Here is a 57,671-nt window from a genome sequence, read left to right as displayed (position 1 = left end):
CGGTACGGTAACAGATAAAGTGACCCATGTAGCCTGCTTGAATAAAAAACTGCATTTTCATGGAGATGCATATGAATATAATCAATTAAATGAAGAAGAGCTGTCGTCTTTTTATGGACATGACGTCAAGCTTTTAAGTCATAATCATTAAGATGTTTTGGAGGATAGCCGAATGATATCGGGGTTATTGCAATATGAGTTTTTGCAAAACGCATTTATTACAGGAATTATTATTGGAGTACTAGCGCCGCTCTTGGGCGTTTTTATTGTGGTTAGACGGATGTCCATGATTGCAGATGCCTTAAGTCATGTGGCACTTGCAGGGATTGCGTTTAGTTTACTTCTGCAAAAGAGTTTTGTTTCGTTAGTCGGGTTAAATCCACTTTATATGGGAATGGCTTTTTCTGTTGGTGGTTCTTTATTTATTGAGAAGTTAAGAACGATTTATAAGCATTATCAAGAGTTGGCAATCCCGATTATTTTATCAGGCGGAATCGGACTTAGTGTTATTTTTATTTCGGTTGCAGATGGGTTTAATGCGGATTTATATAGTTATCTATTTGGAAGTGTAAGTGCAGTTAGTCGCTCTGATTTATATGTCATTATCGGAGTAGGCATAGCGGTTATTGTAACGTTAATATTGTTGTATAAGGAACTGTTTTTGCTTTCATTTGATGAAGAACATGCAAAAGCCTCTGGTATTCCTTCTAAAGTGATTCATTTTATTTTTATTGTACTTGTTGCTCTTGTGATTGCAGCATCCATGAGAGTGGTTGGAATTTTACTTGTATCATCCTTAATGACACTGCCGGTTGCTGCGAGTTTACGATTTGCACAAGGGTTTAAACAAATGATTGGTTATTCAGTTGTTTTTGGTGAAATATCCGTTGTAGGTGGTTTATTTTTATCTTATGAGCTAGATCTTGCTCCAGGTGGAACGATTGTGATGTTAGCTGTACTCATTCTTGTTTTAGCAATTATTATTGATAAATGGAGAAATAGGTAAATGAGGTGTTTTTTTGAATGTAACAACAGCGATTCAATTACTAAAGGATAAAGGGTATAAACAAACAGGAAAAAGAGAAGATATGCTTCAGCTTTTTTCGTCTAGTAATAAATATCTAACGGCAAAAGATGTGTTAGAAAATATGAAATCGAGCTACCCAGGATTAAGCTTCGATACGATTTACCGTAACCTTTCTTTATTTGTAGAATTAGGTATTTTTGAAATGACAGAACTTGAAGGAGAGAAGCGCTTCCGATTTACTTGTAGTCATTCTGAACATCATCATCATTTTATTTGTTTAGATTGTGGGAAGACGAAAGAAATTGCAGCATGCCCAATGGAAAGTCTAGAAGATAATTTACAGAATTATGATGTGTCTGGTCATAAATTTGAAATTTATGGCCGTTGTCCTGACTGTTGTGTACGGTCACAATAAAAAGCGTGAAAGCCAGTTGTGGTTTTCACGCTTTTTATTATTAGTTATGTCTAGAGCTCGTATCGCATTTATACTTGTTCTTGCAACCATTTCCGAACCCAAGTTTGTGCTTCGTGCCAGGACTGAACACGGATGACACCCTTTGGAATAGGATCTTGATTATAGGGTGTATTAAAGAGTAAAACGGGGATATTACATTCTTCAGCAATTGCAACTGCATTATCATGTTTATCCTCCAGAAATAGGTCGACCGCTAACTTTTTGGCTGTAGCTACTTTGTTGTGCGATCCAATTAATTCTAGATGATGATAGTTTAGTCGGTGTTTGGCAAACCACTCTTTTGTGACATCAAGAAGATGCGAGGTACGTGCGCTAATATAATATAGATCAGCCGAAGCTGCCCATGTATTTAATACTTCTTTTGCCCCATCAGCAGGTAAAGATTCTTTATAAAAGATTGGTTCATTTGTTAAGAACCAGTGATTAAAATCTTCTTTTGATACGTTCACATATGGATAAAAATCATATTGGGTAATGTCTTCATATGTTAAATTTAATTGAAAAGCGTCATTTAAAAATGGAACAAAGGTGTCTGGTCGTGTGACGGTTCCATCTATATCTATTCCAAATCGTTTCTTCATCGTTGATTTGCCCTCTCCTTGTTTTTCATACATATAGTGTAACATAAATTGGTGAAATCGTTCTTTTAGTAAATGGCAACAATATTGTTTAACAAATCCATTATATATAAAAAGGGCACGGTAATGATTCAGGACTAAAAAGCATGGCAGTTCTTTAGGAGCCTTGGTTTAGATTAGGGTAGTTTTTTTCGTATAGTTTCATTTATACAATCTGTTAAGACAGATGTAGTTTATCCCAATAGATGAAAGATTTTTAACGTAGTTTTTCATTTGTCTTACACACACTATAAATGCTCCTACTTAACGAAAGTGAGGAATGCATGTATGGAAGAGAATCGTTACACAAGTGTTGACGATGAAGTGCGTTTGACTCCAAAGCCAATGGATTCCACTTTTACCTCGACTTCGACTTCACAGGTTCATCGAACAGTCGATGAAGATCGAAATAAATACGAATCCGGTGAAGCGGTAAAAAATGATTATTTAGAAGAAACATCTGCTGAAATTGCGGCACCGATAAGTAATCGTGGACAAGCATCGGATTCAGAAAGATATGATGATCCTGCATATGGCATTGGTTTCGGTGGTACATTAGTTGGGACCCTTGCATTAATTGCATCTATCCTTTCCTTATTTATGATGCCAATTTTACTTGGTATTGTCGGTATCGTGGCTGGGTTTATTGCCCGTAGTAAAGGAGCAAAAAGTCTTGGAGCATGGGCAATCGGGATTGGTGCTGTCTCAATTATTGTTGGCATCTTTATCTTGCCGTTTTTTTAACAAGACGAAAAAAGCTTGGATTCGACGACGAATCCAAGCTTTTCTTAGGAAAATAGTATAAAGTTTGTTTAACTTAATTACTTTATTTTTATTTCAATGCTTCAGCTTTTTGTTTAGCGTAATATTCCTCGGCAATTAAGTCGATTTCTTTCTTTAATTCTTCTACCATTGTTTCTTCAGGTACTTTACGAACAATTTGCCCTTTTCTAAATAGAAGTCCTTCTCCACGGGCTCCAGCGATGCCGATATCAGCTTCTCGAGCTTCACCAGGTCCATTTACCGCACAGCCAAGAACAGACACTTTAATCGGTGCCTTAATCGTTTGGATATACTCTTCTACTTCGTTTGCAATAGCGATTAAGTCGATTTCAATACGACCGCATGTTGGACAAGAAATTAATGTAGCCATATTAGAGGCAAGACCAAATGACTTTAATAATTCTCGTGCTACTTTTACTTCTTCAACAGGATCAGCACTCAAAGAAATGCGTAATGTATTACCGATACCCTTGCTTAGGATAGCTCCTAAACCAGCAGCGCTTTTTACTGTACCAGAGAATAAAGTTCCTGATTCTGTAATACCGAGATGTAATGGATAGTCAAAGGCTTGTGCTGCTTTTTCGTATGCTTCAATGGCCAAATTAACATCAGATGCTTTCATGGAAACGATAATATCATGAAAATCTAAGTCTTCTAAAATTTTGATATGATGCAAAGCACTCTCTACCATACCGTCGGCTGTTGGATATCCGTATTTTTCAATAATGCGTTTTTCTAATGAACCAGCGTTTACACCGATTCGAATTGGTACTCCCTTTTCTTTCGCTGCCTTTACAACCGCTTCGACTTTCTCACGACGACCGATATTTCCTGGGTTAATTCGAATCTTATCGGCTCCTCCTTCAATCGCTTTTAAAGCAAGTCGATAATCAAAGTGAATATCAACAACAAGTGGAATGTTGATGCGTTTTTTTATTTCTGGAATGGCATCGGCTGCTCGTTCATCTGGACATGCGACGCGGACAATTTGGCAGCCCGCCTCTTCAAGGCGCAGAATTTCAGCTACAGTCGCTTCGACATCATGGGTTTTTGTCGTTGTCATACTTTGAATAATTACTTCATTATTACCGCCAATGGTTAAATTACCAACCTTAATAGGGCGGGTTTTAGTACGATGTATAATTTCACTCAAGTGGGATTCGCTCCTTTTGGAAGAAATCATGTTTGATTTTCCCTATTGTTCACAAAAATATTGTATCAATGTTAGGCACTAGTTGACAAGGAAATGGATGTATTATCTTTTTTAATAGACTGTGTTAAACATCGAGAAAATTCTATCTTATCTTTGTTTTACATCCCTGTCTATTTATAGCTCGGAATTTTATAGGTTTTTCCAATTTGCATTTGTTCGGGTTTTAGTCCTTCATTTAGCTCTTGAAAATCACGCACAATCGATTCAATCGGCTGTTTTAGTGATCCCTCTTCTTGCTCAATAATTGACAATAAGGTGTCACCCGGCTTCATGGTTTTTTTTACATATTGTAGTTTGTGTTTATTCGCTGTTTGATGAACAGGTTGTGAAGGTTCTTTTGCAGGAGAAGAAGATGATTTTGGTAAAGTTCCTGTTGTGACATCAAAGTAAACGATAAACAGAATAAAACATACGCATAGAAAACCGATTAGCCGTTTCATTTGTAACCCCCATTACTTGTCTTTACTGTATATATATTTAGGAGTCCTTTTTTTATGCCTAAAATTAAGCACTATTCTTTTGTTTCATGGAAACTTTTCATTAAATGAAAAAGGATGTTCATTTAATGTTTGAAGAAATGGATCGATTATTTCATATGAGCCAAAAACTGTATAAATCAACAATTAACATAGTCTTTAAAAAAAGCGCAAGGACCTTTACTAGCTAGGTCCTTGCGCTTGACGTTTACGTTTGTCCCACACTTACTGCTTGTAGAACGTGACTAACCATCAGTGGAGGGTGAAGGAAAATCCTCTATTGATGAAAGCTTCCCTTTATTGTTCTTGTTCTTGTTCGTGAGGTATTTCTTTTAATGTTAAGAAAAGAAGGATGAAGATAATGAACCAGTTCAAAGACATACTGAATGGAACGGTTGCCTGAAAGAAGTCCATAATTGTAAAGAAAATCGTCGGTAATGTTACGCAATAAGCAGTGATTGTCCATACTTGCTTGTAACGGAGTGGTTTCCGAAAAGCATTTTTGAGCACTAATCCGAAAATAGAAAAAATCGTTATTTTGATAAATAAGATTACTGCAGCTATTATGTAAAAAATAAAAATCATAATAGATAAGAAAATCCATAATAAACGGTCCGCTTTATCAAGCCATGAGGAAATGGTTTCATTATTCCCTTCGATAAACGTATAAGGAGAAGACTGGGCATTTCCGGCAGATATAACGACAAATTCGGATTGTAGAAAGGCGAGGCCGTTCGTCGTTTGATTGGCAACTTTACTAGGTGTTAATATACCAGAGTCATCTATAAAAATAGTAAAGCCTTCTTTGTGGATAATAATAGGTTCGTCACTTTCTATCTTTAACTTACCATCTTTAATCTCAAATGCGGGTATTTCTGTTGAAACAGTTTGTTTAACCGCATAAATACTATCCTTTATCATCATGCTAAAATAATAACTAGCAGGAAGAATGGATAGGAGGGAAAGTACGAATACAAAAAAAATCGTTTTGCCTAATCCTTGATAACGAAAGGTCGCTATATCCTTAGGCGAGTACAAACTTACATATAGTTGTTTAAAGACATTCATATAAACAGCACCTTTTTCTATTGTATCTTGTTCATTGTATCTATCAGTTTGTGATAATACAACATAAATGATACAAATTCCCCCTTTTAAAAATGAAGGCAAACGAAGGTGTGCTGTCGAAGTTCATATTAAGTGAAATTATTTTTGAAAGGAGATACATATGGATATTCTTTATTGGACGGTTGTCATCACCATGTTTATTATCGGTTTTATTGGCTTAATTTATCCAATTATTCCAAGCGTGCTCTTTATTTTCGCCGGCTTTATTTTATACGGATTTTTTTATTCATTTGAACCATTCCATTGGCTGTTTTGGACCATACAAATTTTATTTGTTTTGCTTTTATTTATGGCGGATTATGTAGCGAATATAATCGGCGTTAAAAAATATGGTGGTTCTAAAGCTGGGGTATGGGGCAGCACTATCGGCCTTCTAGTGGGACCGTTCGTCATTCCTGCTTTTGGTATTATCATTGGGCCATTTGTTGGGGCAATTTTAGCAGAACTGCTCGTTCATAAGCGAGACTTATGGACCGCTTCGAAAATTGGGTTTGGCTCTGTTATTGGCTTTATTAGCAGTGTGTTGACAAAAAGCATCATTCAAATTGTAATGGTTGGCTATTTTTTCTTTGTTATATATAAATAATTTGCATAAAAAAACTAAAAAAGTGAAGCATAACGTTTGAAAGGCTAGTAAAATTTTGATAATCTATGCTTACGGGCTTTAGGAAACTTTGGAAAACTAAAGCTAAATACAGGTATACATAGGGAGGATTTTTAATCATGGCATTTGAATTACCACAATTACCATACGCAGTTGATGCATTAGAACCACACATTGACAAAGAAACAATGAACATTCATCACACAAAACATCACAACACTTATGTAACAAACTTAAACGCTGCAATTGAAGGAAACGAAGAGCTTCAAAGCAAAAGCATTGAAGAACTAGTTGCTAACCTAGATGCAGTTCCAGAAGCTATCCGTACAGCTGTACGCAACAATGGTGGCGGACATGCTAACCACTCTTTATTCTGGACAATTTTAACTCCAAATGGTAGCGGTGCACCAACTGGTGAACTAGCGGACGCAATTGCTGCTAAATTCGGTAGCTTTGATGCGTTTAAAGAAGAATTCGCTAAAGCAGCAGCAACTCGCTTCGGTTCTGGCTGGGCTTGGTTAGTTGTAAATAACGGCGAATTAGAAGTAACAAGCACACCAAACCAAGATTCTCCATTATCAGAAGGGAAAACACCTATTCTTGGATTAGACGTTTGGGAGCATGCTTACTACTTAAACTACCAAAACCGTCGTCCTGATTACATCGGTGCTTTCTGGAATGTTGTAAATTGGGATGAAGTTGCAAAACGTTACACAGCTGCAAAATAATAAAGTAATGAACACGGGAATCCTCGAATAAGAGGGTTCTCGTTTTTTATTGTCTTTTTTCACATAAATGCTTCCCTTTTTTCAAACACTAAAATGAACAAAAAGGAGCGTTTGAATATGGGGATTTTACAAAAAGTAATTGGAGAAGGAGCAGTACAAAAAGAATTAAATCTGCTGCTCACAATCGGTGGTTTATATAGTTTAAGCATCGCTTTATCTAATACATTTGTGAATATTTATTTATGGAAGCAATCAGGGGATTTTTTAGATATTGGTATTTATAATTTAATCGTTGTTATTGTTCAACCAGTAATCTTTATTTTAGCAGGCCGGATGGCGAAGAAAGTCGATCGAATCATCGTATTACGGCTTGGTGTTATTTTCTTAGCTCTTTTTTATTTAACGGTGCTCTTAGTAGGGGAACATGCAACGAATTTTCTTTGGTTACTTGGAGCATTGCTTGGAATGGGATATGGATTTTATTGGCTTGCTTTTAATGTATTAACATTTGAAATTACTGAGCCAGAAACACGTGACTTTTTTAATGGATTTATGGGAGTGTTAAACTCTAGTGCTGGGATGATTGGGCCAATTAGCGCTGGATTCATTATTTCGCGGCTAAATCGATTTTCAGGATATACATTTGTCTTCGGTTTATCGTTGTTGTTGTTTGCAGTTGCCGTTTTATTAAGTTTCTTTTTAAAAAGACGACCTGCACATGGAAAGTATTGTTTTGTACGTGTTTTACAGGAGCGAAAAAATGATCGTAATTGGAGCTTGATTACGTGGGCTAACTTTTGTCAAGGGGTAAGAGAAGGTACATTTATGTTTGTTATTTCTATTTTTGTATTTATTCAAACCGGAAGTGAATTGGCACTTGGGAGCTACGGGTTACTTCATTCAGCCGTTGCTTTTGTTGCTTATTATTTTGTTTCTCGCCTTATTAAGTCTGACATGCGCAGTAAAGCGATTCTTTTTGGAGGAGTATTGCTTTATGCGGCAGTAATTTTAATTGCTGTAGATGTTACCTATGCCAAACTTTTAATATATGCGGTAATGATTGCTGTTGGATACCCGCTTTTACTCGTACCGTATGTTTCCCTTACATATGATGTGATTGGACGTGCATGGCATGCGGCGGAGATGCGAATTGAATATGTAGTCGCTCGAGAGATATTTATTCACCTTGGTCGTATTGTTTCTATTTTAGGATTTCTCTTTGCTGTTTATTATTTTGACCCTAAGCAAAGTTTGCCGATTTTTTTATTAATTGCTGGTTTAGGTCATACGGTGATTTACTTCTTTGTCCGTCAAATCAAGCTAACTTAGACATTGGATAAAATTAATAGTATTTCAAGGTAGAAAAAAACAACAATGTTCTATAGAATAAGGTAGTTAGCAAGACAATGGATGAAGGAAGTGTGGCATATAGTGAATAAAAAGAAAAAAACGCATGTGCCGTTCAGATTAAGTATTCTTTTCTTTTTAGTTTTTGTACTATTCTCTGCGTTAATCTTACGTTTAGGATTTATTCAAATTGCATATGGCGATGAATATAGTCGCGAAGTAGAAAGAACAGAAGAAGTGACGGTCAATAATGCTGTTCCACGTGGTAAAATGTATGATCGCAATTTAAACATTATGGTGGATAATCAGCCTTTAGATGCGATTACATATACAAGAAAACAAGGAACAACATCAGAGGAAATGTTGGAAACAGCTAAGAAGCTGGCTAAATTAATTGATAAAGAAACGGATAAAGTAACCGAGCGAGACAAGAAAGATTATTGGATTATGATGAATCCAGAGCTCGCTAATAAAAAAGTGACGGCAAAAGAAAGAAAGAAAGTGGAAGAAGGGGAGCTTACAGACAAGGATTTGTACAAGCTTCAAATTGAGCGGATTACAAAGGAAGAGTACGATACCTTTTCTAAGGAAGAGCTTGAAGTATTGGCTATTTACCGTGAGTTTTCGAGTGGTTATGCTTTAACGCCACAAATTGTAAAAAACAAAAATGTAACAAAAAAAGAGTTTGCACGAGTGAGTGAACATTTAGGTTCTTTGCCTGGTGTAGGGATTACAACAGACTGGGATCGTTCTTACGCATATGATAAAACGTTGAAGTCGGTATTAGGAAAAGTTTCTTCATCAGAGGAAGGGTTACCGAGTGAAAGTCTTGATTATTATTTAGCACGTAATTACAGTCGAAATGACCGTGTTGGGAAAAGCTATATCGAAGCACAATATGAAGAGGTTCTACAAGGTCAAAAGACAAAGATTCGTAATATTACCGATAAATCTGGAGATGTGGTTGATTCACAAGTGATTACCCCTGGACAACGTGGTAAAGATCTTGTCTTGACGATTGATATTGATTTACAACAGGCTACAGAAAAAATTATTGAAAAATATTTACTTGCTAATAAAAGAATGGGAAATACGAAGTTTTTAGATCGCGCTTTTGTTGTTATGATGGATCCCAATACGGGTGAAGTATTAACGATGGCAGGGAAAAGGTATGTGCGAGATTCAGAAACGGGGAAAGCTTCTATCGAGGATTTTGCATTAGGGAATATTACCACTTCTTATGCGATGGGTTCAGTCGTAAAAGGAGCAACTGTTTTAACTGGTTATCAACAAGGAGCCATTCAACCAGGAACAGTTTTTTATGATACGAAGTTACAAATTAAAGGAACAAAAGCAAAGGGTTCTTATAAAAACTTTGGTAACATTAATGATTTGACTGCTTTAAAAGTATCTTCAAACGTATATATGTTCCGAACAGCTATTAATATTGGTGGAGGTACGTATATACCAAATCATTCTTTGAGCATTAATCCGAAGGCCTTTACAACAATGAGAAATTCTTATGCACAGTTTGGATTAGGAGCACGTACAGGTATCGATTTACCAAATGAAATGGTTGGGTTTAAGGGGACTGAAACTTCTCCAGGTAAGTTGCTTGACTTGTCTATTGGTCAGTATGATACGTATACACCGATGCAACTTGCACAATATGTATCCACTATTGCTAATGGCGGTTATCGAATGAAGCCGCATATTGTTAAGGAAATTCGTGAACCTGTAGAAGATAATGAGGAGTTAGGTTCCGTGGCTGAAGAAATTACGCCAACTGTTCTCAATCGTCTGCCTATGAAAGATTCCTGGATTCAGCATGTTCAAGAGGGGTTTAAAAAGGTAACGATGGAGTCAGGTGGAACGGCCTACCAATTTTTTGGTGGAAAACCTTATACAGTAGCGGGGAAAACAGGAACAGCCGAAGCGTTTTATGATGGCCCTGATCGTGAGAAATACAGCGAGCCGCAAGAAACGATGAACTTGACTATTGTTGGTTATTCACCAGCAGATAAGCCAGAAGTCGCTTTTGCAGTTGTCGTGCCATGGGCGTATCAAAGACATACGACAGATCATCATATGAATAAATTAATCGCTAGTGAAATTATGGATGAGTACTATAAGCTGAAAAAAGAACGTGCAAAGCAAGCAAAGGCAGAAACAACGACTACAGTAAAGGTTAATCATAACAAAGATAAGAAAACATGAGAGTGAAAGCTCAACAAATGAATAATAAATGAGAAACACGCTTTTGATTCAGAAGCGTGTTTTTTTATTGTCTATTTGATAGGAAGCATATACATATTAGTTGTTTTAAGTGTCTAACTCAGCGTTTTGTTTAACAAAGTCCAAATATTAAGTATCCATTTACACTTTCTTTATGTAATCTTAACGTTCTGTTCAAAAGGAATTAATAGTACCATTGTATCCTGTAATTGTAGGAAAGATAATTAATCATTCAGGGGGAAAATTGATGAAACGTCTTAAATTTGCAGCATTCGCAACAATTATCGGGGGAGCTATGGCTGTAACAGCTGCATGTGGTTCTGATAGTGCAAAGGATAGCAACAGCAGTGCAAGTGAAACGGACAAACCATTACAAGGTGAAATCGCAATTGATGGATCTTCAACGGTTTATCCAATTATGGAAGCTATCGCTGAAGAATATATGGCGCAACAGCCTGATGTAAAGGTATCAGTTGGTTTCTCTGGAACGGGCGGAGGCTTTGAGAAATTTATCGCAGGTGAAACAGATTTAAGTAATGCATCACGACCTGTTAAAGATGAAGAAAAAACTCAATTAGAAAAAAATAAAATTGATTTTACGGAACTAGAACTAGCTTATGATGGTTTATCCATTGTTGTAAATAAAGAAAATGATTTCGTTGATTACTTAACAGTTGATGAACTGAAAAAACTGTGGGTAGAAGATGGAAAAGTGAAGAAATGGTCGGATATTCGCCCAGAATGGCCGAAAGAAGAGATTAAATTCTACTCGCCAGGAACGGATTCTGGAACATACGATTACTTCAATGAAGTCATTTTAGAAGAAGAGCCACTTGTTGAAAATGCTACTCTTTCAGAAGATGATAATGTTCTTGTTCAAGGCTTAAAAGGTGATAAAAATGCTATTGGTTTCTTTGGATATGCATACTATGCGGAAAATCAAGATTCATTAAAGGTTGTCCCAATCGATAATGGTAATGGTGCAGTTGAACCAACGCATGAAACGATTAAAAGCGGGGAATATGCACCTCTATCTCGCCCATTATTCACATATGTAGCAAACAAATCAGTAGCTGATAAAGAGCAAGTAGCAGATTTTGTAGAGTTTATGGTTGAGAATGCTGGTGAGCTTTCAGAAGAAGTAGGTTACATTTCTTTGGATGATAAAGAATACGATAAAGATTTAGAAGCAGTGACTCAACTTAAGAAATAAGCTTTAAATTTAGCGAGAAGGTGGGAAGTATCTTGCTTCTCATCTTGCATTTGCTAAATGGTGAATGAGGAAGGAGTTACAATTTTGCGAGTACAACAAGCTCAGTATTCTATACGGGAAATGATTCAAGAGCGTAAGCAAAAGAAACGTATTCAAATAGAAAGATTTATTCCATCTATTCTTTCATTAACTGCAGCTGTTTCAATATTAACTACATTAGGGATTGTTTTTACGTTAATCTTTGAAACAATAACTTTCTTTAAAGAAGTATCTGTTTCAGAATTTTTTACTGCAGATAAATGGTATCCCTTTGCTGAGGCTGCTTCTTACGGGGTAATGCCACTTGTCCTAGGTACCTTAAAAATAACAATGATTGCTGCTTTAGTTGCTGTTCCAATCGGGCTGGCAACGGCCATTTACTTGAGTGAATATGCTTCAGAGAAAACACGTAGAGTGATTAAACCGATTCTAGAAATATTAGCTGGAGTACCGACTATTGTATATGGGTTTTTCGCTTTAACCTTTGTGACACCGGTATTACGATCCATCTTTCCTTCGCTAGAGATGTTTAATGCATTAAGTCCAGGACTTGTCGTTGGAATTATGATTACGCCGATGATTGCTTCACTATCAGAAGATGCCCTTGTTTCTGTACCACGTACTATGCGTGAAGGTGCATTGGCGTTAGGATCAACCAAATTAGAGGTAACTTTAAAAGTGGTCCTTCCTGCTGCTATTTCTGGAATTGTTGCTTCTATTGTTCTAGCGTTATCAAGAGCGATTGGTGAAACGATGATTGTAAGTGTTGCTGGTGGGTCGACACCAAGTTTGAATATGGATGTAACAACCTCTATTCAAACAATGACTGCTTATATTGTGCAAGTAAGTACAGGAGATGCAGGATATGGAACAACGATTTATTATAGTATTTACGCTGTAGGTATGACGTTATTCCTCTTCACTCTTGTTATGAATTTACTAGCTCAGTACATCTCTCGCAAAGTTAGGGAGGAATACTAAATCATGAAGCTTATTGATAAAACAATTGTGGCAAAGAAAATGCCTATAAGACTTGTGAGGAACACGATTCTAAAAGGGTTATTTTTCTTAGCAACCACATTCGGACTTCTCGTACTCGGTATTTTATTGTATCGGATATTCGCTCAAGGAATTGGTTATCTAGATTGGGATTTCTTCCAAAACTTCGCTTCAAGAAGGCCGGAGGAAGCGGGAATTAAGGCTGCGCTAATCGGATCGATTTGGTTAATGATCGTTGTAGCACCTGTCGCGCTGTTACTTGGCTTAGGGACAGCGATTTATTTAGAAGAGTATGCAAAGAAAAACTGGTTTACTTCCTTTATTAAATTAAACATTTCAAATCTTGCAGGTGTACCATCAATTATTTTTGGATTGTTAGGACTTACAATTTTTGTTCGAGCGCTTGCTTTAGATCGTTCTGTTTTAGCGGCAGGATTAACGATGAGCCTTCTCGTATTACCTGTTATTATTGTCGCTGCTCAGGAAGCAATTCGTTCTGTGCCGCGTGAGTTACGTGAAGCATCGTATGGAATGGGAGCAACGAAGTGGCAGACTATTGTTCGTGTTGTATTACCAGCTGCAATCCCAGGGATTTTAACCGGAAGTATTTTAGCTCTATCTAGAGCCGTTGGGGAAACAGCACCGCTCGTTGTAGTTGGTATTCCGATGTTTATCGCCTTTTTACCAAAAAACGTATTTGATACGTTTACCGTTTTACCGATGCAAATTTACAATTGGACTTCACGTCCGCAAGAAGAATTTCAAAGTGTAGCAGCTGCGGGTATTCTCGTTTTACTGTTCTTGTTGATTTTTATGAATTCCATTGCTGTTTTCATACGTAATAAGTTCCAAAAAAGATATTAATGAAGGGAAGACAACGAATCATGAATATGACGTTATTGAGAACAAGTGAGGCTTTTAATATGGACAAAACGGTCGTGTCTCAATTATCTAAAGAGAAGGTATATGAAACGTCTCAGTTAAATTTATGGTACGGAGAAAAACATGCTTTAAAAAATATTGAATTAGATATCCATCAAAATGAGGTTACGGCTATCATTGGACCATCTGGATGCGGGAAATCCACATATTTAAAAACATTAAACCGTATGGTTGAGCTGACTCCTGATGTCCGAACTTCCGGGGAAATCAAATATCGCAATCGAAACATATTAGATAAATCATATAAAGTAGAAGAGTTGCGTACGCAAGTTGGTATGGTGTTCCAAAAGCCGAATCCATTTCCAAAGTCTATTTATGAAAATGTTGCCTATGGACCAAAAATTCATGGAATTAGAAATAAAAAAGTGTTAGATGAAGTAGTTGAAAAAAGTTTACGTGGGGCAGCGATTTGGGATGAAGTGAAAGATCGTCTTCATGACAATGCGTACGGATTATCTGGTGGACAACAACAACGTTTATGTATTGCTCGTTGTTTAGCCATTGAACCGGATGTAATTTTAATGGATGAACCGACTTCAGCGCTCGATCCTATTTCAACGTTAAAAGTAGAAGAACTCGTCCAACAGCTTAAAGAGCACTACAGTATTATTATCGTGACGCATAATATGCAACAAGCTGCTCGGATTTCAGATCGCACGGCGTTTTTCTTGAATGGAGAAGTGATTGAATATAATAATACAAATACCATTTTTTCTCGTCCAAGTGATCAAAGAACGGAAGATTATATTAGCGGTCGCTTTGGGTGAAGCGAACAAGCACTCTTTTGGGGGCGGGATTCAATATCTGGCCTTTTTGGTTATTCTCATAACAGTCCGATATTTGTTAGCTTCTTTATCCCGCACTTAACGAGCAGTAAGCCCCCGTTGATAGAAGTTTCACTTTATTTTGAAGATGAAGAAAGCATAACTAAAAAGGATAAGTCCATGCCATTTTTAGCTACGCTCCGTTTTCTAATGAGTTAAGAGATGTCCTAATTCTTCATAGCTCATATCGCTTGTTACGACAAATTCATCGACTTGAACGCGTCGTGTTAGTCCGTTTTTGTTCATATAGTTTTGAAATCCTGCTGCATCATCAATAATTTTTTCCGTTGCCAACGTTTCGGCGATTTCTTGCACTGTCATTTTGTATTTAACTTGTAGCGTATAAGTTTTGACAGCCTTTTTTTGCTGTTCTTGTTTTTTAGCTATATTGTTGGACGCTTCTACAGTTTCTTGTTTTACTTCTTTCTCTGATGTTGGTTCTGCTTTGTTTATAGCGGCCGTTTCTTTCATGACGATGTAATCTTGCTCTTCTAACATCTTTTTAGCATCCATTGCAGTGATTGTACGATCTTGATGTAAATCGTTTCCGTAATAAAACCCGGCGATAAGAGCGCTTGAAAAAATAATACCAGCAGCAAAAGCTCGAAGTATTGCGTTACTCATGCTCTAATCCTCGCAATCCCTGTTCTTCAATCACCTGAATAATTTGTTCTTTTGTTAAAGTAGACTGTTTCTCAATTTGTTCTAAAGAACGGCCTTGACGATAGAGTGCAGCTACCTGGCTTTTGATAATTTCATTAATTGGTTGGGTTGTTGAAAGAGGTTGATAAGGTACAGAAGTTGAGCGATATTTAGGTTCGTCCTGAATTAAAAGCTCCTCTTCAAGGATTTTCACTTTTTTCTTTAATTGAAAGATGTCCTGCATATGAGTTAGTGTTACTTGTTCTAGTTCTTCTTCTAACTTGGCTACTTTGTCTTTTTTTATGAATGAAATGATCAGCAAGACAATAGCCAAGGAAAATAGAGAGAGTATAATCCACTCCATGTTTTCACCTCGACGTTAAAATTAGATATATATACCTCTATTCTACACATTTCTTATGAAAAAGGACAATCTTGCTTTAATATGACCTGGGAGGAATTATCTATTTTTGTCGTACTGTCACTTGATTGAAGCGAAGCGGAAATCTTAGTGACTGCGCAGGACGCGGCTAATCATCAGTGAAAGTTTTACTTTATAGGTAAAAAGAACTGAGTCTTTATATAGTGTTTTCACCTTTGTTCAAAGAATGTTCGCGAAAAAAGTTAAGATTCGACAAAAAGTGTTTATTGTCCATATGACTATTCAGTGATAACATTATATTAAGTTAAAAATATTGAAAATTCTGTATTTTGGAACGGATTAGTAGTTCGTTAGGCTCCTTGCTTCGAAGCGGCAAACCATTAAAAAAGGATAAGTAAGGGACAAATAAAACTCCCACTGAATAATGTTTCACTAACATGTTATAAACTTAATTTTAAGAAAGGGATGATCACATGAATGCACTGTCAGCGTACATTGAGCATAATAGCCGGGAATTACCTCGTAAGACATTAAAAGCAGGGTTATGGATGGATGAAAGCTTTGATTGGTATTCAGAGGAAGATATGATGAGCCATCCTGAAGGAGGAGTTCGTACACTTCTACAATCCTTTACAAAACAAAAAATTATGTATTCCAAGTTCACCATTAAAAATACGACTTTAGAGGTGAAATCCCCTAAAGTATTCTTTCAGTATGAAAACGCTTTCGAACGTCAGGCTGTTGCTTTTTATAGCCCTCATGAGCAAGCCATTATGCATGTTGCACCCAATTCTGTTGCTTTACTAGGAGGCGTGATGAAAGGCAAAGGAATCGCACAGTACTGTATCCAAGGTAAAGGTGGACTCTATGAAAATGGTTGCTTCAAATCTTTAAGGGAAGGTCTATTATTCTATTCACCGCTCGCAAAAGGTCAAGTAACCAGTATTTTTACTCTCGAATCAGAAATCTTACCGTTAGAATGCGTAGAAGTGGTTGCTTGGGCCATTCATGCTGATACAAAGGAAGAAGCTCAGTTTCTTAACCGCGAATTGTTTCAAGCAATTCAAAAAGAATTCTGAAACATATGATTTCCCAAAAAACAGACTAGCATTTCAACGAGAATAATGCTATTATAGATGAGTCCTATGTACAAAATGTTAATATGTTTGGAGGGAAATACACATGCGCGTAAATATTACATTAGCTTGCACTGAATGTGGAGATCGTAACTATATTTCTAAAAAAAATAAACGTAATAATCCAGATCGTTTAGAGCTTAAAAAATACTGCTCAAGAGAAAAACGCAGCACGCTTCACCGTGAAACAAAGTAAGCAACAGGAGTTTTCCTGTTGTTTTTTTTATGTAAATTTTTTGCTCAGTTGTATGTAGTTAAGTCGAGATAATGAACAACTAAAATACATTATAAAAAGGAGTGAGAAACGTGAAGGAAATGAAACGAAAGATTAGGAATGATATGAAAGCTACTCTTGAAAGGCTTTCAGAAGAACAGCGTATAAAGTATACGAATCAAATCACTGAGCAATTATTTCACCTTGAAGAATGGAAAAAGGCGAAAGTGATCGGAATAACGATTGCTGTTCCTCCGGAAGTGCCAACGGCCTCTATTATTGAGCAAGCATGGAGTGAAGGGAAGAAAGTAGCTGTACCAAAATGTTATCCGCAAACGAAAGTGATGGAATTCAAAGAGATTACCTCATTTCAACAGTTAGAATCGGTGTATTCTAATTTACTAGAGCCTATTGCTGAAACGGTGTGCGTGGATTCAGCAGAAATAGATGTATTAATTGTACCTGGATTAGCCTTTACAAAAGAAGGATATCGTTTAGGATTTGGCGGCGGCTATTATGATCGATTCCTTGTTTCTTTTCAAGGAACGACTCTTGCACTTGCTTATGAATGTCAATTAGTCGAAAATTTGCCGATTGAGGCACATGATTTGCCTGTTCATCAAGTTGTGACAACAAACACAGTATTCCGAACGTCTACCCCATGAATTTCTACATATTGCCTTCATAAAAATCTTCACCTGTACCAAACTAATTGTAGGAGGGATAATTATGTGGAAAATGGTGCTTCAAATATTTGCAATCGGTGCTGTCGTTTATGTTGGGTATCAAAATCGTTATCGGTTATTAAATGTCGCTTTGTCTAGCGGAGCGCTTCGAAGATTTCTTGTTACACGCTCTTTAGATTTACCAGTTGTTCGAGATCGAATGATGCAAAGTGTATTAGGTCGAGGTTAAAGAAGGGAGCCGGGGAAGGCTCCCTTCTTTTTTTACATTTGTAAACGAATCGTCTATAGTTAAATAATAAGATGAAAGAAGGGCAGCAACGGAGTTTGTGAAGAAAGTGGGGAAGGTTTTGGGATTCAAAGAGGATTATTTATATTGGGCAGTTATTTGGCAGCTAACATCTAAGTATGATTATCAATTAATTACAGTAACGGAAAACCAACAGGAAATTTGGTTGGAAAATGCAAGAAATAAAGAGTTTCCAGTGATTCGTCTCTTGCGTTATGACTTAGATTGGGCGAACTGGTTAAAACGGGATATTGAACGAACGATTCAAAATGGAGAACAAATTCGAAAAAAACTGTATAGAAAGCCATTAAATGTATTCAATATTTATGTGACAAAATTTACTCCGGTAGATGACTATAGTTTTGCCACGCAGTCTTTTCATTATCAAAAAACAAAGCTGCAATCCTTTGTTTTGGATAGTGAGAACTTTCCAGAAGCGTTACAACTCCTTGAAAAGAAATTGCGAATGGAATTTCCAATTCAACTGCAAGAAGAGGAAGAGCAAGTTCGGTATTTAAAGGAGAAAACATTAGTTGAATCGGTGAAAAAAGTAAAGAAAGAACAGCAAGTATTTGTTTCTGGTAAACCTTTTTTTACGTATATATTTATAGCGATTCAAGTGGCTGTCTTCTTACTTATGGAAATAAGCGGAGGTAGTAAAAATTCAGAGACTTTAATTGAATTTGGAGCGAAATACTCCCCTTATATATTGCAAGGGGAATGGTGGCGCTTCTTCACCCCGATGGTTATTCATATTGGTTTTATTCATTTATTGATGAATACAGTTTCTCTTTATTTAATTGGGTCAGAAGTAGAAAGAATTTATGGAAACACCAGGTTTTTGTTCATTTATTTATTGGCAGGTTTTACAGGTACATTAGCTAGTTTTGTGACGACCCCCAATTTAGCAGCAGGAGCAAGTGGTGCGATTTTTGGTTGCTTCGGCGCTTTATTGTATTTTGGGACCGTGTATCCAAAGTTGTTTTTCCGGACAATGGGTTCAGCTGTTATTGTGTTAATTATGATTAATCTAGCCTACGGCTTCTCTGTTTCTGGTATTGATAATGCAGGACATATTGGTGGTTTGATTGGTGGTTTCTTAGCTGCTGGCATTGTATCGTTACCAAAAAGAAAAACATGGCGACAACTTATCTTCTTAGCAGGGACAGCAGGTTTGATATATTTCCTTCTTCAATATGGATATAATCATCCGAATAGCGCAGCACTCAATGATGAAACGATGGCGCAAGTAGCTCAAAATTATGTGAAGGAAGGAGAAACAGCAAAGGCTAGTGAGCTATTACTCGATTACACACAACGCCATGCTAGTACGCCAATTTCTTATTTTGTACTTGGAAATATTTATGCAGAAAAAGGCGACACAGCAGAAGCAAAGGCTTCTTATGAAAAAGCGATTGAACAAAATCCAAGATTTCATGAAGCTTATTATAATTTAGCTTTAATGCATACGCGTGAACAAGAAATGGACCAGGCTAAAGAGCTTGTTCAAAAAGCAATTGAGCTTGATCCTTCCAATAAGTCGTATCAAAAATTGGCAAAGCAATTAGGTGAATAGTCAGTTAAAGTTGTTGACGAAGCATAAAAGGTGTTCCAGCTTGTAGTGTAAACAAAACAAGTAGCTCGCTTTGATCTTTAGCAACTAAAATTTGTGGAATAGAGCTTCCCTCGGCAGGAATTATCGTGCCGTCTTCCGTTTTAATTCCTAAAATATACTGTTTATAAATGCCTTCCCAAAGCTTGCCGATTATTTCTTCGCGCTTTGCGCTTGGAAAGGTGCGAAAGATATGATTGGCTTTCGTTGGTAATTCGATTAAGGAAATTGTTTCGTATTGGCTTTTATCAATGTGAAAGTAAGTTAATGATTTATTCAAACGTGAAGCTAGTCTAGCATTTAGGTTATTATCTAGAACGCTTTGCCATTGCTGCTGCTCAGCAGATACGGGCCTTTGGAATGTTTCAAAAGAAGGTGTTGTAATCGCATAAAGCTTTGCTTGGCTCATTTGTTGAACACTTGTAAACGTATCTTTATTAGGATGAACCTCTGCATAATGGAACGTGATGGCATCATAACGAGCGCTGTCTCGTTCTTTTTTTGTGTCTTTTTGTATAATAGTTTGTTCATGCTGCCTCCACTTATTTAAGATTCCAATTAAATCGCCGTTTTTATACAAAAGGGAGACATCTTGGCGTAAATAAGCAGGTTCAGCTAGTGTGGAGCGAGTTCGCCATTGGACTTGATAGGCTTTGTTATTTACTGTTTTGGCCGTTACATGAGTGGCCGCGTCTTCAAAATGAAGTGTAGGGTCAATTGGGAAAAAAATGATGGTTTCTTCAGCTTGCCGCGTCGTTGAAAAATAAATCATAATAATCACGGTAACGAGCAATAGAATAAAATTATATATATATTGTCCTTTCATAGTTCCCCTCCGACTTATGCGCTGATTTCAGTATATGAAGGGAGAGGGACATGTATGAAAGGGTTTTAAGTGGAGGAGAGATGTTGAGTGAGGCTTACATTGGTAGAAGAGGCTTGTTACCTAGTAGTTAATTCGATATACTTTCAAGTAGAAAATAGTAAAGAGGTATGAGATGAAAACAATCTATGATATTCAACAATTTTTAAAAAAGTTTGGAACATTTATTTATATTGGAGATCGTGTAGCGGATTTAGAGCTTATGGAAGCAGAAGTTCGTGAAATATATCGCTCACAAATGATGGACACAAAAGATTATCAAATGGCCATTTTATTACTACGACAAGAAATTGAACGTGAGAAGAAACGGAAAAATTCTTGATAAAAGGTGGGTGGCTATGGGGAAATGGTTGGTAGGTGTTGACTTAGGCGGTACATCAACGAAGCTTGCCTTTATTAATACATCGGGAGAGATTATATATAAATGGCAAGTTGCCACCGATATTTCAGAAAATGGTGTACATATTATTCCGAATATCGTCAAGGAAATAGACGCTAAGCTAGCAGAATTGAAGAAAAAGAGAAGTAAGCTTCTAGGTATTGGGATGGGAGCCCCAGGGCCAGTACGGTCTGAAAGTGGCTCTGTTTATGAAGCAATCAATTTAGGTTGGCGAAATTATCCGCTAAAGGATGTATTAGAAAAGAAGACATTGCTGCCTGTTGTCATTGACAATGATGCGAATATGGCCGCCTTAGGAGAAATGTGGAAAGGGGCTGGTCAAGGAGCAAAAGATCTCGTTTGTATTACGCTCGGCACAGGTGTTGGCGGCGGTGTCATTGCGAATGGGCAAGTCGTTCATGGAGCGAGCGGTGCTGCTGGTGAGGTTGGTCATATTACGGTTGTTACCGATAATGGCGCACTTTGTAATTGCGGGCATAAAGGCTGCTTAGAAACTGTGGCTTCAGCGACAGGAATTGTCCGTCTAGCTAGAGGAGCGTTAACGAAGAGAAAGAGTTCTCTTCTACAAGAGAAAATGAATGAGGGAAACTTGCTCTCTGCTAAACTAGTGTTTGAATGTGCGGCAGAAGGAGATAAGCTTTCGTTAGAGATTATTGAACAAACAAGTCATTATTTAGGGATGGCTCTAGCTCATATCGGTAACCTTCTTAATCCAGAGAAAATCGTTATTGGTGGAGGAGTTTCTAGAGCTGGCGATTTGTTAATTAATTCTGTTCGTACTGTTTTTCAAAAGCACGCTTTTAAACGTGTTTCGAAGTCGACGAACATTTTACAGGCTACATTAGGCAATGACGCAGGCGTCATCGGTGCAGCTTGGTTGATAAAAAATCAATTAGATAAATGACTGAATTGGTTTGCAAGGGGGTGTATATTTGCATAAGAAAAATAGGAATTATTCTTTGTTTTGGCTGGCGTTTATGTTTCTTTGGTTAAAAACATATATTGCCTATAAAGTAAGCTTTAACATTAACACGGATAACTTATTTGAAGAACTTATTTTATTTTTGAATCCAATTAGCTTTTTGTTGCTTGTTTTAGGTGTATCAATCTTTTTAAAAGAAAGTAAGCGAACGCCGTATATATTAGTGATGAGTACCCTCATAACATTTGTTTTATTTGCTAATTTAATGTTTTTCCGTTTTTTTAATGATTTTTTAACGATTCCTGTTCTTTTTCAAACGAGTAACATGAGTGATTTAGGCAGCAGTGTGCATGAATTAATGAATGTGACGGATTTGTTCTACTTCGTTGACTTGTTCATACTTATTTTGTTAGTGAAGTATAGACCGGCTGCATTTGTTCAGCGAACATGGAATCAGCAAAGTCGAAAAGCTTGGGTATTTTTTGCGCTAGGGGTGACATTTTTTCATTTAGCATTAGCGGAAGCGGAACGCCCAGAACTATTAACAAGAACGTTCGACCGTGAGATACTTGTGAAAAATATGGGGGCGTATCAGTATCATTTGTATGATCTATTTTTGCAAACGAAGTCCTCTACACAACGTGCTTTAGCTGATGGCAGTGAATTAACTGAAATTGAAAACTATGTTCGAGCGAATCAAAAAGAACCAGATGCCGATTTGTTTGGTATTGCTAAAGGGAAAAATGTGATTATGATTTCATTAGAATCGCTGCAAAGCTTCGTTATTAATGAAAAGGTAAACGGGCAGGAAATTACGCCTTTTTTAAATGAATTTATTAAAGAAAGCTATTATTTTGATAATTTTTATCATCAAACAGGGCAGGGGAAAACTTCTGATTCAGAGTTTATTATTGAAAACTCTTTGTATCCGCTTGGTCGGGGCGCTGTTTTTTTTACAAATGCGCAAAATGAATATAAAGCAATGCCGGAAGTTTTAACGGAACATGGCTATTTTACTGCCTCTCTTCATGCAAATCATCGTAGTTTTTGGAATCGAGATATCATGTATGATGCTCTAGGCTACCAGCATTTTTATGATAGTGATGCTTATGAGATTACAGAGGAGAATTCTGTAAACTGGGGCTTGAAGGATAAGGAGTTTTTCTCACAATCGATTAATCATTTAAAAGAGATGCAAGAGCCTTATTATGCGAAGTTTATTACACTTACTAATCATTTTCCATTTACCTTAAATGAGGAAGACCGGACAATTGATGAGTATGATTCAAGTTCTAATACGTTGAATCGCTATTTTCCAACTGTTCGGTATATGGATGAGGCGGTCGAGCAGTTTATTCATGATTTAAAGCGGGAAGGTCTATACGATAATTCGATTATTGTTTTGTATGGTGATCATTACGGCATTTCAAAAAATCATAATGATGCAATGAGTCAATTTCTTGGAAAAGAGATCACGCCATTTGAAACGGTGCAGCTTCAACGTGTCCCATTAATTATTCATATTCCTGGTCAAGAAGGGCAAACCATTTCACATGTGGCTGGACAAATTGATGTAAGACCAACATTACTGCATCTATTAGGAATTCAAACGGACAATTATATAGAGCTGGGGAATGATTTATTCTCCGACGATTATGTGGACTTTACTGTGCTTCGGGATAGTAGTTTTATTACCGATAATTATGTTTATACGATGGATATATGCTATGACAAGAAAACAGGCGAAGTTACTGATTTACAAGCGTGTCAGCCTTATGTCGATATCGCAAAGCAGGAGCTTAATTATTCAGATAAACTGATTTATGGAGATCTTCTTCGTTTTTATGAGAAGGAATGAACCTGGCTGAGGCCAGGTTTTTTTATTCCACGCTTAACGGGCAATAAGTCCCGCACCTCAAGCTTATGAGGAAACAAAGAAGAGAGGTGGGGGATGGAAGCCCCCACTGATGGAAGTGTCACTTTATGATGAAATTCAGATTTCCTTTACATTTTTGGTTAGTTTCATTCATAGAGTGAAGCAAGGATGGAGGGATGATATGAAAATTATCAGCAGAGAAGGAGACAGTTTAGAGTATTATAGCCTTCTTTTTCAAATTCCACTAGAACTGATTCAAGATGCGAATCCACAGACGAAAAAGGAGAAATTATTAAGCGGATTTGAAGTGAAGATTCCTGGTTTTATGTTGCAAAAAGAGACCGAAATGTCGATGGAAACGGCAGGGCGAGTGTATCAGCTTCCGCTCGATGCGTTGTATCTTGTGAATGGAGTACGGCAATCGATGAACTCTCCATTTCTCATCCCAGTTCGTCTAATAAAACCGCTGATTAAGACGGAAAAATTTTATAGTTCAGCATCATTACAGAAAGATTTAGAGCTTTTAAGTACGTATTATCCATTTATGAAAGTAGAAACGATTGGTCATAGTGTATTAGGAAAAGATATTGTGGAAGTTCAATTTGGTCGTGGAGATTCAGTTGTGCATTATAATGGTTCGTTTCATGCCAATGAGTGGATTACATCGGCGGTATTAATGAAGTGGTTAAATGAATTGCTGCTGTCCTTTACAAATGAATCTTCCTCTTTTCTTCATCTATATCAGCGTGTGAACATATCCATCGTTCCAATGGTGAACCCGGATGGCGTTGATCTTGTTGTATTAGGAGATCGGGCGGCGGAGGGGAAATTCAATGTACGTCATATCAATGAAGGGGAAACAGAATATTATGGCTGGAAGGCAAATATCCGCGGTGTAGACTTAAATAATCAATTTCCGGCCAATTGGCAGATTGAAAAAGAGCGGAAACTCCCAAAAGCGGAAGCACCGAGAGATTTTCCGGGCGAAATATTTTTATCCGAACCAGAAGCGATTGCGATGCAACAATTAGCGGAACGACGTAATTTTTCTAAGGTTATTGCACTTCATACACAAGGAAAGGAAATTTATTGGGGATATGAGGGACATGAACCAGAGGAATCAGAACGAATTGTTAAAGAAATGGAAAGACAGAGTGGATATCGAGCGGTTCGATATGTAGATAGTCATGCGGGGTATAAAGATTGGTTTATTCAAGAGTTTAAACGACCAGGTTTTACGGTTGAACTAGGCAAGGGAATTAATCCACTTCCACTTTCACAAATGCCTGCTATTTATCGAGAAGCTGTTAAAATTTTAATGGTTGGTCTATTGTTATAGAAAGAGGAAGAAAGTTTGAGTCCCATATTTCCTGTTTTTGCTTTATAATGAGGTCGTAAGGTGGTTTAGTTACCTCGCTCATAAAAATGGGAGGTGTGTGGAGGATTAAAGCTTGTTATGCTGCTTTAAGCAAGCAGTTTCAAGGTAAGATTATGGTAAATTTGAAATGTAGTGTGTGTGTTGTTTTATTGACGATCTCCACTTTCCTATTTTTAGCGGCTTGTGAGCCAGCCCAAAATCTTCATCATCGTGAAAACGAAAATTCTAATCTACAAGAGCATTTTTCCTTCAATCAGTTGGCTGCAATAGACCAAGGTACAGATAACATAGAAGCTGTTTACGGATGGCTTGATTCCAACACGATTCTATATTCTAAAAAGGCCGAAATGGAAGAATGGCCTCAGTTAATGGCCTGGAATTTGAAGTCGAATGAACATACTATTTTGTATCAGCCATCTGCACCAATCTCATCCGTTTCGATTAGCCCGTCTAAAGCGTATATTCTTGTATCAACACCGCTAGAAGAAAAAATACAAAGTAGTATTTTACGTGCTAATGGAGAGCTTGTATATTCTGTAGCATTACCTGCTTATGAAATCACATATGAGTGGAATATGTACAAAGATGGCGTTTTGTTTTTGTCCAATTTTTCAAAAGACTGGTCGTATAATAGCTATATTGTCAATGTAAATGAGCAAACAATCGATATGATAGACCAGTTACAGCCATTTGCTCAGTGGGATAGTGAAAACGGGATGATGTTTCTTGATTGGAAAAAGGATCAACAAACTTTGACAGCACCGTTAGTTAGAAAAGAGTTAGATTGTGAAGAATCAGAAAGCATCATGTTAGATGTTGTTCATTTTAAGAAGATGAAGCAAACGCTGATGACGATTCAACCGCAAACTGAAAATTTAAATCGGGCCACGTATACATTTTTTGACGAACAAAACAAACCGATTACTTCTTTTTCCGTTCCGTATGTAAACAGCTATTCGGATTGGAAGATTCCATCCTATGATTTTAATGAGGAAAAAGGAGATTTCTTCACCTTTATTCCTTCAAAACCTATGTATTCTAATCAAAATGAAGCAGTGTTTACTTTGATTACATTTAATTGGAAGACAGGTAAAAAAGAAAAGATACTCCAAGATATTAAAAGTAAATCATTAAGTTGTTCACCTGATGGGAACTTCTGTTTATATGGTTATCAATTAGAAAACATCATTGATATGCAGCATAAAAAAGTGAAACCATTGTTTAAACTAAAACAATAATACATACAAAAATCCCACCGTAAGTGGGATTTTTGTATGTATACATGTTTAGTGAGCAACAGGAAACCCGCTGTTAAGAATCGTCATGACAGTGAACCAGCCAAAGACAGCGGCACTTCCGCCAGCAAAGAGCAGGCCTAAATAATTCTTGTTTTTTAAAGTAGTAAAAACAGCGAACAATGCGAGGATTGAAACAAGTCCAAAAATAATCATCAGTACCATGATTTTGACCTCCTTATTAATCATTCAGCTTGTATAGTGTACCCAAAAACAAGATGGTTAAGAGAAATACAGGAAAACTTTTCATTTATTAACAGTTTACTTGGTTTTGAATAGTTTGTCGAGATGGAAAAATAGCTATGTTGATTGCTATTCCAATTTACGATTTGGTTATATAATGAAAGGAATAAAGAAATTGGAGTTGATAAGGATATGAAATGGAATCAAATCCCGCTAGGGCCATTACAAACAAATTGTTACATACTTTCGGATGATCAAACATGTATTATTTTCGATCCGGGCGAGGAGCCGCAAAAGCTTATTCAATACATTCAAACGAAAAAGTTACAACCACTTGCCGTGTTATTAACGCATGCTCATTTTGATCATATTGGGGCTCTCGATGCTATTCGTGAACACTATCAAATTCCTGCCTATATTCACCAAAGAGAAGCAAAATGGCTCTCAGACCCAGCGTTAAATGGTTCGCAAAGATGGTTTCCAGATAGTCCGATGCGCCTAAAGCCTGCTGAACATGTGCTGACAAGTGAACAAGAGCTGACGATTGGTTCGTTTCATTTTCAACTATTTGAAACACCAGGTCATTCACCGGGCAGTATTTCTTACTATTTGAAAGAGAAGGGCATGTTATTTTCAGGCGATGTTTTGTTTTTAAATAGTATTGGTAGAACCGATTTACCAGGTGGAAATCACGATGAATTATTGCAAAGTATTGAAAACAAATTACTTCCTCTACCGGATGATACAATTGTTTGTCCGGGGCATGGACCAGTGACAACAATTGGCGATGAGCGAGTAAGCAATCCATTTTTGTAAACGGTAAGGCTTTATGATGGGATGGGAGAGGTGAAATCGATGCAGATGGAACAGATATATGCACAAATAGAAAATAGTTTTTCTGACCTTGTTGAATGGCGAAGATATTTACACCAAAATCCCGAGTTATCTTTTCAGGAAACGGAAACTGCAACGTTTATTGCCCAGAAGCTGCGTAGTTTTGGGTTAGACGTAAAAGAGAATATTGGCGGAAATGGTGTTATTGGTATTCTTACAGGAGAACAAGAAGGGAAAACAATCGCCTTAAGAGCAGATTTTGATGCTCTTCCGATTCAGGATGAAAAGGAGACGACATATAAATCACAAAGAACAGGTGTAATGCATGCTTGTGGTCATGACGGCCATACATCCGCACTGCTTGGGGTAGCACGAACGCTTAGCCAGTTTCGGGAAAAAATAAAAGGGAAACTCATTTTTATTTTTCAACATGCAGAGGAGAAGCCTCCTGGCGGCGCAAAATTTATGGTCGAAGACGGGGTATTAGACGGAGTAGACGCTGTATTTGGTGCACATCTAGCAACAGATATTCCCTATGGAAAAGTAGCGGTTGGTTCAGGATTTCGTATGGCTGCAGTTGATGCTTTTACGATTACAATTGAAGGAAAAGGGGGACATGGAGCGAGACCTCATCAGTCGATTGATTCTATTGTGATTGGAAGCGAAATTGTCCAATCTTTGCAAAAAATTGTGAGTCGCAGAATCAACCCTTTACAAGCGGCAGTAGTCACTATTGGAGTTTTTCAAGCAGGTGATGCTTTCAATGTTATTGCCAATTCAGCTAAGCTTGAAGGAACCGTTCGTACCTTTGACCATGATGTGCGTGTTCAAATTGAAGAAGAAATTCGTTCTATTGTTAAAGGGATTACGGAGGCACATCATGCTAGTTATCATATTGATTATTTAAATGGCTATCCAGCTTTATATAATCATCCTTCGGAAACGGAATTATTAAGGGAAGTTTTGATAGAACTATTTTCGAAAGAGTCGATTGTAGAATTCGATCCGTCTATGGGCGCAGAAGATTTTGCATACTTTTTACAAGAAAAACCGGGAACGTACTTTAAAGTCGGGGCTCGAAATGAGCATGAAAGCACGCATTTTCCACACCATCATCCTCGTTTTGATTTTGAAGAGAAAGCGCTAGTCATAATGGGAAAAGCCTTTGTGAAAATTATTGAGCATTATGTATTCTAGCTAACAGGCATCTGAGACAAGTTTTGTTTCAGGTGCCTATTTTTTTATAATATTTAGAAGGCAAATGGGGGTGGCAGTGTAATGGAGAAGTATATGAAACAGCTAATTATGAATAGTCCGGACCAAAAAATTTCTTTTTGCGAGTACATGGAGGCCGTTTTATATACGCCGGAGATTGGCTATTATATGCGTTCTAGAGAGAAAATTGGGAGAGAGGGAGATTTTTATACATCTGTCAATGTAGGAGATGTATTTGGGAGGGTATTGGCTAAATGGTTTGCTTATTTAATAAAAGAATATAACCTGCCTCCAACAATCATCGAAATTGGTTCTGGAGACGGAAAGCTTGCTTATGATATATTGCATTATTGGAAAGAGAAGGAGATTCAACTTTTTGATTGTGTTGAATATAGATTAGTTGATCGTAGTTTAGACCATCAGCAGAGACAAAAAGAACGGCTAATGGCTTTTCCACAGGTTTCTTTTGGAGGTGTTCTTGAGCAATATTCAGAGCTAAATGGAATTGTTTTCTCCAATGAGTTGTTCGATGCTTTGCCTGTTCATAGTATTGAGAAGCAAAATAGAGAAATGCTGGAGGTATTTGTTACAATAAAGAACGAAATGCTTATTGAAATAAAATCGCCATTGAGGAATGATAAAATTATTTCTTATTTAGAGAGTCAGAACATTTGTTTAAAAGAAGGACAGCGTATGGAAATACCATTACAAATGGTGGAATTGTATCAAAATCTTGCATCGCGAATACAATCTGGATTGCTTGTAACGATTGATTATGGTTATACAGATGAAGAGTGGCGACAACCTATTCATTGTCAAGGCAGTTTGCGTGGTTATTACCAACACAGAATGGTAAGGAATGTTTTAGAGCATCCAGGTAAGATGGATTTAACGTCCCATATTCATTTTGATTGTTTAAGAAGAGAAGGAGTAAAGTATGGATTTGTCGAGGAGGATTTTTTACAACAGCAGGCATTTTTAGTGAAGGCAGGAATCATGGATGAATTAGAAGAAGATAATGGACTTGACCCATTTTCAGAAACAGCGAAGCGAAATCGAGCCATTCGAAGTTTACTTGTCGGAGGATATAGTGAGTATTTTCGAGTTCTTGTTCAGTCAAAGGGGCTTATGAACGGGTAAATCAACAGCCCATAAAATAAGATTTATGGGCGATGTATTATTATTTTAGTGAGCGGCACCAGGGGTCATTAAAAAGACAGTATAGTACGTAAATCCAGCGAAGAAAACGGTTAAGTATGCGCCAAACACATACAAATACATACGTTCAGACAGTTTTAAATAACTTAAAAGCACAAAGAATCCTGTTTGAGCAAAGAAAAGTAAAGAAGTTTGGTACATATCGCCTAAATAGAAGAAAATGGCCATGATTCCTGTCCAAAAGCCACATACTCTAAACATGCGTTCCATTTGTAACCCTCCTCTTTTTTTCCAAACATTGTCATTATAAAACCATTATAGTGTAATTGATAGGGCTATGTAAAGCTGAGTTTGCATCTACTTTGTAATGATTGCTTTATATGTACAGGATGCGTATTCAGAAATAGAGTCTTGAATTTCTATTAGTTCTACTTTATCGAATACAGCTTGGACGATTCCATTTAAGGAATATTCACATTTCATACAGGGTAATAGTGTTTAATTATATATAAAAGGTATTCATAAAATGTCCAAAAATTATAAAATATTTAAATGTTAGTAAATTTTGAACAATTGCTGTTTTTTAAAACTCTTATTAGATGGCTCTAGAGTGTGGTAGGAAAAGACCTATAACTTAGTATGCCCGAAATGAAGCTATTTAATTAATAGGGTTTACTGTGAATAAATAGCTTTGTTAAACAATATTGCTGACAAAATGAAATGAGCCAAGACAAATAAATAAAACTCTTTTATAAAAAAGAAGGATTTTGCCAGTGGGTGTCGAAATTTGGGAATATAGAAAATTAGGAGGTGAATGCTCAGGCATGTCTATTGAAAAAACGGCAGATGATATTTTGAAGCGTGCTATCAGGTTAGCTGCATCAGATATTCATATTTTGCCCCGCAAAGAAGGTCCACTCGTTCGATTTCGAATCGATAATCGACTCATTCCCCAAGAAACTCTCTCTTTTGAAGAAACAGAACGCCTTATCTCTCATCTAAAATATCTCGCATCAATGGATATCGGCGAAAAAAGAAGACCCCAAAACGGTTCGATTACGCTTCACTTAGAAGATCGAGTGATCGGACTTAGATTATCAACATTACCTACAGCATATGTTGAAAGTTTAGCTATTCGTTTAATTCCCCAGCAAAACATTCTGCCACTTAACCAACTCTCTCTTTTTCCAACCACTACTAAGCAACTGATTTCTCTTTTAAAGCACTCACATGGAATGATTATTCTTACGGGTCCGACTGGATCAGGAAAAACGACGACGCTGTATTCCATCCTTCATCATGTGCAGGAATTGTATAACCGCCATGTTATTACTCTTGAAGATCCTATCGAAAATCAAGCTGAAAACGTATTGCAAGTTCAAATTAATGAGAAAGCGGGAATTACGTATTCAGTTGGTTTAAAGGCAGCTTTACGTCACGACCCCGATGTAATTATGGTCGGAGAAATTCGTGATTCAGAAACAGCTAAAATAGCGATTAGGGCGGCACTTACAGGCCATTTACTGTTAACAACGATGCATAGTCGTGATGCCGCAGGAGCTATTTCACGGCTGTTAGAGTTTGGTGTAAGCTGGTTAGAAATTGAACAAAGTTTAATTGCTGTAACGGCACAACGTTTAGTCGAATTAAAAAATCGAAGAACAGTAGGCGGTGCTGCAAATAAGCGAGCAAGTGTGTATGAACTTCTCTATGGAAGAGATTTAGTGAAAGTGTTACAAGGAGTAAAAGGAGAGAATATTGAAGTTCGCCATCGAACGTTGAAAGAAGAAATCGGTAAAGCTGTAGCGATGGGCTTTGTCGAGAACAAAGAATTTGAAAGATTGGTATTTATTGATGAGAGGGGGTAAATGGAAGGTAAAGGAGCAAGCTTCATTTTTACTCAAGCTTGGGGAACTGTTGGAACATGGTTATTCTTTAGCACAAGCGATTCGTTTTTTAACGTTTCAGGAGTCGAAAAAAAGACAAGAAGATTTACAAGAAGGAATGGAACAGTTAAAAAATGGTGAGGCTTTACATCAAGTTTTAGCCGAAATGAAATTTCATTCCCAACTTGTAAGTTATATTTATTATGGAGAGCAATACGGTGAGTTATCGCGAGCATTAAAGGAAGGGGGGAAATATTGGACGAAGAGAGCGGAAGACTTGGACAAAATAAAGAAACTGTTCATTTATCCAATTTTTCTACTCTTTTTTATTGGTAATGTTTTTTTTATTTTGCAACGTGTACTTTTACCGAAATTTGAGACGCTTTTTGCTTCGATGCAGATTGAACACAATATATTCTTGAACAGTATATTAGCTGTCTCGGCCATTCTCCCGAAAATCCCTATCATTTTACTTTTATTGTGTATCCTCATTTATCTACTCAAACGATATTGGTTTAACCAATTATGCCCCCTTACTCAAAGAAAGCTTATCTTGCATATCCCGGTTATTGGGATGCTTATTCGCTTATACGAGACCCACTTTTTTGCAAGTCAGTTTAGCGGCTTATTGTCCGGTGGTCTTTCTATTAATGAGAGCCTACAGCTATTGGCGCAAAACCGGCAGCAGTCTTTTTATCAAAAGCTATGTGCTCAAATGCAGCGCGAGTTATTAGAAGGAAAGCAGTTTGAAGTAATTGTTCAGAAGCTTTCTTATTTTGAAAAGAACCTTTATATTGTGATAGCAAATGGTCAAAAGTACGGAAGACTTGATGAAGAATTATTTCATTATAGTCGCTTATTGTTAGAAAGAATTGAAGAGAAAACAAGCATGATTATGCGCATTATTCAGCCTATGTTGTTTTCATTCATTGGTCTGCTTATTGTCTCTATTTATTTAGCTGTATTATTGCCCATGTTTTCATTACTTAATGGCTTATAAGGAGGGTCTTTTGTTGAAAAGGTTACGCAATCAAAAAGGATTTACTCTCATCGAGATGCTCATTGTCTTGCTCATTATTTCCGTTTTGTTAATCATTACGATCCCAAATATTACGAAGCATCAATCGACGGTTCAGACAAAAGGATGTGAAGCATTTGTGAAAATGGTACAGTCCCAAGTGCAAGCTTATGAAATCGATCATAATAAATGGCCAGCTAATGTAGCGGAACTGAAGACTGAAGGCTATTTAGTACAAACTACATGTCCGAATGGAGGTACGGTTAGCATTGATAGCGATGGAAAGGTAGAAGCTGATGCTAAAAAATAACAGTGGAGGGTATACGTTAACTGAGATTTTGATGGTTTTGTCCATTTTTCTTTTAATTGTTTCATTAAGCATCAATCTATATCCGCCATATATAGAAAGGATGGAAATAAAACAGTTTGTCAAGCAATTTGGAGACGATCTTTTTTACGCTCAGCAATATGCTATAAGCCATGAGCAGCAGACGACTGTTTATATGTATAGTGATAATTATAAAGTGTCTTCGTCATCAGGCGATTATACGCTGCAAAGAACACTTCCTGCCCATGTTACATTTAAGAATCGGACATTAGGAGAAAGAATTGCTTTTAATAGTGTCGGTACAGCCATTACATCAGGAATTATGCATGTTCAGTCGAAGCACGAGACATATAAATTAACAGTGTATATTGGTAAAGGGAGATTTAAATTTGAGAAAGTGTGACGGGTATATTTATTTAGATATGCTAGCCGCGTTATCCATTTGTTTATTTATTGTATTTGCGTTGTTTCCTATATTTGATCAATTAAAGCTTAATAAGAAAAACATGTTGTTAAGGACAGAAGCGCATTATCTATTATATGAAAAGTTAACTGCATTTGCTGATGGAGAGATTGAGGCCGTGCCCACAGAAATCACGCGCCAAAATCATCTGTTTACTTTGAACTGGGGAGTACCAAACGGCTTTCCTGAAATGGTGGAAGGGTGCATCCAGTATCAAAACGCCTTTGGTAAGAGAGAAGAGGTGTGTGATGCTACAAAAAAGTAATGGGTTTACAATGGTTGAAATGCTTATATCACTCGTCGTATTCATGATGATTTCTCTTTTTGTTTTACAAATCTTTTTGGTTATGTATCCCAATCTTATAATGAACAAGCAGCTTCATCATAAGGAATGGGAAGTTTTTTCAATACAGTTGCAAAAAGAATTGAGGGAATCGAAGAATCAAACAGTAAAGAATAATAAACTGTATTTGCTCACAAATGGAAGTGTAGCTTCGGTTGAATTGTATCAAAATATCGTACGGCGCCAAGTAGAGGGGTTAGGACATGAAATTTTATTGCAAAATGTCGCTGACTTTCAAGTAAACCAGAAGGGAAACCAAATTAGTGTACAAGTTACAGATTATAGTGGAAAGCAATATAGTCGCACATTTCATCCGTATTTTAAGAAAGAGTTTAACGTAAATGAAGAATGAAAAAGGTTTTGCGTCGCCAATTGTACTTGTTGTTTCGACCTCTTTCATTTTATTGGCAGGGTATATGATGGAGCAATTTGTTCTGGATAAACGGTTTTATAAAGAAGTGGAAGAAACCTTAATGTCTGATCATTTATTGCGCTTAGCTGTTCGTGATTTGGAAAGAGAATGGGGAGAATTAGAAGAAGTCATAATTGAGCCGGGGATCCTTCTGTATCCAAATGGTGATGTGTATTATGAAGTGGTAAATCAAAATGAGGAAGTTGCTTCCGTTTATTTATACGGATCTACAGTCAATAACAGAAAGGGAGTGGTATTAATTTATTATGATAAGAATGTAGGAAAGGTAATAGAATGGATGGAAAAATAGTCAATAGGTAGTTTAGGGGATGAAGACACTATATTTAACAGAGTTTATGGAAACGGGAAAATAACGGGCGGTAAACAGTTTTCTAAACAGAGGTAAGTATACGGGCCAAGAGGCTGAAAATTGATTGCTAAGATGATACAGTAGGACGTCTGTCTGTTAAATGTCGTATAAAGCCAGGAAAAAATGGGTATGCTTATGAGCAGGTGATGCTTATGTCAACCAATGCTTATATTAAATACTTGACACAACAATTGGTTCAATATTTTAATTTAACAAAAACAGAACGTAAGGAAAATCGTCAACAAAGGAAGGGAGAGCGTACTTCTTCTGTCTCTACTTGGTTTGGCATTGTTCCATTTGCGTTATCGATGTTTTTTAAGAAAATGAAAAAAGGAAAACAGATGTCCTAATTGGGCATCTGTTTTCTTTCGTTATAGATCAATAAATATTCAAGGCAGAGAGGAAGGCCCAACTTATGATGTTTTATAATCAGATAAATAAAATAACCCTCCATTCACGATTGAAATGTGTATTTTCGGTTCGTATTGCGCTTTTAGCGCTTCTTTTTCTGTATAGTAGCTTTCGCTTTTTTCTTCACTTTCGTTGTAAAAATGTTCTAATAAACGGAGGTCATTATTCCATCGCTGCACCGCTTGCTCTGCCCAAGTATGATCATCCTGCTCAAAGTTTTGGCGAATATAACGATCTAATCTTGTTAATCCGCTTTTAGGCATAATGAGCGGAGAGAGTGTAAAAGAATAATCAGGAATTTTAGGTGTTAATTTAATAGAAAAAATATGATTATAAAATTCATTTACGATTTCCCCGGTAATAAGATTAAGCCCGACGGATTGGAAAATATCTTTTTTGCGATCACATTGATAAGAGATTTTTACATTCAAATTTAACCAAGGAAATAGAGAAACTTGCTGGCCGTTTGTTTGTTTATCTTCATATAAGCGAATGTAGCTGGCTAGTTTTTTTGTTGATTCAATAATTTGATGAAGACGTGGTGAACCGAAATAAATATGTTCTCCTTTTATATGTTCTGGTGCGTTTTGGCTGTCTGTTATAAACGTTAATTGTGAAGGATTAGGGATGCCGCCTGTTTTTTCAAGGTAGTGCCAATAAAAAGGGCGGTTCATTAACTCTTTATCCATTTCAATTGTTAATTGAACAGTTAAATAAGTATTATGATTTTTAAGTATTTCACAATGATTCGCTTCAAAGTATGTGACTAAAAATTTATGAATGTCCTGCTGCTGCATGAACGTCACCATCTTTCATTTGTTGAGCAAATTGAATGAGGGAAGATAAATTGTCCATTTTAATTTTCATTTCTCCTTCTGATTTGGACTCACCAACGACATCAATTAAGTACTCTTCGATATTGTGAATATCTAGTTTTGTTAAAATATCATCTAACTCACCGATTACTTTTTCGAATAAATGAATTTTTTCATATAAGAGTTTGAGGATGTGTTCCTCCACAGTATTTCGGGTTGCAAAATTATAGATCATGACATCCTTTTCTTGTCCAAGTCGATGGATCCGTCCGATGCGCTGCTCTAATCTCATTGGATTCCACGGCAAGTCAAAATTAATTAAATGATTACAAAACTGAAGGTTGATCCCTTCTCCTCCGGCCTCTGTTGCAATTAAGACTTGCGTTTGTTTTTGAAACAGCTCACGCATCCAATCTTTTTTACCGCGTTTAAAGCCGCCGCGAAATGGCACAGAAGAAATGCCATTTTGTTGCAAATACCATTGTAAGTAGAGCTGTGTGGCACGATATTCCGTAAAAATAATGACTTTATCATCAATTTTTTTTATTAACTCCAGCGCTTTTTCAGCTTTGGAATTCTGTTCTGTCTCGTTCACTTTTTGTAAGACGTTGTCAATCATCGCTGTAAAGGCTACAGGTGGGTTTTCATACTTCGCTTTCATATTTTTTAACGTATAATATACAGCCTCGCGACTACTGCACGCCTCCCTTTGAAGTGTGAGCGTTGAAAAAGAAGAATGACCGACTCCATCTGAATGGACTTTAAACTGCGAAACTGCATCATATAAAGCTTGCTCTGTTTTAGAAAAGTCAATAATAATCGTTTCAACTTGGCGTTTCGTCCATTCGATTTTCGTGTCTGCCCGGCGGTTGCGAATCATCACCGTGTTAACGAGTTCTTTTAGATGTTGGTCTTCTTGGATAGTACGTCCTTTTCCTTTATATTTTTCGGCAAATAATTTGGCATTTCCTAAATGTCCTGGTTTTAATAGAGAAACGAGGTGAAATATTTCTTCCACCTTATTTTGAATAGGTGTTGCTGTTAGTAATAAACAAAACTTTTTTTTGAGATTTTGGACAAACTCGTAATTTTTTGTTTTATTATTTTTAAGTTTATGTGCTTCATCAATAATGACAAAATCATAATCTTGATTCAAAATTATCTCACTATGCGGTTTCCTTTTAGCGGTATCAATCGAGGACACCACTACATCACAAGAGTCCCATACATAGCTTTTTCTTTGTGTAACTGCTGGTATATGAAACTTTGTATTTAATTCAAACGCCCATTGAGTGACGAGGGAAGCAGGTACAAGAATTAATACTTTTTTGACAAGGCCACGAATCATATATTCTTTTAAAATTAAACCTGCTTCAATCGTTTTTCCAAGTCCTACTTCATCTGCTAAAATGGCTTTTCCATTCATTTCTTCCACTACTTGTCTAGCTACTTCAAGCTGATGAGGCAACGGCTTTAAATAAGGCAAATATTTAGGTGCCTGTAACCCTTCAAAATCAGAAATAACAAGATCTTTAGTGACTTCTATTGCTAATTTATAAAGCTCCCAGTTTGCCCAGGGCCCATCCTCATTAATTTTCGTTAAAAAATTATCACTCCATTCTAAATCAGAGGTAATTTCAATTTTCACACGCTCCAACCCCTTTCGAATTGTTCTAAACACGAATGTTTTATTGTGAAATGCTCGTAAATGATCAGTTTTCAGAATTTATTTTATAAAAAATGATTGCAGTTATATCCCGCTTAAGGTAGGATGAGAGTATCTTAAAGAAAAGCATAATTTGTTTTTCATAGTATGAGCAGTACGTGACAATTTTATAAGCGAATGAAGGCAAGGGGAGAGACTACGTCATGTAGCGCCGAAGGAGCAAACGAAGCTGTGAATCTCTCAGGCAAAAGAACTCTTGCTGGACGCAACTCTGGAGAGTGTCACGATAGGTGACCACCAAAGGGGAAAGCCTTGTATAAGGTAAACTTTCAGGTTTCAGGACAGAGAAAAGCTATGATAGGCTTTCTCTGTCCTTTTTTATGCCTTTTTTGAGGAATATTTTCGCGTTAACAAGTTTATTGAAGGAGGGAATTCCTTGACGAATTTAAAAAGAACACCATTATTTGAAGTATATCGTGAGAGTGGTGCCAAGACGATTGATTTTGGGGGCTGGGAACTGCCTGTACAATTCTCAGGAATTAAAGAGGAGCATGAAACAGTTCGCACAAAAGTGGGGTTGTTTGATGTTTCGCATATGGGTGAGTTTGAAGTTAAAGGAAATCAAAGTCTTGCTTTCTTACAAAAAATGCTTACGAATGATTTATCCAAGCTGCAAGCAGGTGGAGCACTTTATACAGCGATGTGCTATGAAAATGGCGGCACAGTAGATGATTTAATTGTTTATAAAAGAGCAGAACAGGACTATTTGCTTTGTGTGAATGCTGCAAATATCGATAAAGATTTTGACTGGTTACAATCACACCTTATTAAAGATGTAGAGCTTGTTAATGTTTCTAGTGAATATGCGCAGCTTGCTTTGCAAGGACCTCTTGCAGAAACGGTACTTCAAAAATTAACGAAAGATTCAGATTTGAGTGAAATTGGCTTTTTCAAATTTAAGGATGGAGTCGATATTAACGGTGTTCAAGCACTAGTTTCCCGCACTGGTTATACAGGGGAGGATGGGTTTGAAATCTATTGCCGTCCTGAAGCGGCGCCGCAATTGTGGCGCAAATTGTTAGAGGCTGGTCAAGAAGAAGGGATTTTACCAATCGGATTAGGCGCGCGCGACACGCTTCGATTTGAAGCGAAATTGCCATTGTATGGTCAAGAACTTTCTGCTCATATTACACCGATTGAAGCTGGTATTGGCTTTGCGGTTAAAACGGAAAAGAGCGCAGACTTCTTAGGGAAAGAAGTACTTTCCTTACAAAAAGAACATGGTGCTCCACGCAAACTAGTTGGGTTGGAAATGATTGATCGCGGGATTCCGCGTCATGGCTATAAAGTTTACAGCGGCGAGAAGTTAATTGGAGAAGTTACGACGGGAACGCAATCACCAACTTTGAAGAAAAATGTTGGGTTGGCACTGCTCGAGCAAGCATTCACTACTCTGGGCACTGAAGTCGAAGTAGAGATTCGTTCGAAACGCTTAAAAGCTGTTACAACGGCAACACCATTTTATAAACGACCACGAAACTAGAGGGGAAGGTTATTTAAATGAAACATCGCTATTTACCGATGACAGAACAAGATCAAAAAGAAATGCTATCAGCAATCGGGGTTTCTAAAGTTGATGAACTTTTTAGTGATATTCCGGAAAGTGTTCGTTTTCAAGGCGAATATAACATTAAACAAGCAAAATCAGAACCTGCTTTATTAAAGGAATTAACGAAACTAGCAGGTCGAAATGCAGATTTAAAAAGCTATAGTTCATTTCTAGGAGCAGGTGTGTATGATCATTATGCGCCAATTATTGTGGATCACGTGATTGCTCGTTCAGAATTTTACACAGCGTATACACCATATCAGCCTGAAATTTCACAAGGAGAGCTGCAAGCAATCTTTGAATTTCAAACGATGATTACTGAGTTAACAGGTATGGATGTGGCCAATTCTTCGATGTATGATGGCGGGACAGCTTTGGCTGAAGCAGCGATGTTAAGCGCAGGTCAAACACGTCGTAAAAAAATCCTTCTTTCAACAACTGTTCATCCAGAGGCAAGAGATGTGGTAAAAACATATGCAAAAGGACAACATGTTGAAGTAATCGAAGTTCCTTACAAAGATGGTGTAACAGATGTAGCGGCGCTTAAGGAATTGATAACAGATGAAGTTGCTGGTGTGATTGTTCAATATCCAAACTTTTTCGGTCGAATTGAACCATTAAAAGAAATAGAAGAAATCGTTCATAGTGTGAAATCGATGTTCATTGTATCCAGCAATCCGCTTGCGTTAGGAGCGTTAACTCCTCCAGGTCAATTAGGAGCTGATATTGTGACAGGAGATGCACAGCCATTTGGTATTCCATCTTCGTTTGGTGGACCTCATTGCGGGTATTTTGCTGTTACAAATAAGCTTGTTCGTAAAGTGCCAGGTCGACTTGTCGGTCAAACGGTTGATGAGAATGGTAAGCGCGGATTTGTGTTAACACTTCAAGCGCGTGAACAGCATATTCGTCGTGATAAAGCAACGTCTAATATTTGTTCTAACCAAGCTTTAAATGCATTGGCAGCGTCTGTTGCTATGACTGCTCTCGGCAAAAAAGGTGTAAAAGAAATGGCCGTTCAAAATATCCAAAAAGCTCATTATGCGAAACAAGTACTCAAGCAAAAAGGATTTGAAGTGGTCTTTGATGGTCCTTCATTTAATGAGTTTGTGGTGAAACTGCCTGCTTCTTATCAAGAAACGAACGATCGATTGTTTGAACAGGGAATCATCGGAGGCTATGACTTAGGAAGCAGCTATCCAGAATTACAGAATCATATGCTTGTCGCTGTAACAGAGCTTAGAACGAAAGAAGAAATTGATGCATTTGCTAATGAATTGGGGGATCATCATGAATAATCAAGACCAATCGTTAATTTTTGAAATCAGTACACCAGGTCGTATTGGTTATAGTTTACCAGAGATGGATGTAACAGAAGTTTCATTAGATGATATTTTACCTGCAGAATATATTCGTGCTGAAGAAGCGGAATTGCCTGAAGTATCAGAACTTGATATTATGCGTCATTATACGGCTCTTTCTAAGCGAAATCATGGTGTAGATTCAGGGTTTTATCCACTAGGTTCTTGTACGATGAAATATAATCCAAAAATTAATGAAAATGTTGCTCGTTTAAATGGATTTGCTCATATTCATCCGTACCAAGAAGCGAAAACGGTTCAAGGGGCTCTAGAGTTGATGTATGACTTGCAAGAGCATTTAATTGAAATTACTGGAATGGATCAAGTCACGTTACAGCCGGCCGCTGGAGCGCATGGTGAATGGACGGGATTAATGATGATTCGTGCTTACCATGAAGCAAATGGAGATACAGGTCGTACAAAAGTTATCGTACCAGACTCAGCTCATGGTACAAATCCAGCTTCTGCAACGGTTGCAGGTCTTGAAACGGTTACGGTGAAATCTGATGAAAACGGCTTAGTTGATTTAGATGATTTAAAGCGTGTAGTAGGTGCTGATACAGCTGCATTAATGCTGACGAACCCAAATACACTTGGCTTATTTGAGGAAAGCATTTTAGACATTGCGAAAATTGTGCATGATGCTGGCGGGAAAGTGTATTATGATGGAGCGAACTTAAATGCTGTGTTATCGAAAGCTCGTCCAGGAGATATGGGCTTCGATGTGGTTCATTTAAATCTTCATAAAACATTTACAGGTCCGCATGGAGGCGGTGGCCCTGGCTCAGGTCCAGTTGGTGTAAAAGAGGATTTAATTCCGTTTTTACCTAAGCCAATTGTTACAAAACAAGGGGATCAATATGTATTAGATTATGACCGACCACAATCTATCGGTCGTGTAAAACCTTACTATGGAAACTTTGGTATTAATGTCCGTGCGTATACGTATATTCGCTCAATGGGGCCGGATGGTCTTAAAGCGGTTACGGAAAATGCTGTTATTAATGCGAATTATATGATGCGTCGCCTAGCTCCTTTCTATGATCTTCCTTACGATCGTCATTGTAAGCATGAATTCGTGCTCAGCGGTCGTCGTCAAAAGAAACTAGGTGTACGTACGCTGGATATCGCGAAAAGGCTGCTTGATTTCGGCTACCATCCGCCAACTATTTACTTCCCATTGAATGTGGAAGAAGGAATGATGATTGAGCCAACAGAAACGGAATCAAAGGAAACGCTGGATGCTTTTATTGATGCGATGATTCAAATTGCGAAAGAAGCAGAGGAATCACCAGAAATCGTGCAAGAAGCTCCGCACACAACGGTAGTTAAACGTTTAGATGAAACACTTGCTGCTCGAAAACCTGTGTTACGTTATCAAAAATAATTATGAAAAAATCCCTGCTTTTATATAAAGTAGGGATTTTTTTATGCAGAATAAGTTTCTTAGCTTTTCTTTTTAATTTTACCGGTCCACATTTTGAACCCGCCTTTTAAATGATATAGTTCTTTATACCCTTTTTTCTTTAGTAAAAGAGCTGCTCGACCGCTTACAATTTCGCTTTGTGCATATAAATATACAGGCTTGTCCGGTCTAATTTCTACAAGGCGCGTTTTTAGTTGAGTTAGCGGGATATTTCTTGCTCCTAAAATATGACCATTTTCAAAGTCATTTGGCTCGCGTACATCAATTAGCTGTACTTTACGATATCCTGCAATGAATTCTTCTTGTGTAAGAGCTGTAACAGCCCGTTTTTGGCGAAACCATGTAATTAGGGAATAAGCAACAACAATTACAATGAAGATGAGCAGTGAATATAAAAACTCCAAACGTAAAACTCCTTTCTACACTAAGCAACATACAGACATCTCTTATTATATAGTTGCACCAGTTAATAATCAAAATAAATTTTAACAAAGAAAAAAGGAGTCTTACATACAGAAAGATTAAGAAATCAAGAGAAAAAAATATTTTTATTTTTCCAGTAGAGCGAACAGGAGTTTCTACTTTCCTTGAGAGACCTAGGTTGAAAATACATAATGAAATTGCAAGTTTGAAATTTATCGAAATATCTCCAAAAATAATTAAAAATCAATCCTATTCTCCTTTTTTCTACACAAATTAAGCCTTTTGACGTTTGACAAAAATAAAAAAATCAGAAGGGGACACAATATGTAGTATAGAAAATAATTAAGTGTATACTATATGTTGATTAAAAAGAATGCGTATGATAGATTTATATTACTGCTTAATGAAACGGCAATGTATGGGCTACATACACATTTCTACAGCAAGAAGAGGTTCAAGAATTTGTAATAATAAGGAGAGGACAATATGTCGGTTGTTTTAAATTCCACTTCAAAGGTTAATGTCGAAAGGTTGAATAAGGATATTTCTTTATTTGCTCCCGTTCACCCGATTACACCTGATATGAAGATGACACATAAAGGGGTTTCACGCCTTGTAATGATTGATCGCTACTCATTTAAGGACACAGAGAAAGTGACATTAACTGAGGGCGATTTCGTTGTGTTAACGATTAAAGAGGATCCTAAATTCCCTGCACGAGGCTTAGGATTTATCGTAAGCATTGACTGGGAGGCGAAAAAGGCCCGAGTGTTAGTGGAAGAAGAATTCCGCGGTGTGTTAGATAAACCGGAGGAAGTGGAAACAGGCATCGTTAACCGACCGTTAGATGTCATTGAGAAACCACTTGAAATTTTCTATGAGCAAATTGCGAAACGTAATGCTGCAGGCCTAGCTTCTGTTGAAGAAACAGAGGAAAAGAGACAAGAGTGGTTTGAGAAATTTTATCGTGAATTGAAAGAGTTAAATTTTGTTCCTGCAGGACGTGTATTATATGGAGCGGGAGCGGATACAGATGTCACATACTTTAACTGTTACGTAATGCCATTTGTACCGGATTCTCGTGAAGGAATTTCTGAGCACCGTAAGCAAGTGATGGAAATCATGAGCCGAGGCGGTGGTGTTGGAACAAATGGTTCTACACTTCGTCCACGAAATACACTTGCAAAAGGTGTAAATGGGAAATCATCAGGTTCTGTATCATGGTTAGATGACATTGCGAAGTTGACGCATCTTGTGGAGCAAGGCGGGTCAAGACGTGGTAGAGTAGCATAAGTGTGCCTCGTCTATAAATAAACCTCGTGAATTGCTGGGAACTCTTTATTGGTGATGTTAAAAACGTCCCACATGACTTGCTGGCTACAACGTAACTGGAAACGGTAAGCGTGAAAGCTTAAAAACAGCAAGTGGAAAAAGACAATCAGCAGCCAAGCTCCTTTAATATGGAGAAGGTTCAACGACCATCGAAAACACGCTGAAATGCGGAAGTTAGTAGAGTAGGAGTCAAGCGACTCCGAAGTGCGAGGGCATCTAGTTTAGATGTAAGATATGGTCTGAACTCTATGGTGACATAGAGCGTTAGTTTAGCGAACTAACATAACAAATTGGCGCAGATGATTATGCTTTCGGACTGGCATCCAGATATCATTGAATTCATTATTTCAAAAATGCAAAACCCACGCATTCTTCGTTATTTAGTGGAAAACACAAAGGACGAAACGATTAAAAAATATGCGTTAGATAAATTGAAATTTACACCGCTAACAGAACAAGAAGAAGCGATGTACCAAGGAATTGTGAATTATAAACAAATTCCTGGTTTAGGCGGTTTTAACGAGAAAATCATTAAAGAAGCAGAAACGAAATTACGCACAGGCGGCAATTACAGCGTTCATAATTCTGAGTTCTTAACGGGGGCTAATATTTCCGTTTGTTTAACGAATGAATTTATGGAAGCTGTTGAAAACGATGATTTCTACGATCTTCGTTTCCCAGATGTGGAAAGCTACGATGCAGATGAAATGGCTCAATACAACGCAGAATGGCATAATGTCGGCGATGTACGCGAGTGGCAAAAGTTAGGCCATAAAGTACGTGTATATCGTAAAATTCGCGCTAAAGAGCTTTGGAACTTAATTAATATTTGTGCAACATATTCAGCAGAACCAGGGATTTTCTTCATTGATAATGCGAATGAAATGACAAACGCTAAAGCGTATGGACAGCAAGTTGTTGCTACGAACCCGTGTGGTGGACTTCGCCTCACGTTAAAAATTGCGGGATAAAGCGGGAAGGCTGAGATGCTAATCCGAACCGAAGGCTGAGGGTAAAGCTTTAGTCAGGGGCAACGCATACCCGGTGATCCTACAAAGGTAGACTATAATCTGGGCACGAGACCGCAACATTACACACTGAATAAAACCTTAAGTGTGTAATGAAAATGTATGCTGAACTTACAGAAATTCAACTGTAAGAACTAGGGGATAAAAAGCCTTTAGGATAACAAAATTGGAACAACCACTAGCGCCATTCTCCGTTTGTAACTTAGCAGCGGTTAACCTTGCTGAAATGGCAGATAAAGATACAAAAACAGTGAATTTTGAAAAGCTGAAACGTACGGTTGAAGTCGGCGTTAGAATGCAAGATAACGTTATTAATGCTACACCTTATTTCCTTGATGAAAATAAAAAGCAAGCACTTGGTGAAAGACGTGTTGGCTTAGGTGTTATGGGACTTCATGACTTACTTATTTATTGTGAAACAGAGTACGGTTCTGAAGAAGGTAATGTATTAGTTGATAAAGTGTTTGAAACAATTGCAACGACTGCTTACCGTGCTTCTGTAGAGCTTGCTAAAGAAAAAGGAAGCTTCCCATTCCTTGTTGGTGAAACGGAAGAGGAAACTATGGAATTACGTAAACGATTCACTCAAACAGGCTTCATGAAGAAGATGCCAGAAGATATTCGCGAAAGCATTATTGAATCAGGTATTCGCAATTCGCATCTATTGACAGTTGCTCCTACTGGTAGTACAGGAACAATGGTCGGAGTATCAACAGGTCTTGAACCATACTTCTCATTTACTTATTTCCGAAGCGGACGTTTAGGGAAGTTTATTGAAGTAAAAGCAGATATCGTTCAAGAATATTTAGATCGTCATCCAGAAACGGATGCAAACGAGCTTCCAAAATGGTTTATTTCAGCGATGGAACTAACACCGGAAGCACATGCGGATGTTCAATGTATTATTCAACGCTGGATTGACAGCTCAATTAGTAAAACGGTGAATGCGCCAAAAGGTTATACAGTGGATCAAGTACAAAAAGTATATGAGCGCTTATACAAAGGCGGAGCAAAAGGCGGTACAGTGTATGTAGATGGCAGCCGTGATAGCCAAGTATTAACGCTGAAAGCTGAAGAAAATCAGCTGGATGAAGAAGTCCAAACAGAGGAAAAACCTGCAGATGAGAAAAAAGTTGTATTAGTTGATACAATTAACGAACTTCGCTCAACGAATGTAACAATTGGTTCTGAAGTGGGCAATACTTGTCCGGTTTGTCGAAAAGGAGAAGTAAAAGATATTGGCGGCTGCAATACATGTACAAACTGTGGTGCACAATTAAAGTGTGGACTATAAGAATATGATTCGTAAAAAGCCGATTAGAGAGACATCCCTCTAATCGGCTTTTTCATGTATTAACACCTAACCTAAGGCTTTAAAATCACTTTTATACAATCATCTTGTTTATTGTTAAAGATTGTGTAACCATGCGCGGCTTCCTCTAGTGGAAGCTTATGCGTAATAATAGCAGTTGGATCAATTTTCCCTTTTACAATTTGTTCATATAGGGTTGGCATATAGCTGCGAGCATGAGTTTGTCCCATTTTTAATGTAATATTTCGAGTGAAGAATGGCCCTAATGGAAACATATTATATAATCCACCATAAACTCCTGTGAGCTGTACAGTCCCGCATTTTTTTACGGCTTTTGTGGCGATTTGTATAGGCCCGAATGTTCCTCCTTGCAGCTTTAATTTTTGTTCGACATATTCAAGAGGTGATTTTTACGATTACATCTTGAGAATGGTTATTTTTGGATCGTCTACTTCTTTTACAGCGACAGAATATTTTCCTTGGTATGTTACAGTTTTCATAAGTAGGTAGTGCCTCCTAAGTGAAGTATAATCATTCGTCTTAATTGAAAAAGAGTAAACCAAAGCAGTTTACTCTTTAAGAAAATTCTTTAGTTTAGCCTAATAAATTAAGTGGACAAAGTGAAACAGACGATTTATCCTTTTATTCCTTGAAGCCATTCTTGATAACATTCATCGCATAATGTTTCATCTCTATGTTCATCAGTAACGTGGAACGTTACATGATGAATTCCATTTTCTTGAATATCATTTGTGCAATAAAAGCATTTTTCACTCATTATAATTTCCCTCCATAAAAAGTAAGTGTTAGTAGTTTGAGACGCTAGAGCGTTTTTTATGCAGATATAGTGAGAGGGATTTGAAAGAAAATATTTTCATAAATGCTTTGGTGGATTTATTGAGATGAGGGATACATGTTTTAGAGGATATTATCATTAGTAGTGATGTTTAAAATGCTTTGAAAGCAATGAAGATGTAAGATTAGCCTTGTGTATAAATAGAATACATGGTGAAAAAACTATCCTTGATTTTCAATTTAAATAATAAGGAGTTTTTTCATGGAGAATAATCTTTCATACGGAAGTGATTATAAATATATTCCTGCAACATCAATTGGTAGCGGCATTGGTATAGAGGTGTTGCAGGATTTGTTTTGTTATACAGTGCAAATCGTCAATATTATTTTAGTTGGTCATCCTAACACGAAAGAATTTGTATTAGTAGATGCGGGGATGCCTGAATCTGCTGATAAAATTATTGAGATGGTTGAGGAGCGTTTTGGGGAGAATAGCCGGCCTAAAGCTATTGTTCTAACACATGGTCATTTTGATCATGTAGGGGCTATTATTGAGTTGGTCAAGCATTGGGATGTCCCTGTATATGCTCATGAATTAGAGTTACCTTATCTAACCGGAAAAATGAGTTATCCTAAACCGGACCCGACTGTAGAGGGTGGGATGATTGCTAAAATGTCACCGATGTTTCCTAATGAGCCGATTAATTTAGGGAATCAAGTAGAAGCGCTTCCTGCTGATGGAAGTGTTCCTTATATGGCTGGATTCCGTTGGATTCATACACCTGGGCACACCCCCGGTCACGTATCTTTTTTTAGAGAGGAAGATAGGGCTTTAATTGCCGGAGATGCATTTGTTACGGTAAGGCAGGAATTTCTTTATAAAGTACTAACACAAGAGCAAGAAATTAGCGGTCCTCCTAGATATTTTACGCCGGATTGGGCAGCAGCACGAGATTCTGTAAGGAAATTAGAAGCTTTAAAACCGTCTGTAGCTATAACAGGCCATGGTTTACCTATGGCTGGTGAGTTATTAACAGAAAGTTTGCAAAAGCTTGCACGCGAATTTAATCGTATGGCTATTCCGGATTACGGCAGGTTTATTAATAAAAACATCCATTGAATCAACTGCTTTTTTATTACAGTCTTGTTTTACATAGTTTATTCTTATAAAAGAAAGATCCCTGCTCGTGTGAAAACGCAGCTTCACACGAGCAGGGGCCCTCAATCGTTTTATTAACAATTTTATTTAATACATCCAAAGGAGAAACAAAGGTTTCAGTCCCCTATGAGTGAGCTTAGTTGAAACGTTTATGACTTAGTTGTCCTCGTATTAAACTGTCATAATTTCATTCCCCCTAGATTAAAAATGTAGAGAGCATCTAGGGGAGGTCAATTATGATTATTGATGGGGTTTTTTCTGGAGGCGGTATTAAAGGATTTGGTCTAGTTGGTGGACTGCAAGTTTTAGAAGAGAAAGGATATACGTTTCAAAGAACAGCTGGAACGAGTGCAGGCTCGATTATAGCAGCGTTAGTAGTTGCTGGCTATTCAAGTAAACAAATTGAGGAACTCTTTCGGAAAATAGATACCGATGATTTGTTAGATCGTCGGCGCGGTTGGTCACAACTTCCCTTTGCTAAATGGTTACTTCTTTATTGGAAGTTAGGTTTATATAAGGGAGATGCGTTAGAAGCTTGGGTTGCGGAGCAACTTAAGATGAAAGGAGTAGTCACTTTTCAAGACGTTCCACCAAACTCTTTACGAATTATCACTTCAGACATTACGAACGGTCGTTTAGTCGTCCTACCCAATGATTTAAGTCATTACGGGATTGAATCACAATCCTTCTCAGTTGCAAAAGCGGTGCGAATGAGTTGTAGCGTACCTTATTTCTTTGAACCTGTAAAAATTAAAACAGGGAATCAAACAAATGTATTTGTCGACGGCGGTGTTCTTAGTAATTTTCCGATGTGGTTATTTAACACAGATCGTGGAACAAGAGAAAGACCGGTTGTCGGTTTGAAGCTAACAGGTGATGAAGTGGGGAAGCCTCATGAGGTAGATAATCCAGTTGAAATGTTTACAGCCTTGTTTAAAACGATGACAAATGCTCATGATTCTCGTTATATTTCTAAAAAACATGTAGACAATATTGCCTTTATTCCAATGAAGGGGATCTCTGGTTTAGATTTTAAGTTGAATGAGGAAAAGAAGGATGAACTAATTCAAAGAGGTCGAGTGTATACAGCTGAATTTTTAAAAAAGTGGAAATATTGAGGAAAAGAAAAAATCGGGCTGTTAAAAGGAAACCCGATTTTTTTTCTTATTTTTTTTGCCTTCAATAACGGTTAATTGTACATCTGACTTCCTACGAGCTTTTAGTTTATATAGTGATTTAGCAGAGGACATCTTTGCTACATTATTTTGTTTCGGTTTTATTGTGCGTTCTTTCGTTCGTTTTTTAGACTGCCGAACAGCTTTTCTAAAAGCACGTTGCTCTTTTGGATTGGCTTTTCCTTGTATTAATCGAAAAATGAGATAAAAAATCCCTGCAAAGACGGCTAGCATGGCAAGTTGTTTTAAAAAGCCAATCGTGTTTGTCGTAAGCTGACTGATTAAACCGAGTACACCAAGGGCGATGACACCATAAATGACACAGGATACTATACGATTCAACAAAGACACCTCCATATGAGCATCATAAGCTAATATAGCTTGTTTTAAACACTGTTTTTTTACAAATTTTAGAATAAATTATTAAATATATTTATTCTAGACAAGGTTGTTTGATTCTAAACCTTGTTCGGTCTCTCTCTCTAGGCGTAATAATTCATTGAATGAGGCGAGAGCGACTTCTACTTGATCATCAGTTGGTTCTTTTGTTGTTAACAGCTGAAGCCATAATCCAGGATAACCTAGGAAATGGAGGAAAGGAATGTTTCTTACTTTATTCGTCAGTTGTAATACTTCAAAAGCTACTCCAAGTACAACTGGGATGAGCAGAATTCGATTGACAACTCTTACCCATAGTGGATCGGTTGGTACGAGTAAATAGACAAACATTCCAACGATAACAGTGAATAAGATAAAGCTACTGCCACAGCGATAATGGAGACGAGAACTTGTTTGAACATTAGCTATAGTTAATTCCTTGCCTGCTTCAAAGCAATTAATAACTTTGTGTTCAGCACCATGATATTGGAAGACTCGCTTAATCATAGGGGTCATAGAGACAATATAAATATAACCGAGTAATAATATAAGTTTGAAAATGCTTTCTATAATAATTTGTTCGACATCGCTTTGGAAAATTGGTCTTGTCAGTTCAGCAAGGAAGACTGGAATGAGCGTAAATAATAATTTTCCAAATAAGAAGGACAGCACACCGATAACCGCGACCCCTAGCCATAAGCTTAGTTTGGAAGGCTCTTTTGTTTTTTTGGCTGTTTCATTATTTTCCAATTGCTCAGTGGAAAAATTTAAATGTTTAGAGCCTGTTGAACTTGCTTGAATAAGGGCAATAATTCCGCGTACAAAAGGTACTTTCTTTAAGGTATTCATCATAGGTGTTGATTCGCGTGGTAGATGATAGTACGCAATTGTTGAATCTGTGCGGCGAACAGCGGTTACAGTATGACGTTTACCTCCAAACATAACACCCTCTACAACTGCTTGCCCTCCATAAACTGGTTTTTGAACCTCAGACATTTCTACACCAACCTAACAGTAATTTCACGTTGTTTGTTCGTGATTGTTAATATAAGTTTTATATTTCCATCATACCGAAAAAAGTGAAAAACCTCTAGTATAACTCATGCGTTCGACATAAAAAAAGAAAATATTTCAAAAAAATCGAGGGCATACTACGTAATGGAGGTGTTTTTTATGTCAAATAACAAAAACCGATATTATACTAAAGGCACGGTTATGAAAGATGTATGGATTATCGGGCTGGTTGGCGGTATATTGGCAAGCTTACTTGGGATGGTGGTTCATTTTTTTCACTTTATGGAGTTTAGTCCGAATTTTATTTTAACATCATGGTCGAATCGACATTGGGTGAAGGCATGGCAAGGTTCATTAGTGACTGTTCTTTTGTTTGGGATTATATCCATTATCATTGCTTTTATATACTATGCGTTGTTTAAGAAAATGAAGAATATGATTGCCTATATACTATTTGGTATTCTTTGGTGGGTCATTCTTTTCTTTGTTTTTAGACCGATATTTAACGATTTACCATCTGTTGCAAAAATGTCTTCAGACTCCATTGTTACAAGTATGTGTATTTTTGCTCTATATGGTGTCTTTATCGGGTATTCTATTTCCTTTGAGTATCAAGAATATATGCATGAACAAAATAAACAAGGTGAACAAACTGAACCTCAGTCAAGCAGCTAAAAAATGGAGGAACACCTGAAATAAGTATGGTAAAATGATACTGCTCGGCATTTCAAAAAAGCAGGTGTGGAACATGACAAGAATTCTATTAATAAATGGACCGAATTTAAATCGCTTAGGAAAGCGTGAGCCAGCTCATTATGGAAGTGCGACACTTCGTGATGTAGAGGAAGGCTTACAAAAGCAAGCAGAAGCTTTGCAAGTTGAATTAAGTTGTTATCAGTCCAATTATGAAGGCGCAATTATTGATAAATTGCACTGGGCTGAGGACGAAGGGATCAATGGAATTATTATCAATCCAGGAGCCTATACGCATTATAGCTATGCGATTCGAGATGCCATTGCTGGTATCGATGTTCCTGTCGTTGAAGTACATATTTCTAATATCCATGCTAGAGAAAGTTTTAGACATCAATCCGTTACGGCACCCGTTACAGCTGGGCAAATTGTTGGCCTTGGCGTACAAGGATATAACTTAGCAATGCAGGCAATTGTAAACATTGCAAAGGGGAGAAGCTAAATGGAAAAACTAACTCGTTTACGTGAGGCTATGGAAAAAGTCAATGTGGATGGTTTACTCATTACAAGTTCTTATAATCGCCGATATATGACTGGTTTTACAGGAAGTGCAGGTGTTGTCTTAGTTTCCTTAAAAGAAGCAAAGTTCATTACAGATTTTCGTTATGTAGAACAAGCGGGCAAACAAGCACAAGGGTATAATATCATTCAACATAAAGGAACGCTTATTGAAGAAGTAGCTAAGCAAGTAAAAGAAATGAAAATTGAAAAGCTTGGTTTTGAGCAAGAGTATGTTACTTTTTCAGCTTATAAAACTTATGAAAACGCAGTTAGTGCTAAACTTGTCCCTATCTCGGGTATTATTGAGAATTTACGCTTGATTAAGACACCGTCAGAGATTAAGATATTAAAGGAAGCGGCTGGCGTTGCAGATCGAGCATTTACACATATTTTGGACTTTATCCGTCCGGGTATTACCGAGCTTGATGTTTCGAATGAGTTGGAGTTCTTTATGAGAAAAGAAGGAGCTACTTCGTCTTCTTTCGATACAATTGTTGCATCTGGGGTCCGTTCAGCGTTGCCACATGGTGTAGCTACAGATAAAATTATTGAAAAAGGCGACTTTGTTACATTAGACTATGGGGCATATTATAATGGATATGTGTCTGATATTACTCGAACAGTAGCAGTCGGTGAGCCGAGTGAAGAACTTGTAAAAATTTATGACATTGTTTTAGAAGCGCAACTTCGTGGAATGTCTGGCATTAAGCCGGGCATGACTGGTAAAGAAGCGGACGCATTAACTCGAAATTTCATTGTAGAAAAAGGGTATGGTGAATATTTTGGCCATTCAACTGGGCACGGAATTGGACTTGAGGTTCATGAAGGTCCAGCTTTATCGATGAAATCAGATACTATTTTGCAGTCAGGAATGATTGTCACGGTTGAACCAGGGATTTACTTACCTGGCGTTGGCGGTGTTCGGATTGAAGATGATACGATGATTACGATAGATAGCAATGAAGCACTGACCCATTCGACAAAAGAGTTAATTATTCTTTAAACATGTACATGTAGGAGGACAACAAATGATTTCTGTAAATGATTTTCGTACAGGCTTAACAATTGAAGTAGATAACGGTATTTGGCAAGTTATCGATTTCCAACACGTAAAACCAGGTAAAGGGGCTGCGTTTGTACGTTCTAAACTTCGTAACCTACGTAACGGCTCAATCCAGGAAAAAACATTCCGTGCAGGTGAAAAAGTAGCGAAAGCACGTATCGAAAACCGTAAAATGCAATATTTATATGCAAGCGGTGATAGCCATGTATTCATGGACAACGAGTCTTATGAGCAAATCGAGCTGCCAGCATCAAGTATCGAGCGCGAATTAAAGTTCTTAAAAGAAAACATGGAAGTACACATTATGACATTCAACAACGAAACGTTAGGTGTTGAACTTCCAAAAACGGTTGTTCTAAAAGTAGCAGAAACAGAACCAGGCATTAAAGGAGATACATCTTCTGGCGGTACAAAAACAGCTGTTCTTGAAACAGGTCTTTCTGTTCAAGTTCCTTTCTTCATTAACGAAGGAGACGATTTAATCATTAATACAGTTGAGGGTACGTATAATTCACGTGCTTAATAAGAAGCAAACAAAAGAGTCTAAGATGAAAATCATCTTAGACTCTTTTGTTTGCTCTAAAGGGCCCTTGTATAATTAAATAAATCTGATTTATATGAAGGAGGCTTATAGTTTTGGATGCGAGCTGAATCTTCTAAAGAAACTAAAAGAAAAGTGTTTTTAACAAGTTATTGAGTCCATTACTTTTTAAAGGGTGTCATACTTCAAAAAGGAAGTATGGCTCTTTTTATTTCAAAATATGCTATGTTTATTTGTTCTTTTATCAAGGTTTATAGTTGATTTAATCAAACTTTATTACAAGGCTGCAATAGCACCCCTATAAAATAATCTAAATCAAGCTATTATGAAATACATACATAAGAATGTTTATTTGAATAAGCTATTGTTTTCCGTTAACTAGATGGAATGTGAGGATGTCCAAAATCAAATTGGACTTATATAAATCGTTAAGGAATATCGACTGAAATTAAGTGTAACTTCCTATTGTGATAAAATTACTAATCTAATATAACTATGAATGATTTGGGTAATTATAACTGTTATACCTTTATTAACTAATCTATTGTTGACCGTGTAGAATAATGTTTTTTACAATTAACATATTATCAAAGAAGAGGAGAGATGTATATGTCAGGAATTATTCGTGTAACACCAGCAGAGTTAGAAAGCATGGCTACCCGCTACAATGGTGAGAGCGGTCAAGTAGGGGAACAAGTTATCCGTTTAAATTCAATGATTAAAGAATTAGAAGGAGCTTGGGAAGGGGAAGCTAGTAGAGCATTTAGCGAGCAATACGAGGCATTAAAACCTTCATTTATTCAAATGCAGCAATTGCTTGAAGATATCTCTGTTCAGCTTAGCAATACGGGTAAAGCTCTTGCAGATGCTGACAATCAAATTGCAAGTCAAATTCGTGGTTAACTTCATCTGAAGTCTATGAAGTGAAGGAAGAGCGCCCATTCTATTAGAGGAAGGCGCTTTTTCGTTTTGAGGTGGGAAAATGTATATTGAAATAACGATAGACTTAAAGCATTATACGAATGAAGTTTTTGATTTACGTCTATCTGATTATCACTCTGTAAAAAAAGTAATCGATATTGTTTGGCAGGCCAAATCTATTTCTGAATCGCCTAGAGAAGGTTATTGGGTGCGGGTAACGAATAAAGGCCTTGTCCTTTCAGGAACAGAAAGGCTGATAGATCGTGGAATTACTACAGGAGACCGTCTTGAAATTATATAAGGGAGTATCCAAAAATGTCAGAAAAGAAACAATCGTATCTCGAAAAGCAGCTTGAAGCGGTCATAAAAAAAGAAAAAAATACGATTCAGATCATTTTTCAAAGAGAAAAAATTAGGTTAGATGATGCACTTGAAATGGAAATGCTTAAGTATAGCGATTCTTCCGTTAAGAAGGAAATAACATTAACAGAGGCTGAATTAAATCTCATTATTGAAATACCCTCAAGCTATATATCTTTTACACAATTGAAAAAGAAAGATGAAAAGAGCCGATGGATTTTTGCTTCGCAGCTTATTAAAAAGGTCGAAAATCATTCCTTGAATCGATTACATGTTATTGTATGTCCGGAAAATATTGTAGTTGATGAGAGTTTAACCCCGTATTTTCTTCACTATGGGGTAAAGGAGAGCTTGCCGCCTTATGAACAGGATGAAGAAAGACTATTACAGGAATTAAGAGCAACGGTGGCGGAAATAGTCGATAAAAAGTATAGTTTTTTCCAATATCTTCACTTATATCAAACGCTCGAACTTTCCCCTATTGCAGCCAAAATACTGGCTGCTAGTAATATCAATGAACTCCAAGAAAGGATTCGAGAGCATTTGACCGTCCTAGAGCAGAGGGCAAAGCAGGAAATCACTGTTGCAAAGAAAAAGTGGAATGTGACTCGTTATACAGCTCTCGGTCTTCTTGTCGCGTTAGTTCCTGCTCTTCTATTCAGTTTGTATACCCTCGTACTCGCTCAACCAAAACAGTCGGCATTCATTAATAGTCAGGAATATTTCTTGAAGAACCAATATAGTGAAGTGATTAATTCTTTGTTGGACTACGAGGTTGAAGATATGCCAAATGTTGTTCAATATGAATTAGCACAGTCGTATATCATGGTTAGTAAAGATATGGAGCTAATGGACAATCAAAAGGATACTTTGCAACGGGTTATTACATTACAAACTGATCCACAATATTATGATTATTGGATTCAAATTGGAAGAGGTAATGCGAAGGAAGCTCTTGATATTGCCTATTCTCTAGAGGATATAACCGTCATTCTATATGGGCTATATCAATACAACAAGGAAGTAAAGGCCGATGATGAGTTAAAGACAGAAGAGAAACAACAGAAGTTGAAAGAGATTCAGTCTGAAATAGATGAATATAAACGAGAATGGGAAGAAGAACAAGAAAAAAGGAAAGCTGAAGAAGCTGCGAAAAAAGAAGCTGAAGCAAAAGCGAAGGCTGAGCAGATTCAACAAGAGAAAAATTCTCAAAAACCTAAAGAACCAAAAGAACCACAAAAAAAGAATACAGAACCATCTGAATCAAATTCAAATTAGGTAGGTATTACAGGAGATGATAGCATGAGTAATCTCTGGTTGTTTTATGATCAATATTACCAGAGGGTGCGCTTGAGCAAAGGACAACAGCATTCCTTAACTGTTGGTCCAGACGTCAAACACATGATTACATTAAGGCATTATCCATTTACAGAGGGACCAATTACTATCGAAGTAGAGGAATCAGGGTTCTCTGTATGGAGAAAAGGGAGCATCATTGGCAGGGCAAATGAAAATCATTCCTTTCAATTAAAAGAACAGGATCAGCTATTAACCATTTTTCTAACGATATCAGATGAAAGGATACAAACATATTATTTAGGCTATCAGTCTGAAATTACATATTCGTCATTTGATAATAAGGCAGAAATCTTTCATTCAAATTCTTTTCCTATAGAGCAAACAAAGGACTCCTTTACTCTATTCAAGACGGGAAATGGCTGGGTTATTGAGCCTGAGATGTCCAATCTTTATTTGAATGGTAAGAGGATTCCGCAGAAGACAGAAGTGAAACTAGGAGATTTGCTATTTTGTTCTTTTATGACCTTTCAGCTTCTTGAAGATGATGTGTTAGAGATAAAGAGTATAGGAGAGTATGAGACCGAGCTTCCGATCATACAACAGCCGCAATCTGTTATGAGCAAGAAATACCCGATGTATCGGCGAACACCGAGAATGGTGTATGAACTCCCGAAGGAAAAGGTTTCTTTATCCTTTCCAGTTCAAGAGTCGGAAGATTCCAATAGAGGCCTATGGCTTATTATTATGCCTCCGCTCATTATGTTAATTGTTATGGGGATCGTTGCACGTATCCAACCTAGAGGGATCTTTATTATTATTTCGATGGTTATGTTCATGACTACGCTTGTCACATCGACTGTTCAATTCTTTAAAGATAAAGGAAATCAAAAGAAGCGGAAAGAACGGAGACGCCGAGTTTATACTCATTATTTAGAGAATAAAAGAAATGAGTTATTAGAGTTATCGGAAAAGCAAAAAGAGGTATTGCATTTCCATTTTCCATCATTTGAAAAAATGAAGTACTTGACAGAGCAACTATCAGATCGTCTATGGGAACGTTCATTAGATAGTTATGACCTTCTCCAATTTAGACTTGGAAAAGGGACAGTACCGGCAAGTTATCAAATCTCGATTAATTCTGGAGATATGGCAAATCGAGAGATGGATGATCTATTAGAACAATCTCAGCAAATGGAGAAAGTGTATCGGGAAATCGAAAATGTTCCGATTGTTGCTGATTTATCAAAAGGAGCAATTGGTTTAATTGGTAAAGAAAATGTTGTGAAAAATGAGCTTCATCAGATTATTGGACAGCTCGCTTTTTTTCATAGTTATCATGATGTGCGGATGGTCTTTATTTTTGATGAAGAAGAATATAGCGAGTGGGAATGGATGAAGTGGCTTCCACATTTTCAATTGCCTCATGTTCATGCAAAAGGGCTTATATATAATGAGAAAACCCGAGATCAATTGCTTTCATCCATCTACGAAATGCTGCGGGAACGTGATTTTCAGGAGGATAAAGAGAAAACAAGATTTTCCCCGCATCTCGTGTTTATTATTGCCAATCAGCAATTAATAACGGATCATGTCATCTTAGAGTATTTGGAGGGAGAACATCCATCCCTTGGACTATCGGTCATATTTGCCGCAGAAGCAAAAGAAAGTTTAACAGAACATATTCATACTCTCGTCAGATATATCAATGATGAAGAGGGAGATATTTTAATCCAAGATAAAAAAGCCGTGTCGATTCC

General features: G+C 37.2%; 61 protein-coding genes, 4 pseudogenes and 2 riboswitches (2 of these 67 only partly in view). Of the genes and pseudogenes, 49 read left to right on the top strand and 16 right to left on the bottom strand.

The genetic code is table 11. The features are described 5' to 3' along the window. The 3 genes in view from D1953_RS02460 to D1953_RS02450 are tightly spaced (at most 21 nt apart) and all read left to right on the top strand, a layout consistent with a single transcriptional unit that may run on beyond the window. Positions 1-151: the 3' end of a metal ABC transporter ATP-binding protein gene (locus tag D1953_RS02460; protein WP_119115644.1), read on the top strand. The gene continues 611 nt to the left of window position 1, outside the view; only the last 151 of its 762 coding nucleotides appear in the window; its start codon lies beyond the left edge, outside the window; it ends in the stop codon at positions 149-151. Between the two features lie 21 nt (positions 152-172). After that, positions 173-1,006: a metal ABC transporter permease gene (locus tag D1953_RS02455; protein ID WP_119115548.1), complete on the top strand. Its 834-nt coding sequence runs from the start codon at positions 173-175 to the stop codon at positions 1,004-1,006. Positions 1,007-1,019: 13 nt separating this feature from the next. Further along, positions 1,020-1,442, top strand: coding sequence for a Fur family transcriptional regulator (locus D1953_RS02450; RefSeq protein ID WP_119115547.1), 423 nt, complete (start codon positions 1,020-1,022; stop codon positions 1,440-1,442). 68 nt (positions 1,443-1,510) lie between these two features. Here the strand turns inward: D1953_RS02450 and D1953_RS02445 are convergent, their stop codons facing one another. Then, positions 1,511-2,083, bottom strand: a complete 573-nt coding sequence (locus D1953_RS02445; protein WP_119115546.1) for a 5' nucleotidase, NT5C type — start codon at positions 2,081-2,083, stop codon at positions 1,511-1,513. Between the two features lie 324 nt (positions 2,084-2,407). Here D1953_RS02445 and D1953_RS02440 point away from each other — a divergent pair, with 324 nt between their 5' ends. Continuing rightward, on the top strand, positions 2,408-2,863 hold the full coding sequence (locus tag D1953_RS02440; protein ID WP_245979831.1) for a DUF308 domain-containing protein: 456 nt from the start codon (positions 2,408-2,410) through the stop codon (positions 2,861-2,863). Between the two features lie 88 nt (positions 2,864-2,951). Here D1953_RS02440 and ispG read toward each other — a convergent pair whose 3' ends face one another. The 3 genes from ispG to D1953_RS02425 form a co-directional block, all read right to left on the bottom strand. Continuing rightward, a complete protein-coding gene (ispG, locus tag D1953_RS02435) occupies positions 2,952-4,055 on the bottom strand; it encodes a flavodoxin-dependent (E)-4-hydroxy-3-methylbut-2-enyl-diphosphate synthase (protein WP_119115545.1) in 1,104 nt (367 codons plus the stop codon). Positions 4,056-4,225: 170 nt separating this feature from the next. Beyond that, on the bottom strand, positions 4,226-4,555 hold the full coding sequence (locus D1953_RS02430; protein ID WP_119115544.1) for a LysM peptidoglycan-binding domain-containing protein: 330 nt from the start codon (positions 4,553-4,555) through the stop codon (positions 4,226-4,228). Positions 4,556-4,888: 333 nt separating this feature from the next. Beyond that, a complete protein-coding gene (locus D1953_RS02425; protein ID WP_119115543.1) occupies positions 4,889-5,659 on the bottom strand; it encodes a DUF1189 domain-containing protein in 771 nt (256 codons plus the stop codon). A gap of 160 nt (positions 5,660-5,819) precedes the next feature. On the opposite strand from D1953_RS02425, the gene D1953_RS02420 reads away from it, so the two are divergent. The 8 genes from D1953_RS02420 (at position 5,820) to pstB (ending at position 14,593) form a co-directional block, all read left to right on the top strand. Further along, the gene (locus tag D1953_RS02420) at positions 5,820-6,305 is read left to right on the top strand and encodes a DUF456 domain-containing protein (protein WP_119115542.1); all 486 of its coding nucleotides are present in this window, start codon (positions 5,820-5,822) and stop codon (positions 6,303-6,305) included. A gap of 137 nt (positions 6,306-6,442) precedes the next feature. Next, the gene (sodA, locus tag D1953_RS02415) at positions 6,443-7,051 is read left to right on the top strand and encodes a superoxide dismutase SodA (protein ID WP_119115541.1); all 609 of its coding nucleotides are present in this window, start codon (positions 6,443-6,445) and stop codon (positions 7,049-7,051) included. Positions 7,052-7,168: 117 nt separating this feature from the next. Next, a complete protein-coding gene (locus D1953_RS02410; protein WP_119115540.1) occupies positions 7,169-8,380 on the top strand; it encodes an MFS transporter in 1,212 nt (403 codons plus the stop codon). 81 nt (positions 8,381-8,461) lie between these two features. Continuing rightward, positions 8,462-10,615 (top strand): peptidoglycan D,D-transpeptidase FtsI family protein, encoded by a 2,154-nt coding sequence (locus D1953_RS02405; protein ID WP_119115539.1) that lies wholly within the window; start codon positions 8,462-8,464, stop codon positions 10,613-10,615. Positions 10,616-10,880: 265 nt separating this feature from the next. Further along, entirely contained in the window at positions 10,881-11,846 is a 966-nt protein-coding gene (locus D1953_RS02400; RefSeq protein ID WP_119115538.1) for a PstS family phosphate ABC transporter substrate-binding protein, read from the top strand. Between the two features lie 57 nt (positions 11,847-11,903). Next, positions 11,904-12,866 (top strand): phosphate ABC transporter permease subunit PstC, encoded by a 963-nt coding sequence (gene pstC, locus D1953_RS02395; protein ID WP_119115537.1) that lies wholly within the window; start codon positions 11,904-11,906, stop codon positions 12,864-12,866. Between the two features lie 3 nt (positions 12,867-12,869). Further along, entirely contained in the window at positions 12,870-13,748 is an 879-nt protein-coding gene (gene pstA / locus D1953_RS02390; protein WP_119115536.1) for a phosphate ABC transporter permease PstA, read from the top strand. Positions 13,749-13,807: 59 nt separating this feature from the next. Continuing rightward, positions 13,808-14,593, top strand: a complete 786-nt coding sequence (gene pstB / locus D1953_RS02385; RefSeq protein ID WP_119115642.1) for a phosphate ABC transporter ATP-binding protein PstB — start codon at positions 13,808-13,810, stop codon at positions 14,591-14,593. 204 nt (positions 14,594-14,797) lie between these two features. Here the strand turns inward: pstB and D1953_RS02380 are convergent, their stop codons facing one another. After that, on the bottom strand, positions 14,798-15,274 hold the full coding sequence (locus tag D1953_RS02380) for a hypothetical protein (RefSeq protein ID WP_119115535.1): 477 nt from the start codon (positions 15,272-15,274) through the stop codon (positions 14,798-14,800). Then, complete coding sequence (locus tag D1953_RS02375) at positions 15,267-15,656, bottom strand: hypothetical protein (RefSeq protein WP_119115534.1); 390 nt, start codon at positions 15,654-15,656, stop codon at positions 15,267-15,269. The genes D1953_RS02380 and D1953_RS02375 overlap by 8 nt, the downstream gene beginning before the upstream one ends. Before the next feature lie 491 nt (positions 15,657-16,147). Here D1953_RS02375 and D1953_RS02370 point away from each other — a divergent pair, with 491 nt between their 5' ends. The 5 genes from D1953_RS02370 (at position 16,148) to D1953_RS02350 (ending at position 19,572) form a co-directional block, all read left to right on the top strand. Continuing rightward, a complete protein-coding gene (locus D1953_RS02370) occupies positions 16,148-16,753 on the top strand; it encodes a hypothetical protein (RefSeq protein WP_119115533.1) in 606 nt (201 codons plus the stop codon). A gap of 103 nt (positions 16,754-16,856) precedes the next feature. Further along, positions 16,857-17,006: a 50S ribosomal protein L33 gene (rpmG, locus tag D1953_RS02365; RefSeq protein WP_119115532.1), complete on the top strand. Its 150-nt coding sequence runs from the start codon at positions 16,857-16,859 to the stop codon at positions 17,004-17,006. Between the two features lie 119 nt (positions 17,007-17,125). Next, positions 17,126-17,689: a 5-formyltetrahydrofolate cyclo-ligase gene (locus D1953_RS02360; protein WP_119115641.1), complete on the top strand. Its 564-nt coding sequence runs from the start codon at positions 17,126-17,128 to the stop codon at positions 17,687-17,689. Positions 17,690-17,753: 64 nt separating this feature from the next. After that, positions 17,754-17,939, top strand: a complete 186-nt coding sequence (locus D1953_RS02355; protein ID WP_119115531.1) for a hypothetical protein — start codon at positions 17,754-17,756, stop codon at positions 17,937-17,939. A gap of 118 nt (positions 17,940-18,057) precedes the next feature. Beyond that, complete coding sequence (locus D1953_RS02350) at positions 18,058-19,572, top strand: rhomboid family protein (RefSeq protein ID WP_119115530.1); 1,515 nt, start codon at positions 18,058-18,060, stop codon at positions 19,570-19,572. A gap of 4 nt (positions 19,573-19,576) precedes the next feature. Here D1953_RS02350 and D1953_RS02345 read toward each other — a convergent pair whose 3' ends face one another. Continuing rightward, positions 19,577-20,434: a hypothetical protein gene (locus tag D1953_RS02345; RefSeq protein WP_119115529.1), complete on the bottom strand. Its 858-nt coding sequence runs from the start codon at positions 20,432-20,434 to the stop codon at positions 19,577-19,579. A 172-nt stretch (positions 20,435-20,606) separates the two neighbouring features. On the opposite strand from D1953_RS02345, the gene D1953_RS02340 reads away from it, so the two are divergent. From D1953_RS02340 to D1953_RS02320, 5 genes are all read left to right on the top strand, one after another. After that, the gene (locus tag D1953_RS02340; RefSeq protein ID WP_119115528.1) at positions 20,607-20,813 is read left to right on the top strand and encodes a YqgQ family protein; all 207 of its coding nucleotides are present in this window, start codon (positions 20,607-20,609) and stop codon (positions 20,811-20,813) included. 16 nt (positions 20,814-20,829) lie between these two features. Further along, positions 20,830-21,795: an ROK family glucokinase gene (locus D1953_RS02335; protein WP_119115527.1), complete on the top strand. Its 966-nt coding sequence runs from the start codon at positions 20,830-20,832 to the stop codon at positions 21,793-21,795. Between the two features lie 73 nt (positions 21,796-21,868). After that, positions 21,869-23,671 (top strand): LTA synthase family protein, encoded by a 1,803-nt coding sequence (locus D1953_RS02330; RefSeq protein WP_119115640.1) that lies wholly within the window; start codon positions 21,869-21,871, stop codon positions 23,669-23,671. 199 nt (positions 23,672-23,870) lie between these two features. Next, on the top strand, positions 23,871-25,028 hold the full coding sequence (locus D1953_RS02325; protein WP_119115639.1) for a M14 family metallopeptidase: 1,158 nt from the start codon (positions 23,871-23,873) through the stop codon (positions 25,026-25,028). A gap of 95 nt (positions 25,029-25,123) precedes the next feature. Beyond that, positions 25,124-26,305: a YqgU-like beta propeller domain-containing protein gene (locus D1953_RS02320; RefSeq protein ID WP_142920426.1), complete on the top strand. Its 1,182-nt coding sequence runs from the start codon at positions 25,124-25,126 to the stop codon at positions 26,303-26,305. Positions 26,306-26,353: 48 nt separating this feature from the next. On the opposite strand, the gene D1953_RS02315 is transcribed toward D1953_RS02320, so the two are convergent. Continuing rightward, a complete protein-coding gene (locus D1953_RS02315; protein WP_119115525.1) occupies positions 26,354-26,527 on the bottom strand; it encodes a DUF2759 domain-containing protein in 174 nt (57 codons plus the stop codon). 210 nt (positions 26,528-26,737) lie between these two features. Here D1953_RS02315 and D1953_RS02310 point away from each other — a divergent pair, with 210 nt between their 5' ends. The 3 genes from D1953_RS02310 to D1953_RS02300 all read left to right on the top strand — a co-directional run bounded on the left by D1953_RS02310 (position 26,738) and on the right by D1953_RS02300 (position 29,734). Continuing rightward, positions 26,738-27,361 carry an MBL fold metallo-hydrolase gene (locus D1953_RS02310; protein WP_119115524.1) on the top strand — a complete coding sequence of 208 codons (624 nt, stop codon included), beginning with the start codon at positions 26,738-26,740 and terminating at the stop codon, positions 27,359-27,361. Positions 27,362-27,400: 39 nt separating this feature from the next. Continuing rightward, complete coding sequence (locus tag D1953_RS02305; RefSeq protein WP_245979829.1) at positions 27,401-28,576, top strand: M20 metallopeptidase family protein; 1,176 nt, start codon at positions 27,401-27,403, stop codon at positions 28,574-28,576. 81 nt (positions 28,577-28,657) lie between these two features. Then, positions 28,658-29,734 carry a class I SAM-dependent methyltransferase gene (locus D1953_RS02300; RefSeq protein WP_119115522.1) on the top strand — a complete coding sequence of 359 codons (1,077 nt, stop codon included), beginning with the start codon at positions 28,658-28,660 and terminating at the stop codon, positions 29,732-29,734. Between the two features lie 45 nt (positions 29,735-29,779). Here D1953_RS02300 and D1953_RS02295 read toward each other — a convergent pair whose 3' ends face one another. Continuing rightward, a complete protein-coding gene (locus D1953_RS02295; protein ID WP_119115521.1) occupies positions 29,780-30,022 on the bottom strand; it encodes a DUF2626 domain-containing protein in 243 nt (80 codons plus the stop codon). 554 nt (positions 30,023-30,576) lie between these two features. Here D1953_RS02295 and comGA point away from each other — a divergent pair. The 8 genes from comGA (at position 30,577) to D1953_RS02255 (ending at position 34,922) form a co-directional block, all read left to right on the top strand. Beyond that, positions 30,577-31,620: a competence type IV pilus ATPase ComGA gene (comGA, locus tag D1953_RS02290; RefSeq protein WP_119115638.1), complete on the top strand. Its 1,044-nt coding sequence runs from the start codon at positions 30,577-30,579 to the stop codon at positions 31,618-31,620. Further along, positions 31,586-32,638 carry a competence type IV pilus assembly protein ComGB gene (comGB, locus tag D1953_RS02285; RefSeq protein ID WP_119115520.1) on the top strand — a complete coding sequence of 351 codons (1,053 nt, stop codon included), beginning with the start codon at positions 31,586-31,588 and terminating at the stop codon, positions 32,636-32,638. Before comGA ends, comGB begins: the two co-directional genes overlap by 35 nt. 13 nt (positions 32,639-32,651) lie before the next feature. After that, entirely contained in the window at positions 32,652-32,966 is a 315-nt protein-coding gene (comGC, locus tag D1953_RS02280; protein ID WP_281271516.1) for a competence type IV pilus major pilin ComGC, read from the top strand. Beyond that, the gene (gene comGD, locus D1953_RS02275; RefSeq protein ID WP_119115518.1) at positions 32,953-33,387 is read left to right on the top strand and encodes a competence type IV pilus minor pilin ComGD; all 435 of its coding nucleotides are present in this window, start codon (positions 32,953-32,955) and stop codon (positions 33,385-33,387) included. The genes comGC and comGD overlap by 14 nt, the downstream gene beginning before the upstream one ends. Further along, complete coding sequence (locus tag D1953_RS02270) at positions 33,374-33,712, top strand: hypothetical protein (protein ID WP_119115517.1); 339 nt, start codon at positions 33,374-33,376, stop codon at positions 33,710-33,712. The genes comGD and D1953_RS02270 overlap by 14 nt, the downstream gene beginning before the upstream one ends. Continuing rightward, positions 33,696-34,142, top strand: coding sequence for a competence type IV pilus minor pilin ComGF (gene comGF, locus D1953_RS02265; protein ID WP_119115516.1), 447 nt, complete (start codon positions 33,696-33,698; stop codon positions 34,140-34,142). Before D1953_RS02270 ends, comGF begins: the two co-directional genes overlap by 17 nt. Continuing rightward, a complete protein-coding gene (gene comGG / locus D1953_RS02260) occupies positions 34,132-34,512 on the top strand; it encodes a competence type IV pilus minor pilin ComGG (RefSeq protein WP_119115515.1) in 381 nt (126 codons plus the stop codon). The genes comGF and comGG overlap by 11 nt, the downstream gene beginning before the upstream one ends. 212 nt (positions 34,513-34,724) lie before the next feature. Continuing rightward, entirely contained in the window at positions 34,725-34,922 is a 198-nt protein-coding gene (locus D1953_RS02255) for a YqzE family protein (RefSeq protein WP_119115514.1), read from the top strand. Positions 34,923-34,985: 63 nt separating this feature from the next. Here the strand turns inward: D1953_RS02255 and D1953_RS02250 are convergent, their stop codons facing one another. Together D1953_RS02250 and D1953_RS02245 are read right to left on the bottom strand one after the other, a co-directional pair. Continuing rightward, positions 34,986-35,780: a YqhG family protein gene (locus D1953_RS02250; protein WP_119115513.1), complete on the bottom strand. Its 795-nt coding sequence runs from the start codon at positions 35,778-35,780 to the stop codon at positions 34,986-34,988. Continuing rightward, positions 35,758-37,446, bottom strand: a complete 1,689-nt coding sequence (locus D1953_RS02245; RefSeq protein ID WP_119115512.1) for a DEAD/DEAH box helicase — start codon at positions 37,444-37,446, stop codon at positions 35,758-35,760. Before D1953_RS02245 ends, D1953_RS02250 begins: the two co-directional genes overlap by 23 nt. 195 nt (positions 37,447-37,641) lie before the next feature. Further along, a riboswitch (glycine riboswitch) is annotated at positions 37,642-37,730 on the top strand. Positions 37,731-37,733: 3 nt separating this feature from the next. Continuing rightward, positions 37,734-37,811, top strand: a riboswitch (glycine riboswitch). A gap of 89 nt (positions 37,812-37,900) precedes the next feature. Between D1953_RS02245 and gcvT the strand changes: the two genes are divergently transcribed. From gcvT to gcvPB, 3 genes are read left to right on the top strand one after another with little or no spacing between them, the layout of a single operon-like run. Next, positions 37,901-39,007, top strand: coding sequence for a glycine cleavage system aminomethyltransferase GcvT (gene gcvT, locus D1953_RS02240; RefSeq protein WP_119115511.1), 1,107 nt, complete (start codon positions 37,901-37,903; stop codon positions 39,005-39,007). A 17-nt stretch (positions 39,008-39,024) separates the two neighbouring features. Further along, entirely contained in the window at positions 39,025-40,371 is a 1,347-nt protein-coding gene (gcvPA, locus tag D1953_RS02235) for an aminomethyl-transferring glycine dehydrogenase subunit GcvPA (RefSeq protein ID WP_119115510.1), read from the top strand. Continuing rightward, positions 40,364-41,821, top strand: coding sequence for an aminomethyl-transferring glycine dehydrogenase subunit GcvPB (gcvPB, locus tag D1953_RS02230; protein ID WP_119115509.1), 1,458 nt, complete (start codon positions 40,364-40,366; stop codon positions 41,819-41,821). The genes gcvPA and gcvPB overlap by 8 nt, the downstream gene beginning before the upstream one ends. Before the next feature lie 59 nt (positions 41,822-41,880). Here the strand turns inward: gcvPB and D1953_RS02225 are convergent, their stop codons facing one another. Continuing rightward, on the bottom strand, positions 41,881-42,264 hold the full coding sequence (locus tag D1953_RS02225) for a rhodanese-like domain-containing protein (protein ID WP_119115508.1): 384 nt from the start codon (positions 42,262-42,264) through the stop codon (positions 41,881-41,883). Between the two features lie 505 nt (positions 42,265-42,769). On the opposite strand from D1953_RS02225, the pseudogene D1953_RS02220 reads away from it, so the two are divergent. The 3 pseudogenes from D1953_RS02220 to D1953_RS02210 form a co-directional block, all read left to right on the top strand. Beyond that, positions 42,770-43,564: pseudogene (locus D1953_RS02220) on the top strand (ribonucleotide reductase N-terminal alpha domain-containing protein); the annotation flags it as partial. Positions 43,565-43,905: 341 nt separating this feature from the next. Then, positions 43,906-44,553, top strand: a pseudogene (locus tag D1953_RS02215) (vitamin B12-dependent ribonucleotide reductase); the annotation flags it as partial. Between the two features lie 259 nt (positions 44,554-44,812). Then, a pseudogene (locus D1953_RS02210) lies at positions 44,813-45,937 on the top strand (hypothetical protein); the annotation flags it as partial. A 71-nt stretch (positions 45,938-46,008) separates the two neighbouring features. On the opposite strand, the pseudogene D1953_RS02205 reads toward D1953_RS02210, so the two are convergent. Beyond that, positions 46,009-46,365, bottom strand: a pseudogene (locus D1953_RS02205) (glutathione-dependent formaldehyde dehydrogenase); the annotation flags it as partial. Positions 46,366-46,589: 224 nt separating this feature from the next. Continuing rightward, positions 46,590-46,733: a hypothetical protein gene (locus D1953_RS21100; protein WP_182480471.1), complete on the bottom strand. Its 144-nt coding sequence runs from the start codon at positions 46,731-46,733 to the stop codon at positions 46,590-46,592. Positions 46,734-47,012: 279 nt separating this feature from the next. Here D1953_RS21100 and D1953_RS02195 point away from each other — a divergent pair, with 279 nt between their 5' ends. Both D1953_RS02195 and D1953_RS02190 read left to right on the top strand, forming a co-directional pair. Continuing rightward, positions 47,013-47,870, top strand: a complete 858-nt coding sequence (locus D1953_RS02195; protein WP_119115504.1) for an MBL fold metallo-hydrolase — start codon at positions 47,013-47,015, stop codon at positions 47,868-47,870. Between the two features lie 275 nt (positions 47,871-48,145). Next, positions 48,146-49,027, top strand: coding sequence for a patatin-like phospholipase family protein (locus tag D1953_RS02190; protein WP_119115503.1), 882 nt, complete (start codon positions 48,146-48,148; stop codon positions 49,025-49,027). 21 nt (positions 49,028-49,048) lie between these two features. Here D1953_RS02190 and D1953_RS02185 read toward each other — a convergent pair whose 3' ends face one another. Next, a complete protein-coding gene (locus D1953_RS02185; protein ID WP_119115502.1) occupies positions 49,049-49,426 on the bottom strand; it encodes an SA1362 family protein in 378 nt (125 codons plus the stop codon). Between the two features lie 96 nt (positions 49,427-49,522). Beyond that, the gene (locus D1953_RS02180) at positions 49,523-50,458 is read right to left on the bottom strand and encodes a DUF1385 domain-containing protein (RefSeq protein WP_119115501.1); all 936 of its coding nucleotides are present in this window, start codon (positions 50,456-50,458) and stop codon (positions 49,523-49,525) included. A 177-nt stretch (positions 50,459-50,635) separates the two neighbouring features. Between D1953_RS02180 and D1953_RS02175 the strand changes: the two genes are divergently transcribed. The 8 genes from D1953_RS02175 to essC form a co-directional block, all read left to right on the top strand. Then, positions 50,636-51,151: a YqhR family membrane protein gene (locus D1953_RS02175; protein ID WP_182480470.1), complete on the top strand. Its 516-nt coding sequence runs from the start codon at positions 50,636-50,638 to the stop codon at positions 51,149-51,151. Positions 51,152-51,224: 73 nt separating this feature from the next. After that, a complete protein-coding gene (gene aroQ, locus D1953_RS02170) occupies positions 51,225-51,671 on the top strand; it encodes a type II 3-dehydroquinate dehydratase (RefSeq protein WP_119115636.1) in 447 nt (148 codons plus the stop codon). After that, complete coding sequence (locus D1953_RS02165) at positions 51,672-52,733, top strand: M24 family metallopeptidase (RefSeq protein WP_119115499.1); 1,062 nt, start codon at positions 51,672-51,674, stop codon at positions 52,731-52,733. It abuts the gene before it with no gap. Positions 52,734-52,758: 25 nt separating this feature from the next. Next, on the top strand, positions 52,759-53,316 hold the full coding sequence (gene efp / locus D1953_RS02160; protein WP_119115498.1) for an elongation factor P: 558 nt from the start codon (positions 52,759-52,761) through the stop codon (positions 53,314-53,316). 627 nt (positions 53,317-53,943) lie between these two features. Further along, positions 53,944-54,237: a WXG100 family type VII secretion target gene (locus D1953_RS02155; protein WP_119115497.1), complete on the top strand. Its 294-nt coding sequence runs from the start codon at positions 53,944-53,946 to the stop codon at positions 54,235-54,237. A gap of 79 nt (positions 54,238-54,316) precedes the next feature. Next, entirely contained in the window at positions 54,317-54,556 is a 240-nt protein-coding gene (gene yukD, locus D1953_RS02150; RefSeq protein WP_119115496.1) for an ESX secretion system protein YukD, read from the top strand. A gap of 14 nt (positions 54,557-54,570) precedes the next feature. Further along, positions 54,571-55,893, top strand: a complete 1,323-nt coding sequence (essB, locus tag D1953_RS02145) for a type VII secretion protein EssB (RefSeq protein WP_119115495.1) — start codon at positions 54,571-54,573, stop codon at positions 55,891-55,893. 24 nt (positions 55,894-55,917) lie between these two features. Further along, positions 55,918-57,671, top strand: the 5' end (the start) of a protein-coding gene (gene essC, locus D1953_RS02140; protein WP_119115494.1) for a type VII secretion protein EssC. The gene runs 2,722 nt beyond the window's last position; the window shows 1,754 of its 4,476 coding nt (coding positions 1-1,754); it begins with the start codon at positions 55,918-55,920; the stop codon falls past the right edge of the window.

Origin of the sequence: Peribacillus asahii (genome assembly GCF_003570725.1) — a bacterium.
In the GTDB taxonomy this organism is placed as follows: domain Bacteria; phylum Bacillota; class Bacilli; order Bacillales; family DSM-1321; genus Peribacillus; species Peribacillus asahii.
Note: the sequence above shows the minus strand (reverse complement) of the source record. Positions and strands in the feature narration are given on the sequence as shown.

Coding starts and splice junctions, on each gene's coding strand:
- D1953_RS02455 (WP_119115548.1), top strand. CDS start 173: ATGATATCGGGGTTATTGCAATATGAGTTTTTGCAAAACGCATTTATT.
- D1953_RS02445 (WP_119115546.1), bottom strand. CDS start 2,083: ATGAAGAAACGATTTGGAATAGATATAGATGGAACCGTCACACGACCA.
- D1953_RS02440 (WP_245979831.1), top strand. CDS start 2,408: ATGGAAGAGAATCGTTACACAAGTGTTGACGATGAAGTGCGTTTGACT.
- D1953_RS02430 (WP_119115544.1), bottom strand. CDS start 4,555: ATGAAACGGCTAATCGGTTTTCTATGCGTATGTTTTATTCTGTTTATC.
- D1953_RS02425 (WP_119115543.1), bottom strand. CDS start 5,659: ATGAATGTCTTTAAACAACTATATGTAAGTTTGTACTCGCCTAAGGAT.
- D1953_RS02420 (WP_119115542.1), top strand. CDS start 5,820: ATGGATATTCTTTATTGGACGGTTGTCATCACCATGTTTATTATCGGT.
- sodA (WP_119115541.1), top strand. CDS start 6,443: ATGGCATTTGAATTACCACAATTACCATACGCAGTTGATGCATTAGAA.
- D1953_RS02410 (WP_119115540.1), top strand. CDS start 7,169: ATGGGGATTTTACAAAAAGTAATTGGAGAAGGAGCAGTACAAAAAGAA.
- D1953_RS02405 (WP_119115539.1), top strand. CDS start 8,462: ATGAAGGAAGTGTGGCATATAGTGAATAAAAAGAAAAAAACGCATGTG.
- D1953_RS02400 (WP_119115538.1), top strand. CDS start 10,881: ATGAAACGTCTTAAATTTGCAGCATTCGCAACAATTATCGGGGGAGCT.
- pstC (WP_119115537.1), top strand. CDS start 11,904: ATGGTGAATGAGGAAGGAGTTACAATTTTGCGAGTACAACAAGCTCAG.
- pstA (WP_119115536.1), top strand. CDS start 12,870: ATGAAGCTTATTGATAAAACAATTGTGGCAAAGAAAATGCCTATAAGA.
- pstB (WP_119115642.1), top strand. CDS start 13,808: ATGGACAAAACGGTCGTGTCTCAATTATCTAAAGAGAAGGTATATGAA.
- D1953_RS02380 (WP_119115535.1), bottom strand. CDS start 15,274: ATGAGTAACGCAATACTTCGAGCTTTTGCTGCTGGTATTATTTTTTCA.
- D1953_RS02375 (WP_119115534.1), bottom strand. CDS start 15,656: ATGGAGTGGATTATACTCTCTCTATTTTCCTTGGCTATTGTCTTGCTG.
- D1953_RS02370 (WP_119115533.1), top strand. CDS start 16,148: ATGAATGCACTGTCAGCGTACATTGAGCATAATAGCCGGGAATTACCT.
- rpmG (WP_119115532.1), top strand. CDS start 16,857: ATGCGCGTAAATATTACATTAGCTTGCACTGAATGTGGAGATCGTAAC.
- D1953_RS02360 (WP_119115641.1), top strand. CDS start 17,126: ATGAAACGAAAGATTAGGAATGATATGAAAGCTACTCTTGAAAGGCTT.
- D1953_RS02355 (WP_119115531.1), top strand. CDS start 17,754: ATGTGGAAAATGGTGCTTCAAATATTTGCAATCGGTGCTGTCGTTTAT.
- D1953_RS02345 (WP_119115529.1), bottom strand. CDS start 20,434: ATGAAAGGACAATATATATATAATTTTATTCTATTGCTCGTTACCGTG.
- D1953_RS02340 (WP_119115528.1), top strand. CDS start 20,607: ATGAAAACAATCTATGATATTCAACAATTTTTAAAAAAGTTTGGAACA.
- D1953_RS02335 (WP_119115527.1), top strand. CDS start 20,830: ATGGGGAAATGGTTGGTAGGTGTTGACTTAGGCGGTACATCAACGAAG.
- D1953_RS02330 (WP_119115640.1), top strand. CDS start 21,869: ATGTTTCTTTGGTTAAAAACATATATTGCCTATAAAGTAAGCTTTAAC.
- D1953_RS02325 (WP_119115639.1), top strand. CDS start 23,871: ATGAAAATTATCAGCAGAGAAGGAGACAGTTTAGAGTATTATAGCCTT.
- D1953_RS02315 (WP_119115525.1), bottom strand. CDS start 26,527: ATGGTACTGATGATTATTTTTGGACTTGTTTCAATCCTCGCATTGTTC.
- D1953_RS02310 (WP_119115524.1), top strand. CDS start 26,738: ATGAAATGGAATCAAATCCCGCTAGGGCCATTACAAACAAATTGTTAC.
- D1953_RS02305 (WP_245979829.1), top strand. CDS start 27,401: ATGCAGATGGAACAGATATATGCACAAATAGAAAATAGTTTTTCTGAC.
- D1953_RS02300 (WP_119115522.1), top strand. CDS start 28,658: ATGGAGAAGTATATGAAACAGCTAATTATGAATAGTCCGGACCAAAAA.
- D1953_RS02295 (WP_119115521.1), bottom strand. CDS start 30,022: ATGGAACGCATGTTTAGAGTATGTGGCTTTTGGACAGGAATCATGGCC.
- comGA (WP_119115638.1), top strand. CDS start 30,577: ATGTCTATTGAAAAAACGGCAGATGATATTTTGAAGCGTGCTATCAGG.
- comGD (WP_119115518.1), top strand. CDS start 32,953: ATGCTAAAAAATAACAGTGGAGGGTATACGTTAACTGAGATTTTGATG.
- comGF (WP_119115516.1), top strand. CDS start 33,696: ATGCTACAAAAAAGTAATGGGTTTACAATGGTTGAAATGCTTATATCA.
- comGG (WP_119115515.1), top strand. CDS start 34,132: ATGAAGAATGAAAAAGGTTTTGCGTCGCCAATTGTACTTGTTGTTTCG.
- D1953_RS02255 (WP_119115514.1), top strand. CDS start 34,725: ATGTCAACCAATGCTTATATTAAATACTTGACACAACAATTGGTTCAA.
- D1953_RS02250 (WP_119115513.1), bottom strand. CDS start 35,780: ATGCAGCAGCAGGACATTCATAAATTTTTAGTCACATACTTTGAAGCG.
- gcvPA (WP_119115510.1), top strand. CDS start 39,025: ATGAAACATCGCTATTTACCGATGACAGAACAAGATCAAAAAGAAATG.
- gcvPB (WP_119115509.1), top strand. CDS start 40,364: ATGAATAATCAAGACCAATCGTTAATTTTTGAAATCAGTACACCAGGT.
- D1953_RS21100 (WP_182480471.1), bottom strand. CDS start 46,733: ATGAGTGAAAAATGCTTTTATTGCACAAATGATATTCAAGAAAATGGA.
- D1953_RS02195 (WP_119115504.1), top strand. CDS start 47,013: ATGGAGAATAATCTTTCATACGGAAGTGATTATAAATATATTCCTGCA.
- D1953_RS02190 (WP_119115503.1), top strand. CDS start 48,146: ATGATTATTGATGGGGTTTTTTCTGGAGGCGGTATTAAAGGATTTGGT.
- D1953_RS02180 (WP_119115501.1), bottom strand. CDS start 50,458: ATGTCTGAGGTTCAAAAACCAGTTTATGGAGGGCAAGCAGTTGTAGAG.
- D1953_RS02175 (WP_182480470.1), top strand. CDS start 50,636: ATGTCAAATAACAAAAACCGATATTATACTAAAGGCACGGTTATGAAA.
- aroQ (WP_119115636.1), top strand. CDS start 51,225: ATGACAAGAATTCTATTAATAAATGGACCGAATTTAAATCGCTTAGGA.
- D1953_RS02165 (WP_119115499.1), top strand. CDS start 51,672: ATGGAAAAACTAACTCGTTTACGTGAGGCTATGGAAAAAGTCAATGTG.
- efp (WP_119115498.1), top strand. CDS start 52,759: ATGATTTCTGTAAATGATTTTCGTACAGGCTTAACAATTGAAGTAGAT.
- D1953_RS02155 (WP_119115497.1), top strand. CDS start 53,944: ATGTCAGGAATTATTCGTGTAACACCAGCAGAGTTAGAAAGCATGGCT.
- yukD (WP_119115496.1), top strand. CDS start 54,317: ATGTATATTGAAATAACGATAGACTTAAAGCATTATACGAATGAAGTT.
- essB (WP_119115495.1), top strand. CDS start 54,571: ATGTCAGAAAAGAAACAATCGTATCTCGAAAAGCAGCTTGAAGCGGTC.